Origin of the sequence: Lysinibacillus sp. NPDC097214 (assembly GCF_050277945.1) — a bacterium.
Taxonomy (GTDB): domain Bacteria; phylum Bacillota; class Bacilli; order Bacillales_A; family Planococcaceae; genus Lysinibacillus; species Lysinibacillus xylanilyticus_B.
In genome coordinates, this window is record NZ_JBNNSS010000002.1 from 1 (window position 1) to 57671 (window position 57671).

At 34.1% G+C, this 57671-nt stretch carries 60 protein-coding genes (1 of these 60 running past the window's edge); 13 read left to right on the plus strand and 47 right to left on the minus strand.

The window, feature by feature from the left end; genetic code table 11:
* Positions 1-688: 688 nt before the first annotated feature.
* Positions 689-835: a YrzI family small protein gene (locus ACQKMI_RS03785; RefSeq protein WP_427487348.1), complete on the plus strand. Its 147-nt coding sequence runs from the start codon at positions 689-691 to the stop codon at positions 833-835.
* A 771-nt stretch (positions 836-1606) separates the two neighbouring features.
* Here ACQKMI_RS03785 and ACQKMI_RS03790 read toward each other — a convergent pair.
* From ACQKMI_RS03790 to ACQKMI_RS03800, 3 genes are all read right to left on the minus strand, one after another.
* A complete protein-coding gene (locus ACQKMI_RS03790) occupies positions 1607-3169 on the minus strand; it encodes a glycoside hydrolase family 10 protein (protein ID WP_427487349.1) in 1563 nt (520 codons plus the stop codon).
* Positions 3170-3983: 814 nt separating this feature from the next.
* A complete protein-coding gene (locus ACQKMI_RS03795) occupies positions 3984-4370 on the minus strand; it encodes an SET domain-containing protein (RefSeq protein WP_427487350.1) in 387 nt (128 codons plus the stop codon).
* A gap of 97 nt (positions 4371-4467) precedes the next feature.
* On the minus strand, positions 4468-4677 hold the full coding sequence (locus tag ACQKMI_RS03800; RefSeq protein ID WP_049665921.1) for a hypothetical protein: 210 nt from the start codon (positions 4675-4677) through the stop codon (positions 4468-4470).
* Between the two features lie 415 nt (positions 4678-5092).
* Here ACQKMI_RS03800 and ACQKMI_RS03805 point away from each other — a divergent pair, with 415 nt between their 5' ends.
* The gene (locus ACQKMI_RS03805) at positions 5093-5437 is read left to right on the plus strand and encodes a hypothetical protein (RefSeq protein ID WP_427487351.1); all 345 of its coding nucleotides are present in this window, start codon (positions 5093-5095) and stop codon (positions 5435-5437) included.
* 137 nt (positions 5438-5574) lie between these two features.
* Here the strand turns inward: ACQKMI_RS03805 and ACQKMI_RS03810 are convergent, their stop codons facing one another.
* From ACQKMI_RS03810 to ACQKMI_RS03860, 11 genes are all read right to left on the minus strand, one after another.
* Positions 5575-5889, minus strand: a complete 315-nt coding sequence (locus ACQKMI_RS03810; protein ID WP_427487352.1) for a thioredoxin family protein — start codon at positions 5887-5889, stop codon at positions 5575-5577.
* A gap of 132 nt (positions 5890-6021) precedes the next feature.
* On the minus strand, positions 6022-6918 hold the full coding sequence (locus tag ACQKMI_RS03815) for an NAD(P)/FAD-dependent oxidoreductase (RefSeq protein WP_427487353.1): 897 nt from the start codon (positions 6916-6918) through the stop codon (positions 6022-6024).
* Positions 6919-7100: 182 nt separating this feature from the next.
* Positions 7101-7487, minus strand: coding sequence for an Rrf2 family transcriptional regulator (locus ACQKMI_RS03820; RefSeq protein WP_427413449.1), 387 nt, complete (start codon positions 7485-7487; stop codon positions 7101-7103).
* 129 nt (positions 7488-7616) lie between these two features.
* Entirely contained in the window at positions 7617-8129 is a 513-nt protein-coding gene (locus tag ACQKMI_RS03825; RefSeq protein ID WP_427487354.1) for a DinB family protein, read from the minus strand.
* Between the two features lie 395 nt (positions 8130-8524).
* Complete coding sequence (locus ACQKMI_RS03830; RefSeq protein WP_427487356.1) at positions 8525-8734, minus strand: DUF6440 family protein; 210 nt, start codon at positions 8732-8734, stop codon at positions 8525-8527.
* 188 nt (positions 8735-8922) lie between these two features.
* Positions 8923-9939, minus strand: a complete 1017-nt coding sequence (locus ACQKMI_RS03835; RefSeq protein WP_427487358.1) for an aminoglycoside phosphotransferase family protein — start codon at positions 9937-9939, stop codon at positions 8923-8925.
* A complete protein-coding gene (gene rsgA, locus ACQKMI_RS03840; RefSeq protein WP_427487359.1) occupies positions 9936-11003 on the minus strand; it encodes a ribosome small subunit-dependent GTPase A in 1068 nt (355 codons plus the stop codon). The genes ACQKMI_RS03835 and rsgA overlap by 4 nt, the downstream gene beginning before the upstream one ends.
* Before the next feature lie 507 nt (positions 11004-11510).
* Positions 11511-12371: a CPBP family intramembrane glutamic endopeptidase gene (locus ACQKMI_RS03845; RefSeq protein ID WP_427487360.1), complete on the minus strand. Its 861-nt coding sequence runs from the start codon at positions 12369-12371 to the stop codon at positions 11511-11513.
* Positions 12372-12529: 158 nt separating this feature from the next.
* On the minus strand, positions 12530-13132 hold the full coding sequence (locus ACQKMI_RS03850) for an NDxxF motif lipoprotein (protein WP_427487361.1): 603 nt from the start codon (positions 13130-13132) through the stop codon (positions 12530-12532).
* A 295-nt stretch (positions 13133-13427) separates the two neighbouring features.
* Positions 13428-14222 carry a MerR family transcriptional regulator gene (locus ACQKMI_RS03855; protein WP_427487362.1) on the minus strand — a complete coding sequence of 265 codons (795 nt, stop codon included), beginning with the start codon at positions 14220-14222 and terminating at the stop codon, positions 13428-13430.
* Between the two features lie 186 nt (positions 14223-14408).
* Positions 14409-15152 carry a GNAT family N-acetyltransferase gene (locus ACQKMI_RS03860; protein ID WP_427487363.1) on the minus strand — a complete coding sequence of 248 codons (744 nt, stop codon included), beginning with the start codon at positions 15150-15152 and terminating at the stop codon, positions 14409-14411.
* 513 nt (positions 15153-15665) lie between these two features.
* Here ACQKMI_RS03860 and ACQKMI_RS03865 point away from each other — a divergent pair.
* Positions 15666-16868, plus strand: a complete 1203-nt coding sequence (locus ACQKMI_RS03865) for a macrolide family glycosyltransferase (RefSeq protein WP_427487365.1) — start codon at positions 15666-15668, stop codon at positions 16866-16868.
* Positions 16869-16986: 118 nt separating this feature from the next.
* Here the strand turns inward: ACQKMI_RS03865 and ACQKMI_RS03870 are convergent, their stop codons facing one another.
* Complete coding sequence (locus ACQKMI_RS03870; protein ID WP_427487367.1) at positions 16987-17436, minus strand: VOC family protein; 450 nt, start codon at positions 17434-17436, stop codon at positions 16987-16989.
* Between the two features lie 115 nt (positions 17437-17551).
* On the opposite strand from ACQKMI_RS03870, the gene ACQKMI_RS03875 reads away from it, so the two are divergent.
* A complete protein-coding gene (locus ACQKMI_RS03875) occupies positions 17552-18490 on the plus strand; it encodes a helix-turn-helix transcriptional regulator (RefSeq protein WP_427487368.1) in 939 nt (312 codons plus the stop codon).
* 155 nt (positions 18491-18645) lie between these two features.
* On the opposite strand, the gene ACQKMI_RS03880 is transcribed toward ACQKMI_RS03875, so the two are convergent.
* Positions 18646-20307 carry a M28 family peptidase gene (locus ACQKMI_RS03880; RefSeq protein ID WP_427487369.1) on the minus strand — a complete coding sequence of 554 codons (1662 nt, stop codon included), beginning with the start codon at positions 20305-20307 and terminating at the stop codon, positions 18646-18648.
* 282 nt (positions 20308-20589) lie between these two features.
* On the opposite strand from ACQKMI_RS03880, the gene ACQKMI_RS03885 reads away from it, so the two are divergent.
* A complete protein-coding gene (locus tag ACQKMI_RS03885; RefSeq protein ID WP_427487371.1) occupies positions 20590-21678 on the plus strand; it encodes a helix-turn-helix transcriptional regulator in 1089 nt (362 codons plus the stop codon).
* Between the two features lie 190 nt (positions 21679-21868).
* Positions 21869-22390, plus strand: a complete 522-nt coding sequence (locus tag ACQKMI_RS03890) for a GrpB family protein (RefSeq protein WP_427487372.1) — start codon at positions 21869-21871, stop codon at positions 22388-22390.
* Between the two features lie 346 nt (positions 22391-22736).
* On the opposite strand, the gene ACQKMI_RS03895 is transcribed toward ACQKMI_RS03890, so the two are convergent.
* Positions 22737-23831, minus strand: a complete 1095-nt coding sequence (locus ACQKMI_RS03895; protein WP_427487373.1) for a DUF418 domain-containing protein — start codon at positions 23829-23831, stop codon at positions 22737-22739.
* A 284-nt stretch (positions 23832-24115) separates the two neighbouring features.
* Here ACQKMI_RS03895 and ACQKMI_RS03900 point away from each other — a divergent pair, with 284 nt between their 5' ends.
* Positions 24116-24844 carry a MerR family transcriptional regulator gene (locus ACQKMI_RS03900; RefSeq protein WP_427487374.1) on the plus strand — a complete coding sequence of 243 codons (729 nt, stop codon included), beginning with the start codon at positions 24116-24118 and terminating at the stop codon, positions 24842-24844.
* Between the two features lie 187 nt (positions 24845-25031).
* Here ACQKMI_RS03900 and ACQKMI_RS03905 read toward each other — a convergent pair whose 3' ends face one another.
* From ACQKMI_RS03905 to ACQKMI_RS04010, 22 genes are all read right to left on the minus strand, one after another.
* Complete coding sequence (locus ACQKMI_RS03905) at positions 25032-25754, minus strand: SDR family NAD(P)-dependent oxidoreductase (protein ID WP_427487376.1); 723 nt, start codon at positions 25752-25754, stop codon at positions 25032-25034.
* 114 nt (positions 25755-25868) lie between these two features.
* Complete coding sequence (locus ACQKMI_RS03910) at positions 25869-26603, minus strand: DUF2087 domain-containing protein (protein ID WP_427487378.1); 735 nt, start codon at positions 26601-26603, stop codon at positions 25869-25871.
* A gap of 172 nt (positions 26604-26775) precedes the next feature.
* Complete coding sequence (locus ACQKMI_RS03915; protein WP_427487380.1) at positions 26776-27024, minus strand: hypothetical protein; 249 nt, start codon at positions 27022-27024, stop codon at positions 26776-26778.
* A gap of 18 nt (positions 27025-27042) precedes the next feature.
* Positions 27043-27273, minus strand: coding sequence for a hypothetical protein (locus ACQKMI_RS03920; protein WP_427487382.1), 231 nt, complete (start codon positions 27271-27273; stop codon positions 27043-27045).
* Positions 27274-27310: 37 nt separating this feature from the next.
* Complete coding sequence (locus tag ACQKMI_RS03925) at positions 27311-27904, minus strand: TetR/AcrR family transcriptional regulator (protein ID WP_427487384.1); 594 nt, start codon at positions 27902-27904, stop codon at positions 27311-27313.
* A gap of 178 nt (positions 27905-28082) precedes the next feature.
* The gene (locus ACQKMI_RS03930; protein WP_427487386.1) at positions 28083-28862 is read right to left on the minus strand and encodes a phosphotransferase; all 780 of its coding nucleotides are present in this window, start codon (positions 28860-28862) and stop codon (positions 28083-28085) included.
* A gap of 148 nt (positions 28863-29010) precedes the next feature.
* On the minus strand, positions 29011-29532 hold the full coding sequence (locus ACQKMI_RS03935) for a hypothetical protein (protein WP_427487388.1): 522 nt from the start codon (positions 29530-29532) through the stop codon (positions 29011-29013).
* A gap of 108 nt (positions 29533-29640) precedes the next feature.
* Positions 29641-30039, minus strand: coding sequence for a hypothetical protein (locus tag ACQKMI_RS03940; RefSeq protein ID WP_427487390.1), 399 nt, complete (start codon positions 30037-30039; stop codon positions 29641-29643).
* A 286-nt stretch (positions 30040-30325) separates the two neighbouring features.
* Positions 30326-30742: an inner membrane protein YiaA gene (gene yiaA, locus ACQKMI_RS03945; RefSeq protein ID WP_427485086.1), complete on the minus strand. Its 417-nt coding sequence runs from the start codon at positions 30740-30742 to the stop codon at positions 30326-30328.
* A 536-nt stretch (positions 30743-31278) separates the two neighbouring features.
* Positions 31279-31686, minus strand: a complete 408-nt coding sequence (locus ACQKMI_RS03950; protein WP_427487392.1) for a GNAT family N-acetyltransferase — start codon at positions 31684-31686, stop codon at positions 31279-31281.
* 176 nt (positions 31687-31862) lie between these two features.
* Positions 31863-32426, minus strand: a complete 564-nt coding sequence (locus ACQKMI_RS03955; RefSeq protein ID WP_427487394.1) for a hypothetical protein — start codon at positions 32424-32426, stop codon at positions 31863-31865.
* Positions 32427-32651: 225 nt separating this feature from the next.
* A complete protein-coding gene (locus ACQKMI_RS03960; RefSeq protein ID WP_427487396.1) occupies positions 32652-33920 on the minus strand; it encodes a DUF4179 domain-containing protein in 1269 nt (422 codons plus the stop codon).
* The gene (locus ACQKMI_RS03965) at positions 33917-34417 is read right to left on the minus strand and encodes a sigma-70 family RNA polymerase sigma factor (protein WP_427487398.1); all 501 of its coding nucleotides are present in this window, start codon (positions 34415-34417) and stop codon (positions 33917-33919) included. The genes ACQKMI_RS03960 and ACQKMI_RS03965 overlap by 4 nt, the downstream gene beginning before the upstream one ends.
* 335 nt (positions 34418-34752) lie before the next feature.
* Positions 34753-35928, minus strand: a complete 1176-nt coding sequence (locus ACQKMI_RS03970; RefSeq protein ID WP_427487400.1) for a hypothetical protein — start codon at positions 35926-35928, stop codon at positions 34753-34755.
* Between the two features lie 13 nt (positions 35929-35941).
* Entirely contained in the window at positions 35942-36769 is an 828-nt protein-coding gene (locus ACQKMI_RS03975) for a hypothetical protein (RefSeq protein WP_427487402.1), read from the minus strand.
* On the minus strand, positions 36766-37455 hold the full coding sequence (locus ACQKMI_RS03980; RefSeq protein ID WP_427487403.1) for an ABC transporter ATP-binding protein: 690 nt from the start codon (positions 37453-37455) through the stop codon (positions 36766-36768). Before ACQKMI_RS03980 ends, ACQKMI_RS03975 begins: the two co-directional genes overlap by 4 nt.
* A complete protein-coding gene (locus ACQKMI_RS03985) occupies positions 37452-37841 on the minus strand; it encodes a GntR family transcriptional regulator (protein ID WP_374966927.1) in 390 nt (129 codons plus the stop codon). Before ACQKMI_RS03985 ends, ACQKMI_RS03980 begins: the two co-directional genes overlap by 4 nt.
* A gap of 373 nt (positions 37842-38214) precedes the next feature.
* Positions 38215-38604 carry a GNAT family N-acetyltransferase gene (locus tag ACQKMI_RS03990; RefSeq protein WP_427487959.1) on the minus strand — a complete coding sequence of 130 codons (390 nt, stop codon included), beginning with the start codon at positions 38602-38604 and terminating at the stop codon, positions 38215-38217.
* A 227-nt stretch (positions 38605-38831) separates the two neighbouring features.
* Entirely contained in the window at positions 38832-39470 is a 639-nt protein-coding gene (locus ACQKMI_RS03995) for a pyridoxamine 5'-phosphate oxidase family protein (RefSeq protein ID WP_427487404.1), read from the minus strand.
* A gap of 135 nt (positions 39471-39605) precedes the next feature.
* Positions 39606-39890 carry a hypothetical protein gene (locus ACQKMI_RS04000; RefSeq protein WP_421052319.1) on the minus strand — a complete coding sequence of 95 codons (285 nt, stop codon included), beginning with the start codon at positions 39888-39890 and terminating at the stop codon, positions 39606-39608.
* A 52-nt stretch (positions 39891-39942) separates the two neighbouring features.
* Entirely contained in the window at positions 39943-40419 is a 477-nt protein-coding gene (locus ACQKMI_RS04005; protein WP_427487405.1) for an NUDIX hydrolase, read from the minus strand.
* Positions 40420-40857: 438 nt separating this feature from the next.
* Positions 40858-41352 carry a hypothetical protein gene (locus ACQKMI_RS04010; protein WP_427487406.1) on the minus strand — a complete coding sequence of 165 codons (495 nt, stop codon included), beginning with the start codon at positions 41350-41352 and terminating at the stop codon, positions 40858-40860.
* A gap of 325 nt (positions 41353-41677) precedes the next feature.
* Here ACQKMI_RS04010 and ACQKMI_RS04015 point away from each other — a divergent pair, with 325 nt between their 5' ends.
* Together ACQKMI_RS04015 and ACQKMI_RS04020 are read left to right on the plus strand one after the other, a co-directional pair.
* Entirely contained in the window at positions 41678-42169 is a 492-nt protein-coding gene (locus tag ACQKMI_RS04015) for an RNA polymerase sigma factor (RefSeq protein WP_427487407.1), read from the plus strand.
* Positions 42169-43080 carry a sigma factor regulator N-terminal domain-containing protein gene (locus tag ACQKMI_RS04020; RefSeq protein ID WP_427487408.1) on the plus strand — a complete coding sequence of 304 codons (912 nt, stop codon included), beginning with the start codon at positions 42169-42171 and terminating at the stop codon, positions 43078-43080. The genes ACQKMI_RS04015 and ACQKMI_RS04020 overlap by 1 nt, the downstream gene beginning before the upstream one ends.
* A gap of 210 nt (positions 43081-43290) precedes the next feature.
* On the opposite strand, the gene ACQKMI_RS04025 is transcribed toward ACQKMI_RS04020, so the two are convergent.
* The 5 genes from ACQKMI_RS04025 to ACQKMI_RS04045 form a co-directional block, all read right to left on the minus strand.
* Positions 43291-43677 carry a DUF5071 domain-containing protein gene (locus tag ACQKMI_RS04025; protein ID WP_427487409.1) on the minus strand — a complete coding sequence of 129 codons (387 nt, stop codon included), beginning with the start codon at positions 43675-43677 and terminating at the stop codon, positions 43291-43293.
* A gap of 182 nt (positions 43678-43859) precedes the next feature.
* A complete protein-coding gene (locus tag ACQKMI_RS04030; protein WP_427487410.1) occupies positions 43860-44267 on the minus strand; it encodes a DUF6157 family protein in 408 nt (135 codons plus the stop codon).
* A 562-nt stretch (positions 44268-44829) separates the two neighbouring features.
* The gene (locus ACQKMI_RS04035) at positions 44830-46659 is read right to left on the minus strand and encodes an ABC transporter ATP-binding protein (protein WP_427487411.1); all 1830 of its coding nucleotides are present in this window, start codon (positions 46657-46659) and stop codon (positions 44830-44832) included.
* On the minus strand, positions 46652-48415 hold the full coding sequence (locus ACQKMI_RS04040; RefSeq protein ID WP_427487412.1) for an ABC transporter ATP-binding protein: 1764 nt from the start codon (positions 48413-48415) through the stop codon (positions 46652-46654). Before ACQKMI_RS04040 ends, ACQKMI_RS04035 begins: the two co-directional genes overlap by 8 nt.
* A 72-nt stretch (positions 48416-48487) precedes the next feature.
* Positions 48488-48934, minus strand: a complete 447-nt coding sequence (locus ACQKMI_RS04045; RefSeq protein WP_427487413.1) for a MarR family winged helix-turn-helix transcriptional regulator — start codon at positions 48932-48934, stop codon at positions 48488-48490.
* Positions 48935-49317: 383 nt separating this feature from the next.
* Between ACQKMI_RS04045 and ACQKMI_RS04050 the strand changes: the two genes are divergently transcribed.
* Positions 49318-49830, plus strand: a complete 513-nt coding sequence (locus tag ACQKMI_RS04050; RefSeq protein ID WP_427487414.1) for a peroxiredoxin family protein — start codon at positions 49318-49320, stop codon at positions 49828-49830.
* A gap of 190 nt (positions 49831-50020) precedes the next feature.
* Here the strand turns inward: ACQKMI_RS04050 and ACQKMI_RS04055 are convergent, their stop codons facing one another.
* The 3 genes from ACQKMI_RS04055 to ACQKMI_RS04065 all read right to left on the minus strand — a co-directional run bounded on the left by ACQKMI_RS04055 (position 50021) and on the right by ACQKMI_RS04065 (position 54804).
* Positions 50021-50863 (minus strand): nucleotidyltransferase, encoded by an 843-nt coding sequence (locus ACQKMI_RS04055; protein WP_427487415.1) that lies wholly within the window; start codon positions 50861-50863, stop codon positions 50021-50023.
* A gap of 273 nt (positions 50864-51136) precedes the next feature.
* A complete protein-coding gene (topB, locus tag ACQKMI_RS04060; RefSeq protein ID WP_427487416.1) occupies positions 51137-53266 on the minus strand; it encodes a DNA topoisomerase III in 2130 nt (709 codons plus the stop codon).
* 554 nt (positions 53267-53820) lie between these two features.
* On the minus strand, positions 53821-54804 hold the full coding sequence (locus ACQKMI_RS04065; protein ID WP_427487417.1) for a hypothetical protein: 984 nt from the start codon (positions 54802-54804) through the stop codon (positions 53821-53823).
* Between the two features lie 808 nt (positions 54805-55612).
* Between ACQKMI_RS04065 and ACQKMI_RS04070 the strand changes: the two genes are divergently transcribed.
* The 3 genes from ACQKMI_RS04070 to ACQKMI_RS04080 all read left to right on the plus strand — a co-directional run.
* Positions 55613-56305, plus strand: coding sequence for a response regulator transcription factor (locus ACQKMI_RS04070; RefSeq protein ID WP_427487418.1), 693 nt, complete (start codon positions 55613-55615; stop codon positions 56303-56305).
* Between the two features lie 79 nt (positions 56306-56384).
* The gene (locus ACQKMI_RS04075; protein WP_427487419.1) at positions 56385-57308 is read left to right on the plus strand and encodes an ATP-binding cassette domain-containing protein; all 924 of its coding nucleotides are present in this window, start codon (positions 56385-56387) and stop codon (positions 57306-57308) included.
* Positions 57301-57671 carry the start of an ABC transporter permease gene (locus ACQKMI_RS04080; protein WP_427487420.1) on the plus strand. The gene runs 373 nt beyond the window's last position, so 371 of the gene's 744 nt are visible here — the first part of the coding sequence; its start codon is at positions 57301-57303; the stop codon falls past the right edge of the window. The genes ACQKMI_RS04075 and ACQKMI_RS04080 overlap by 8 nt, the downstream gene beginning before the upstream one ends.

Sequence of the window (57671 nt, forward strand, 5' to 3'; positions counted from 1 at the left end):
AGTATTTGGACGGTTATTTGGTATACACAAATTTAGTATAACATGATATTTTTATTATTTTTAATGAAAATTATTGACAACTATTAGCTGGTTTTATTGAAGATTGGTTTTCAACTAAAGCCCTCTTTACTTTAAGTACAAAAATTCTCAAGCACATTAAAATTCCATAAAGATCCAATTTTCGTTTAGGTTTTCCTTTAAATTGTCCTTAATTTTAATAATTCTAAACCATTTCTGAAATCCCTGCCTTAATAATAATTATGTTTTTTGGCTTTAAGTCTTCTATATCTTCTATTTGCTCCTCCGAAAATATCAGGTAACTAACAATGTAAAGCAGCAAAGAGTTTTTCAAGTCACTAACATAATCAGGAAAACTTAGTAAAAGATGTTTACAAACAGCTTATAAATAGATATACTTACAAAGTAAACAAAAAATTCTTAAGGAGGTCGAATGAAATGATCGTTATCGTTAAATTGATGTCATTGGTAGTTACAACTTCAGTAAAAATGAAAATCACACATTCGACCAGATCGGAATGGATCGCTTAAGGTTTTTTTTTGTAATTAAGCATACCAATACCGCAGGGAGAAGTGTGCCCCTGCGGTATTTTTGTGCCTTTTTTCACCGTAGGAGAGTCTCTCTACGGTTTTTTTCATTTTTCATGGTAATTTAAGGAGGTGATAATAAATGATATTAAACATTTTTGCTCTCACGATAACTATTACAAAACGTGAGATCTCTCTTGAGAAAGCACTTCATAATGAAAATGCGAAAAAAATCTTAGAAGAGAACCGAAGAAAAGTAGATAATTATATTCGCATTCGTCAATATTAATTTTGTTAATTAAAAAACATGAAAGGTGGGAATTGAAATGATTTATATGATCAAAAGACGTCATGCAGTTTTATGGGTGGAGAAAGACACAACCACCAGATGATGTAATATAAAGTGACAATATAGCTATTTAATTTTATAATCTCAGTAAAGCTAACCCGTTCTAACCTAGGACGGGTTGCTTCAGGAGGTATTTTGCACTTTTTTAAGCGATATTTTACACATACAACTTGATGTAGTTTAAGAAAGAAAATGCGGAATTACAATGTAAGGGAAATTCTAATTCTAAAAAGCGTAATTCCTCGATACTAAAATTGAATTTGGCAATTTTTAGCTTAATTCCATTATTCTGCCCCGTTAGCCATCCATGTAGCGCAAAAATAAGATCTTCACCACAGAAAATGAAAAATGATTACGTTCTTTCATGGGAGTTTAATAAGAAGGTTTGTATATTCTATAAAGGGACTTTCTAAAATGAACAATAAAAATCCATCCCTAAGCGCTTTTAGCATAGTGATGGGATAATATTTATACAATAATAATCATCAGTAAATGTTGCTTTAAAATAAAGTTTGATCAAAACTTCTTCACAAGCCAGCATTTTACGATAAATAAAAAGAATCCATTTTGAAAAAAGATTGATCAAAATGGATTCTTATCCCTCAAATTTAAGATTGGTTTTTATAAAAAAGATCGATTATTTTCTACCAATAGGCTTTGGATCTACAGGTTTTTCTGGTTGCTCTGGCCCTTCAGGTGTTGGCTCTACTGCTACTGGTAAGGATTTCCGTCTTTTAGAACAAAAGCAGTTTTACTTTCCACACCTGTAGCAGATATAGACTTTATACCATATGTGTATACTTTACTATTATTTGCAATAGTATCTACATAAACAGTATTACCTTGTGTGTTATAAACCACGTCTACTATATTTTTAACGTCTTCATATGATCCTTCTTTTGTTCCATCAAATCGGTATATTATATATTTCCTTGGTTGAGTACTATTTTCATCTGTAATAGTAAGCTTCATGCCGAAAGACTCTTTACTCAATTTAACATCAGTTGGACATAAAGGTATTGCAGAGCCTTTCCAATAAATTGTAGGTGTTAAAGCTTTATAATTGTATAGTTGCTGATTTAGATAAGAAGCATATCCAAGAGCGTTATTGTTAATACTTCTTAGAGAAAAATGCATTTGTCCTTGAGCATTTTTATTTGCTCTGTTGGCGATTACTTGGCTGATAAGTTCCGTCTTATTATTCCATGCAGTATCAGAATCATTTCCAACTTTATGATTGGCCATGCCAATATATAAATTAACAGGATGGACTTTTGCGTACGTTTGAACTTCTCTTCCCCACCAATCTAATAAAACAGAGTAATTTGCTGCTTTATGATTTCTGGACCAATAGATTTGAGGAGCAATATAATCGATACTTCCATCTTTAATCCACTGTCTTGTATCAGCATAAAGATCATCGTAGTTACTCATTCCATTCGTGTTACTACCAGTAGAATCTTGCCCTTTGTTTCGCCAAATTCCAAACGGAGATATTCCATATTGAACATGAGGTTTAATTGCCTTAATGCTTGCATAAACCTTTTTTACTAATTGATTAACATTATTTCTGCGCCAGTCTTCAATATTATTGAATGAGCCACCATACTTTTTAAAAGTTTGTTGATCTTGAAAAGTCTCTCCTTTTATTTTATAAGGATAGAAGTAATCATCCATATGTACAGCGTCGATATCATAGTTGCTTACTAATTCTTCTATGGTTGATAATAAGTAATTTTGAACTTCCGGCAAACCAGGATCTAAATAGTATTGTTTACCGTATTTCACTACCCAATTAGAATTTTTACGGGCTACATTATCGGCAGCAAGATTAGTCAAAGATTGCGAAGGCATAGTGATCCTATATGGGTTTACCCAAGCATGAAGTTCTAATCCTCGCTTATGTGCTTCGTCCAGCATTATTTGCAATGGATCAAAACCCGGATTGGTCCCTTGTGTATTGCCTGTTATATACGATGACCATGGAGCAAGCTTAGACGGGTACAGTGCATCATTTAATGGCTTAACTTGAAAAATAACTGTATTAAAGTTATCAGCTTTTAATTTGTCTAAGGTACTTTGAACCCATTGAGTATATTGGGTTTTACTCATACCTGCCTTCATATCAATATTAGATACTGTTGCAATCCAGGCTGCACGCATTTCATTTTGAGGTAGTGAATTAGCTGTAGCCTTTTGATTTGTAAAAACAGGAATAAGTAAAAGTAAAACAAAAAAAGTTACTATGCACTTTCCAAAAAAATTTTTAAACATAAATAATGAAATCTCTCCTTTTAATTCTCAGCTATTAAAACCTAGCTGTTACTATAACCTAAGTAAATACCATTTCAGCCTATTCTATAAAAGTAGGAACTGATTTATCCTTCCAAAAAGATGTCTTACAGTAATTAGGTCTGTAGCATTTTGTCGGCAGGACCCTCTATTGGTAATTTCAATTGTTTGCGAAGCTCGTTGGAAAATTTCATTCTGTTTCTTCGCTCACTATATAATACCACAAATCCCCAATTATTCTCTCTTCACCGGTAATTTCCATTTGTTTAAATTCTTGACGCCAATTTTATGATAGCGTTGAATAGCAATCATTTGGTCAATTGTTAAGTTCGTTTGATAAAGTGGACCATACGGTGGAAGGATTGGAAGAAATTCTTCACAAGATAAACATCAGTTTTAACATAAATGTCCAATAAAAAAATCATCTCAAAGGATAACCAAAGAGATGATTTTTATCAAACTTTATTACAAATTATCAATCTTTATTATAAACGTTCAATCTTTTTTACAAAGCTACAGTAAAACCATTGTATTTGCACTGAGTTGTTTAGCTACCTTGAATATATATTTTAAGGATATTGCGTACAAATTCAACATTAAAAACAGATCACTTGCAAACCAAAATGCTCACACATTTGCTCACATAATTATTTTTTTGAGTTAATTATATTTAACACAGTTTATTTGAGGATTACTTAAAACCTTGATAAATCAGACTTAATCGAACTGCATTTACTGAGTTAAACTAGTTTAATTAAGTGACTTTATCCTTCTTGGATCAACGCCCCGATTTATTTTAATCCTCTTTTTCCTGATCAAACCACAGTAGCTCTTTGTCATCAACATCGCCATTATAATTGATTAGAATTTCATCTCCGGCTTTAATATCCGTATAAGCAAAGAAGTCAAATGTTTCGTTTTTAAAATTAATCTCATAAGTTGCATTAGGTTCATAAGAATGGTTAAACAACATACCATACCCAAGAAGGATAGCAGTTCGACCGATCCCATACTCAAAAGCGTAATCAGCGAGTAACGTTTGCTCAATGTATTGGTGTTGTTCATTTGGATAAGCAATGACAGGGGCTTCGTGTAAAAGCTGTCCTTTTTTGATATCACACGTTGCAAATACCCCTCTATTGAATTCTCCATCACTTAATGGAGATGTTTTGATCTCTATCATGTTTGTTCTCCTACTCACTTTTAAAATATTCTTTGTAGCTGTAATCATTGAACTTTTTTTATTAGCTAGTTCATTTAAACACTTCGTTTATTATTGATTAGCGTGACTCTTTTGGTGGTTGGCAGACATCACATTTACGTTGATGTTTATTTTTAAATTTTGTAAATGTTTTTTCAAACTTGCTACCACATGCACATTTAAATAGTAACTTTTGAGAGAAACCGTGATATTCAGTCGTTAGCAATTTACTTTCTGAATTATTCTCCACAAATTCTTTAATTTTATCAATCGTCCATTTTTTATTCAATCTCTTACACCTCAATATTTTATCTCTATTCGGAGGCTTTCTTGGCATCCGTTCAGTTATAAGGAACGTCTTAATTACCTTAAGTTACTCATTATAACACGAGCTGGTATATAATCAAAACAGATTGAAAAAATCATATTTGACTAACATTCTACTACAAACATTTATGTATCAACGGTCTACCACTTTCATGTTGGGAGGAAATATCCCCCTGTTTTATTTATGACGGTACTTCTAATGATACAAGCGCAATCTCCCCAGATTTCGAAAAGACTTCATACACGCTAGAAAAAGCAGCAATTTTGCCTTTTTAAAAGGAACAGAATAGCACCCTATTGGAATGGTCATCTGCTCCACCGAATTATTTACCTTTTACAATAAGTGTTATTCTATTAACAAAAAAAGGAGTGATATTTTGACGAATTCCTTTAGCAAATATATAAAATATATACCACCGCTCATTTTAATTTTCAAATTAATTTATTTTGGAATTCCGGAATATGTGAAGCCTGTTTTTGTTTATGAATATATAATATTTTTCGGAGTATCTTATTTTTTTGCTATTCTACAAGATTTTTTTAATCCAAGTAAAATAACAGATATATTACTACGAGTTGCCATGATCATTTGTTCTCTTATCCTATTGATTACATCCATCTACTATACAGAAACGTTCTCGATTATATTTTCTACGATTATGTTCGTTGCAATTAGTTTCTCATTATATTTAGAAATCAAGTCAAACAAGCAACAGGATTAACCCTTTTTGCTTGTTTGACTTGATGATTATTATAGTGAAACATTCACCACGCTAATTTTTTATACAGACGGCTTTCCTTAAATAGAGATACCTTTTTTAGATGTTCATCCAAAATGGTTTTTCAGTTGTTTAACGAATCATACTCCGATTATTTGCTTCAGTTTTTCATAAGGTACATATCCAATAATTGGTTCATGTGATTTATTATGAATAATCAATCTAGAATGAGGGATACCCATTACCTTATATTCCGCTGCGATCTCCGGGCTTTTTTCAACATTCACCCTTATAATTTTCACCTTACCACTGAATTCTTCATTAAGTTCTTTAAGCACCCCTTTGAACATTTTACATGGGCCACACCACTCAGCCCAAAAATTTATTAACACAATCTTTTTAGTTTTTAAGTGTTCTCTTAATTCTTCCTTTGTTGTTACTTGAACAATTGACATCATTCTTTTCCTCCTTTGTGAAATTAAAAATCTTGAAGTTATAATATGCTTATTATTATGATTAGACCCTACTCTTTCCCTTTATCACACATTAAAGATCTTTAATATCTGTAATTAAACTAAAAAATTCTTTTAAATTGTACTATCGAAAACAACTGCCATCGCTGCTTTATATCCCTCAGCAGCAGCGACGATTAATGAAGACTGGCCTAATTTAGCTGTCTCCCCCGCTGCATACACATTTTCTTGTGACGTACGGCCTGCCTCATCCACAACCATGCTACCATTTTCATTTAAATGACAACCGAGTTGCTCTGCAAATTGATTCGGACGCACAAAGTTAGGGACTATAAAACCGCCAACTCTTTCTATTTCAAGCCCAGAACTAAACACTATTTTGTTTAAATAACCATCTTCACCATGAAGATTTTGAATAGACTCAGTAATGACAGTTATATCTTTTCTTTGTAGTTCATTCAATGTCGGTGCAGAAAGCTCATGACCATTTGTGGCGATCACTAAATCCTTTGACCAGTTATAGATAAGCTTTCCTTTAAAAAGGGTTTGTTCTTCATTTTCAGAAATAATAATTAGAGGTTGATCTCTTAATTCCCATCCATCACAAGTTGGGCAGCTGAATAAACTTTTCCCATAATATTTTCGAATATCCGGAATTGTTGGAAATTCCTCTTGAACACCTGTTGCCAATATTATTCTCTCAGCAACATACTCAATTTCTTCTAACGTTTCAATTTTAAATAAACCATTTGGTTGTTTCGTAATATTCATAACCGTGTTTTGATAATAATGAACTGACGGGTATTTTTTCAGATCATTCAAAGCTACTTCTTTAAACTCGGCTGGTTTAATACCATCACGCGTAAGAAATCCATGTGATTCTTGCGTCACACGATTCCGATTTGTTCCATTATCAAATAACGCGACTTTCTTACGAGATCTTCCTAAAATCAAACTAGCATTTAACCCACCGCCGCCTGCACCGATAATTGCACAATCAAATAATTCCATCATATAACTCCTCCATAAATTGTGTAGAGTACATGTTGTGTGCTACCCAACATGCCTTTAAGGCTCAACTTAAAGGAAAAAATAAAATGATTCTAAGCTAAAAGTTTGCAATTATAACAGACTTAAAAGACTCTTTATATCCGCGATTAATTAAAAAATAATGGTGGACTATAAATCCACTACTATTTTTTCACAAGATCCGATATTTTGCTGTTTCGTAACTCGTTTTCCAGTTTTTCTTCTGCAGATAACATTACTTCTTTTATGACGCACTTAGGATCGTCAAATAAACAGCATTCAAATAATGACGATTTGCCTTCAATTGCATGGATAATATCTAAAAATGAAATATCCTCCCAGTTATGACTAAGAGTATATCCTCCATTGGCACCCGATACAGAATTGATCATCCCCTCTTTTACTAACTTCGTGAGGATTTTAGACAAATACGTAGGAGAAACATTTTGCATCTCTGCTAATGGTTGGACACCAACTGGTTTATTCGGTTCTTCCTTCGCAAGAAAGAGCATTGTGTGTAGCGCATAATTTGTAGCTTTAGAATATTTCATAATGTTTTTCACCTCAATTAGAGACTTTACATACCTATAATAGCATTGATCTTTCGCCACTTCAATATTTGTGTCTTTATGTTGATTTCGAGATGAAAATCAACCATCTTCTAAAGATAGCGGTTAACTTTATCTCTTCAAAATGGCAAGCATCTGAAAAATATGGCCCCTATGATGTGCCTCGTGTTCGAGGAGATGGTAAATAACCCACTCAGGTGTAACATCGTAATGAGCGAGGCTTCTGGATGCACGCCAATCCTCTAAATTCATAGTACGAAAATGGAAAAGTAGTTCATCACGTACACATTGTAGACGATATAAATGTTCATCTAAGCTTTGGCCCTCTATATGGCTCAAAGTGTCATCCTGATTACGGTCTTCTTGAGGAAATAAGGAACGGATCTTTGGATTCCATTTACCGCCAAGAACCTCTTCATAGAGCCAGTCTGCTTCAATTAAAGCGATATGATATAACAACGATCCAATCGAGTGACCGTTTAATTCGGTATCAAGATATTGCTGACTTATGCCTGCTATTTTTTCTAAAAGTGTTCGCCGAACATCTTCCAAACACCATATCCATCGACCAATCTCTGATTCAAATTCTGGTAAGGGTAAGACAACCAAATTTTTTCTGTTCATCTATTTCTCCTCCGTATTCCATAAAATCAGCCTGATTGTTGCCATACGCCTGTTGCTGTTTTGCTACTTGCATCTACATGTTTATGGCGGTACTCTTTTTACTGTAAGAAACGGCAGCTACTGGAGCTAATGACCTTATCTCACGACAATTACTAATAAATATAATGTAGTCGACTTCTGATAGATTAAATGTAAATAAAAAAGTTCTGACTGAACTATATAATACGAACGCCTCCGTTAATTGAATTAAATCTAGGCTGTTTTCTCAAAGATTGTTACTGTTAAAAAAAAGGCAGAATTAATCTAAAAAACGTGTAGACTAAATTCTGTCTTTTTATATTTCGTGAATCAAAATTTAACTAAAGCTACCATATAGTTGAACAAGATAAATTATGTTATTCATTAGTTGGTTTTATCATCGGTTTACCATCCTTATCCAATAACGGGGTGATCCCCCCTGCATATCCAGCCCAACTAAATAAATAATGAATTCCTGTTTCTCTATCTACTATTATTCTGTTTCCATTATCCACACCATTTTCTGTAAGGATTTCTTCAAATCTCTTCTTTGATCCTTTAATCTTCTCTGAGTCTTTATTTGACATTTTTCCGCCCCCATATTCATTAATTGTTAACACTATTACTGAAATTTCAAATAACACCTTTTTATACTACGCTCTTAACAGGCGATTATTACAAAAGTAGTAAAAGGCAACAATTCTATTGAAAACTACTTAAAATTTCACAGACTTTCATCCAGTTGTTTACACCTAATATACAATAGTTATATTTTCTACATATTTCTCATCTCATAGATTTTTTGCAAAGTACTAAGGTGCATTGATTTATCTTCGGGAGACGTAGCGAATTTATACCACTCCACAAGCCTGTATCCGAACATGGCAAGAATTAGTTCATAGATACAATGATCGGATACATTGGACACATCCGCATATTCCGAAAAACCCCTGTAATATGCCGGAATGCATTTTTGGTAGTATTCAATCATATGACAGACGTCAGCTTCATCAGTTATTAAACTCGCGATATCCTCACCCATGTACCCCCATCCGGCAGTATCCCAATCGATAAGTACGATTTTACTGTCCGAATAGAATATGTTTGCCACCCAAAAATCTCTGTGGCAAAGTACTATTGGTAACTTTTCGATTCGACTGAATATTTCGTCCGCATTGTTATCTATGTCTATGAGCATTTTACACAGATGCTTCGGGATTTCACAGTCATCTGAGCGTATATAATCATACAAAACATTCCATGACCGATAACGCAGATAATAGTTTTTCGTAAACTCAACCTTGCTTAAATTGGGCAAATTCTGCAAAACGTTTGGTCGTTCAGTATACAACCTGCCTTGAAATCGCCCCAATTCTTCGGCTATACGTTCATACATTTCCACGGTTAGATTTAAGCCTGACACACCATCAATATATTCCATCCACAGTTGAGTCTCATCACCATTTATTTCGGCGTGATAACACTCCGGCCAGCGGAACGAATCGAAGAAAACCTTTTTGAAATCCGATGCATAGAGGTCGTATTCCCTACGCCATGAATCCGGATCACCATAACGCTCAAATTTTTTCTGTGTTTTCCAAACCATCTTATACGGCAGATTTTCACCATCAGAAGTTTCAGCTATACCTGATACAAGCCGAACAACCCCTACTGTCCCGCCTTGCAACTCTTTAAGTTGATAATCTGCGCGGATTATCGTCTGACCGATCATTTTACTCAAAACAAGCTCCAGTATTTCGGGCTTTACAACCTTTTCAACATAGTTGTTCATTTCTTGTATCCTCCCTTTTTACCTTTATGTCGCATGTCAATAGACTTTTGCCTCGCCCGTTTATCCATGAGATACCTCGATTTATCATCCACAAACCGATTTTCCCGCTTCTGTACAAGGTAACGCTCCCATTGCTCTGGTGCCAATGATCCATCAGCAAGGGCAGCAAGAACAGCGCAGCCCGGCTCCGTATGATGGCGGCAGTCATTAAAACGACACTGTGTGAATAATTCCTCCACACCGTTAAATCCCGCACTGATCCCGTCGTCCGCACCAAACAGCCCAAGTTCACGCATACCAGGTGTATCAATAACCATCGCACCGGAAGGAAGCATAAAAAGCTGACGATGCGTTGTTGTGTGCCGGCCCCGACTGTCGGCCTCTCGGATAGCCTTGACAGTCATCACTTCCTGATTCATTAAGGCGTTTAGCAACGAGGATTTTCCCACACCGGACATGCCAAGTAATACAACCGTTTTACCTGGTTTCAAATATTCACTCAACTCATCTAAACCACTCCCAGTGTGGCTGGAGACTGCGTGAACTGGCACGTCAGGAGCAGCTTTTTGAACTTCAGCTAACGGTACACTGAAATACGGGGCAAGGTCAGCTTTTGTTAAAATTACGACGGGCTGGCTGCTGCTCTGTCGTGCCTGTGTCAGGTAGCGCATGATGCGGCTGACTTTGAAATCCCAGTTTAGGGACGACACGATAAATACGTAATCAAAATTCGTTGCTACGACTTGCTCCAGTATGGTTTTGACATACCCTGCTGCATGTCCCGAATAGTCAGCGCGGGAAAATTTCGAGCGGCGAGGCAGCAAATTGGCAATGCGCGAAGCACCATTTTCGTTGTATTGCAGAAATACAAAATCGCCAACGCACGGAAAATCCTCCCGAGTTACCGCAGTATGGTAAAAAGTGCCCTTCAATACAGCCGTCACTTCTCCTTGTTCCGTGATGACGGTATATTGCTCTCGCTGTAGTTCCGTAACCCTTCCAGGTATTAAACCTATCGGCGGTGTTTCGACTTCGATATAGCCGTATTGTTTTAAATCAATCAATGAACCGACCCTCTTCCAAAAATTAAAGTTGTTTTCGGGCATAAAAATACCGCGAACAAGCAGCCTCCTAAGAAGCTGCTGTTTCGCGGAGAATAGCCAAAAGTCGACTATAATATAAAAGGAATACGACTTTCATCGTATCCCGCTAACAGCAGTATTCATGAAAGGTTACTGTTTACGGCATAGCAAAAAACACGGGTGATATTCCCGTTGCTCTCATTCCAAGCTATAATAAAAGATTGGAATTCACTATGCCCGATATTCGGTTAAGTTAAAACCACCAATATGATATAAGTTGTCATTCATAACATCCCCTTTCGTGGAAAAACTTGGAATATAATTCCCTTCTATAGTGTGCCATAACGCTTCACTATAAATCAACAGAAAATTTTGATTATAGAAAATTTTATTGATCATCTACCTCTCAACTCAATGCCACAACTACCGTATATAACATGAGAAAAGCCACCTTCGCTCTCGATTTGAAGGTGGCCTCTCGTGCCGAAGTTACTCAGGAATTCCAGTATCATTAGTCACTTGTCCCTTTAGGCGTTGGAGTCTCAAGTTTGTACCTTTCTGTCCATACAGTACATTCTTTGGATTAATAATGATGAATAAAACCGCTACAACAAAATATAAAATGGCGTTATACATGATTAAATCGAGTAAATTGCCGTTAATTAAGCCTATTAAGAAATTAAATAATTGGTGGATGATGATTGGGATGATTAAATTCTGATTTAAGTTATAACATGCTGTCATGACGATTTTAATGGATATGAGTGCAATCATAAAAAATAGAATATATTTGATTAAATCAATACCCACAAGCCCTGCAGTAAACCATATGGGTAGATGCCACAGCCCCCACCAAAATCCTATAATGATGGAAGCCATTAAGGGTGTATACTTCTTTTGGAGCTCAATTTGAGCGAAGCCTCGCCAACCTATTTCTTCTCCTAATGGCCCTGCAAGAAGGTTTTTAATAAAGAAATATATCAGCATTCCCCATGAAGAAACAGTAAAAATAGAGTCTACTTCACTATTTTTCGATATGAGAAACAATATTATCAAAAATAGCAATGCTTGAATCATAACCACAGTAAGAATCAACAAAAAATTAAGTTTACTGTTAAATTTATCTTTTACAAATTGCATAATACTCTGCCCAGGATAGATCTTTTTAAATAATAGTGCAAAAGCAAAGGTTGAAGACCAAGCTGATATACAGAGCATGACATCAAATATCCATTTAGGAAATCCTAACATGCTGATGGCTCCTACAAGACAAAAAAGTGGCAAAAAAATAATATTGGTTAATACAATAAAACTCGCTACTGGTTTTTTTAGTTTCTTTTCTTTATTCATACATATCCCCCGCTTCAAACTAAGTTTTCAAAAATGATAATATTAAGAATATCTTTAGCTTAAACCTGGGGGTTACTCACAGGTCAATATTTATACCATCAAAAAATTTGACGAAAAAAATACCCTTCAAAAACAATGAAGGGTAAAAAATATTCTTTCTATTCATCGAAATATGTAGTTTTAATTTTTTTCTCGTCCAAAAACTTTTCAATTTTTAGTTGCTGCCTTCCGTTCGCTCTTGTAAAATGCTCTGAAGCAAAATCTGTTATTTCTGTCAAACTACCATTTTCAACTGCTCCAACAATTTCCTCATCAAATTGTGTTAAAATTCCCCTGATTGATGAAACAAATTCATAAATTGTCTTTGAAGGTTCTTTATAATCATCTGGGATACTATTATTACTTATAAAATCATTGAAATTCGCATCATTCTTTTTCCCTTGATCAATTAGTTCATTTAATTTTTCCCGATCCGATTCAGTAGCATCCTCATATTCATAAACGATCGTTTCCATTTCTTTATCGATTACATGACTATAATCCATATACTTTTTTATACTTGCTTTCATTTCATCTTCACTAATAGTTTCATTCTTTTTAGTAGAAACAAATAGATCGTCTGGAATTTTAACAGGTACATTGCTAGCGGAATTTTCCTTACTTTCTTTATTGCTTTCTTCATTAGGCATTGTATCGTGTGAACAAGCGTACATGACCACAATTGTGAATGCCATTAATACATATAAAGTAAATCTTTTCATTTTAATCTCCTTTTCATTTCATTAAATATTTCTAGTATTGTAAAGCTATTATTGCCAGCACCCTTATTCGAACATCTCGAATCGACTCTACATCCTCGTGTGTAATAAATGAATTGATCTAAAAAAGCTTTGCTTCGCTTCACGGTGTACTAGTTGAATAGTACACTATGACTGTTGAGTTTTCAAGTATTAAATTCAAAAAAAAGGAAGAACCCCTAAATAAATGGCTCTTCCTTCTTGAAATTAAGTTGAATTACGTTCGCCTCTTTAGCAAAAGGAAGGGAAACAATAAGGATCACTTGATCGGTGCATAAATCTCTAAAAATACCCGTTCCAGTCCATCTTCATAAGTGGTCAGTAATAGATTTATATATACTTGCCCCAATAGTTCATACCCTTCTTCTAATGCAAACTTTCTTAAACTCGCTTCCACGTGTTGATCAATACTTTTTCCACCTGTTGACCATCTCCCATCTTCGATAACTGTATAAATACATTTTGGATGAGATAGAATTTCACCTTCCATTTCTTCATCTAGGTCTTCCACTTTTCGTACAATTATAAACTTATCTTCTATAACACCTTCTTTGTTGAATTGGATGACTCTTCTTAAAGATGTAAGCGTAACTGCTTTTTTTAAGCTGTCTGCATTCTTTCTTAAAGTGTCATATTCTTCATACGCAGTAAAATGTTCAATCTCTCCCTTTATTGCTAAAGGTTTCATTTTCTTAACTATGTATTCTCCTAAAAATTGTTTGATTTTCTTACAATCTTCTTTTACTATTTGAATCTTTTTCAATAGCAGTTTTTTATATTCTATTTCCAGTAAAACCTCTTGTTCTTTTTCTTCTAATAATGATTGAATTCCATCGATACTCTTACTCTTTCTTAATTCCTGGATTTTTTTAATTTCAATATCAATTTCTCGATAGAAATTTACTGTTGTAATATCATAAATATCAAAATGACTATATTTTCTATACCCATTCTCAATATTTTGCTTTGGCTTTACTAAATCCTTTTCCTCATAAAACTTCAAGGTATCTCTAGATACACCTAAAAAATTAGCTACTTGCCCAATTGTGTACATTTTCCCACCCTTTAACATTGCTATATATTCTATCTTTATGATACTTGCTCAACAGGTACCAACGTTATGACCAAAAACCTACGATACTACAATTCCCATAATCAATAAACCTATTTTTCCCATCACAAGAAAAATAGGTTTAACTATCAACTGGTCTTCTCCAAGGTAATTTCTATAGATTCTATCCTACCGAGACTTTCCGACAGTACACTCAGGAGAAATGACATCCCACTTTCCAAACAGCGTCAAACCTGCCGCTTTAGCTAGAAACGTTGAAGCCTCGTTATCGAGCTGGCATCTGTACTGTGTTTCGTAACCCTGCTCAAAGGCGTACTTACTAATTGAACGCACTACTTTGCGAGCATGACCTTTCCCTCTAAAAGATGTCAAAGTCAGTACACCGAGGTCTGCAATTTGCGCATCTTCTTTCCAAGGATACATACTGGCAGCACAAACTAATCGGTTATGCTCAAAAGAACCGTACACCGCCCAATGATCCAACTCCACATAAGCATCATCCAAATCTTGTTCCGACGCGGAGGACTCGAACTCAGAGAAAACTGCATCATCTTGCTCTGTTAATTGGCGCAATGACCCTTCCAAACTTTCTTGCAGCAAAACGTTCTTTTCGGCTTCTGAAAAATAAAAAATATTATCTGCACCATTTAGAATGACGCCCGCTTCCTTTAATTTCTGAAGGAAGACCAGATCAGACAGCTCACGTCCTTTGGAAATGTCTAATTTATCGGCCATCTCAGGCGTCAAGACTGCCCAAAACCGGCCGTCAGTCGTTTCCAACACCATGACCCGACTGTCTTCGCTTAGATCAGGATTGATAGTAATCGTAAAGTTCTCATCGTTGTAGATAATGTCTCCGTTTAAAAATTCCGACTTCCAATAGTCAGTTATCGCCGGTGAAAATAAAGGCATACTTATAACCCCCTACAATTTCTCAAGTCTTACCCTAAACCAATCTCAGTATTGAGCCAGCACGATTTCGAAATTAGTTTAGGGTTTTAAATGAACTTCTGAAATCTACCTTTCCCGACTTTACGTATTCTAGTAACAGAGAAGTAGATAATGCCCTTCTCCGTAATTTTTCCAATTACAATAATAAAGTGAAACTTTAATCAGTGTGGGGTTTGCTTCTTCCCCACTGATTATTAGTCTTCACCAATCGGACTTTTACTGGCAGTTCATCTCCCACCTATCTTCTTTGCTTTCGCCAAATTGCAAGGTAAGAATCTGGTACCTAACGCTTCGTTTTCGGTACAAATAAATTACTGCCCTTTAATGTCAACATAGGCTATTCACCTAAAAAGATACACGATCAAACTTGCTATAAGAACTCACTCTGTTTTACCATGGTTAAGCAATGATAAGGGAAAGTATCTCTTACTCTTACACCATCTTGAATATACCTTTATCTAAGGAGTGGTAAAATTGGCACGTGTTTTATTTATTAACGCTGGATCAGAAGGACATATCAATCCAACGATTGGCGTTGTGCAGGAGCTTATTTCGCGAGGAGAAGAGGTCGTGTTCTTTACGATAGAAGCTTTTCGGGAGCGCATTGAGAAGACAGGAGCGACTGTGCGCACGTTTGATGGCCAAAAATTTATAAAAGCCTTTATCTCAGGCGGAAGAAATCATTTGCTCGAAAGGGTCAATGGACTTTTACTTACTGCAGATATCGTCATCCCTAGCGTACTTGAACAAATTAAAGGAGAGCATTTTGATTACATCATCCACGATTCTATGTTTGGATGTGGTCATTTACTTGCCAAAATTCTGAAGCTTCCCGCAATCAATTCATGTACATCTTTTGCAGAGACCAAACTATCATTCGATCAAACATTAGAACATCTTTCACAAAATGTCTCGACTGAAGTTTTAACAAGTATAAATGCTGATTTTCTAAACCTGACTACAAAAATCAAAGAAAAATATGGTGTTGAAATCAATTCACCTTATGAAGTGTTCTGTAACCCGGCACCATTGACAATCGTTTATACAACGAGGGAATTTCAACCTTTTGGAGAAGCATTCGACCCATCCTATAAATTTGTAGGCCCATCCATCTCTTCACGGTTAACGCAAGAAGACTTCGACCTTTCCGCAATCAAGGGAAAAGGCCCTATTTATATTTCATTAGGTACGGTCTTAAATCAAGCCATTGATTTCTATAAGCTGTGTTTGAAGGCATTCGGGAATACTGAGCATACCGTTGTCATGTCGATTGGGGAACAAACCCCACTTGATGCATTAGGAAAGGTTCCTGAAAATTTCATAGTGAAAAATTATGTTCCACAAACCGAACTGCTACAATACACTAAATTATTTATCACACACGGTGGCATGAATAGCACTAATGAATCTCTCTATAACGGGGTTCCATTAATCGTGATCCCACTAAGTGCTGATCAGCCGATCATCGCTAAACAAGTTACCAACATCGGAGCAGGTATACAATTACAAATGGAAAGTTTGACAGCTAATCAACTAAGTGAAGCTGCCAATCATGTGTTAAACACCCCTTCCATCCAAAATGCTGTTGCAAACATAAAAAAATCCTTCCAACATTCTGGTGGGTATCACAAAGCTGTTGACGAGATTTTTAAGTTTAAAAGTCATTACGGTATTTAAAAGCTGCCATTTTTTTTAATGAAATAAAATAGCTGGGTAAAGATTTCTCCCATACCCAGCTTTTTTTACACACTTAGTCAAATAACGATGGCTACATGTTGTAAAAACGAACCATGTTTTAATGTAATCGATCATCAAACATTAATTGTATTTGAATACCAAACGGGTCTTCAAGTATGCCGTATGCTTTACTAAAAGCATTACTCGATAGTGGAACAATGATTCTCACTCTCTCATCTGTCGTCAAACTCTTGTAAAAATGTTCGATTTCTTCTAAGTCCGCGCTTTGAATACACAGTGAAGTGTTGTTCCCCACTACATATTTTTCTGATACATCCATTGTATCTTCCGCCAACATAACCTTTGTTTTTCCGATTATTAAAACGGAATGAGTAATATAATGTTTATTCTCCTCAGTAATCAGCAACGAGCTGTCACGTTTTGCCATGTCTTCATAAGTAACGAGTAACAATTCCTCTGCGTTAAAATGCTTTTTGTAAAAATCGACCGCTTCTTTAGCTTTTCCATTCATGGATAAAAAAATAGCTACTTCTAGTGTTGTACTCATAGTATCAATCCCCTGTATAAAATAATTTTAGGTAAATTTCTTATCAATTGATATTACCTTGACCTTATTTTAAGATATAAAGGTATCAAAACATGACACCTTTAAGGAGATTCACTTGAAAAAATCAGAAAGATTAAATGACATGATTAGATACTTAAACAGTCGGGAGTACTTTAATTTAAGTGACCTAATGGCTAAATACAATATTTCCAAAAGTACGGCTCTGCGTGATATTAGTTCATTAGAACAATTGGGTATGCCTATTTTTGCTGAGCATGGCAGACATGGACGTTATGGAATCTTAAAAAATAGATTGTTATCCCCTATTATTTTTACAATTGATGAAGTATATGCTCTGTACTTTGCCATGCTGACACTAGAATCTTATCAATCAACCCCATTCCATTTAAGCGTTCATAAACTTAATGAAAAGTTCGAAAACTGTCTGTCTAACAATCAAATACAGCAAATTCATAAAATGAAAAAAGTTCTACAATTTGAAGTAAATCAGCATAATAATGTTAGCCGTTTTTTAGATAAAATTTTAAAGAGTATTCTTACTGAAAGTAGCTGTAAGATTCACTATTTGAAAAATAACGAGCAAAAAAGTTACCATGTTCAATTTTTCAAAATTTCCGCTAGGTTTGGTCAATGGTATGCAACTGGCATACAGTTAAATACGAATAAATATAGAGTTTTCAGATGTGATAGAATCTCTTTTATTGAAGAACAGGGGATGAAATCTCACTATTCTTTAGATGAACTTATTCATCATTCATTAGAAATTTATCAATCCGAGAAGAGTATTGATTTTGAGGTAGAAATTTCAGCTCAAGCAAAGGATATTTTTTATAAAGAACATTATCCTTCTATGAAAATAGAAATTGGTAATAAAACAGTCGTGAAGGGATTTTATAATGCTGGAGAAGAGGAATTTATCGCTAATTATTTTATGAGGTACGGTCATAGTGTTATATCAGTAAAGCCTTATTCATTAAAACAGATTATCCAGGATAAAGTAGAGAGCCTCTTTAATCACTATCAAAAATTATAATTCAATATGTAGATCCATTTAAGTAATTTTTGTGTTGTACAACTCAGTATCTACTATGGATTAGCACTTATTTTCCTGCATTTATAATTTTTCTTAGACGACGAAAAGGAGAAAAACGAATTCGCTTTTCTCCTCTTTTTTATTTAATATCCCTTCTATTCTGCACCATCAAAAGCCATTAACCAATTCACAATTGCTACTATCGGGAATATAATGATTGCCGTTAGAATGGCTATTATAGGTGCCATACTAATTGTTAGTGCAACATATATCAAATACATAATTGGAGCAAGTAATAGAATACTTGGAACTGTCCATCCTGCAACTGTTATATATGGATACACACCCTTCCGCCAATTAACTTTCAATATGATAGGTAAAATCAACAGCAAACTTATAATTGCTGGAATCGTAAAAGCGTAACTAATACCTTTGAACGTAAAGCTAGTCAACGCAGCCAATACAATCCATAAAACCTGCGTACTCATCACGAAATTTGCGGAACCGTATTTTTTCGAAATCCACTTCGCAAAAAAGAGACAAAACACCATCGCAAGTAAGACCAACGACGTAAGAATCGTCGGATCATACGTACCAAACATAGCCATATTATATTCATTTATTTCACCGATCAATACAATTGAGGAAAGACGCATTAGAAGAAAATAGAAGATGAAAATGGCAACAAGACTACCCATCATCGCAAATAAACTTAAAGCAAATCCCTTAATCTGTATCACTTTCGTTTTAAAGCTAAAGATAAATATAGCGACTGTTAAGACAAGTAAAATAATCAGTAATGGGACTACTAACTTTTCGGAGTACACAACTAGTATTTTTTTCATTAACGGGAAGTAAATCGCATTACTTTTACTTTCCTCAATCGTTTGAAACTCTTTTGCATCCATCATCATAAACTTTTTCACTAAAGGAAGTACATAGCTCCCGAAGTGACGAATTGTTGCTTCATCACTATTTTCCACACGATCTGTCCTTGCATGATATGCATCAAATCCATTCATATTCGCAAAATTATAGCCTAATTTCTTTGTCACTTTCAATTCGGTAAAATCGGTATCGTTCGGCATCCTTTTATACATTTCAGCAGCAAATGAGTATGCTACAGGATATGGAACAATCTCTTTATACAATTGCAATAACTGTAAATCATTTGAACTCGTTTCAAACAAAATGGGTACCCCTGTATTGCCTCTTGCTTCGAAATTCAACATCACGCTTACATTACCCAAAACATCCGCTCGATCTTTAAGAGCACTCGCGCCTAGTAAACCCCGCTCCTCACCGTCTGTTAGAACAAAATAAATTGAATTTTTAGGTGCTGGCATTTGCTTTAATGCTCTTGCTGTCTCCAAAATTGTGACAACGCCATAACCATCATCTGATGCTCCAGGGGTTTCTAATACAGAATCATAATGAGCTGTTAGTAAAATCGCATGATCATCACCTGATGTCCCTTGGATTTTTGCAATTATATTTTCAACATTTTCTGTACCTATATCTGAAGCATACTTCTCTCCTCTAAGATCCTTCACTGGCTTCGATTGAATTTCGACGGGTATATCGAGATGTTGAAAGTGTTCAACAATATAATCCCTAACCCTTTTATTCGCTGGAGAGCCTATTGGATGTGGTTCCTTTGCAACTTCCTTTAAATAATCCAGAGCTCGATCTGATGAAAAATCCTTTTCGGTTTCCCTCATTTCTTCCCTAGAAGGACTTAAAAATTGACTAAAACTTATTAACAGCGTTAACAATCCTAGTAATATCGCAAAAATAAGCAATTTTCTTTTTTTCATCTAATCTTCTCCTTATTTTTTCTACCTAGTTAAAACTGAATTTTAGCCACCTAGATTTATCATATGTTTTTTATTTGAATTCTTTTCCGATCATCAGATTTTACTCTTACGCAGTCGCACAAAAAACACTTGTTGCTGCCGCTTCGCTTTCGCACAAAAAACACTTGCTATTACACCTCATCAACCTTAACGTAGAATCTAGTTCGTCTCATTCAAAAAACACAACGAATATCAAAACCATTTTTCATTCTTAACTATAATTAAATTTAGGAGTGATGCATGATGAACATTATGATTCAAGATATGATTGATTGGATTAAAGAACATCTGTTCGAGGGGTTTTCCCTGATGAAACTAAGTGAAGCAATGGGCTATTCTTCTTATTACTGTTCCTTTAAATTTCATCAAATAACAGGCATTAGCATTAAACGCTATATGACCTTTAGAAAAACCTATCTGTCTTCACTCTCTCTTAGTGAAACAGATGAAAGGATCATTGAGATAGCGATTAAACATGGCTATTCATCGCAAGAAGCATTTTCCCGAGCTTACAAGGAAATATTCGGCGTTACCCCTAATGCCTTTCGTTTATGTCCTAAACCATTGCAATCTTATGTAAAGCTCACTATGAATGAAGCGAGGAGTTATTATATGGATATTTCAAAAAAATTAAGAATTGAAGATTTACAAAAACATGTGGATGAACATTTTGATCATGAAGTATTGAACATTTTAAATGGTCAATATATGTACGAAGAATTCAGTTCTCAACAATTAATGGGAAAAAGCGATTACGCACCATTTAATGAAGCGATGTGTGTACACGACACCGTTAAACCAATTTTTAGCGACTCATTCAAACAGGTTCGAGCTGCAGGACATCAAGTCTCACTTAAGGATTACGAAGCCATTACAGTTGCTCCACTTGAAAAGACCTTATTTTCAAAAGAATATCAATGTATCGTTCTTTGGTTTGGGGAAGATATGTTTTGTCAGATGAATTTAATAACATTGTTAGCGTTTTTAGAACAAACATCATTCAAAGGAACGATTTACTATCATGCGGTGAGAGAGCAAACATATGATGTGCAAGAGACTGACATAACATTAGGAAGCTATTATCATATATATAAAGCAGTGTTAGTAGACCACCGTATGCCAGATGTAGAACTGATGCCTGTTATGTATCAAGGGATCAAATTGTATTTAGAACTATTGAACAACGATAACGAAATCACAAAGTATATCCAAACACAGCAACATCTACCTCACGATGAAATTGTCCAGAACTTACTGCATCTCTTCCCTCAATATGGTTTAGGGGATTCTCAATATTTAGCATTAATTAAAGCAACGCAAATTAAAGATTAAGCGCTGCTCCCCCTTCAGAGTGATGAAGTGTTGCTATCAAACTCTTCATCGCTCATTTTAACACTATGTAAAAACGAATCGCCTGCTTTGTAGAAGATTTTCAAACATCTTTATTGACAATGTATTAGATTTTTTATAATAAGTAATAATGCACAAATTTTGTCAAGAAACAAAGAATGGGGTGTATTGAATGAGGATTATAAAAGTTGTAGATTATAACCACAATTGGAGCAGCTACTATCAGAAAGAGGAACGTTCAATTAGGGCGATCCTTCAAGATGAATTGGTGAATAGTTTTCATATTGGAAGTACATCCGTTCCAGGTCTAAAAGCAAAACCAATTATTGATATTTTACTAGTAGTTAATGATATCCATAAATTAGATTCATTTTCCAAGCAATTTCAAGAGATTGGATACGAAGTTAAGGGCGAATTCGGCATAACTGGAAGAAGATATTTCCGTAAAGGTGGCGATCGTCGCACACATCAAATTCACGCTTTTCAATATAACAACATTGAAGAAATAGAAAGACATTTAGCATTTAGAGATTACCTTCGAGAGCATCCCGAAGTTTGCAGGCAGTATGGGGAAATAAAGTGCCAACTTGCCAAGCAGTATCCAAATGATATGAATGCCTACTGCAACGGGAAAGATGATTTTGTCAAAAGTGTTGAAAAAGATGCTATTAAATGGCATTGGTCTGTCCGTTAATAGTATTGTCCATTTTGTGTTTGTATTTGAAAGCTCTCTTTATTATATGTAACAAAAAATTAGATATAATTTTTTATATACAACATCATAATCGAGTGTGTAATGAATGAAATAAGCAGTGGAAATAGCCTTTTAAGCTCAACATTAATAATGGAGGTAATTATCAGGCTGGGACAATACTGATTAAAACCTTAAAAAGCGCGAGAAATCAATTTTAGTAACGTTGATTTCTCGCGCTTTTTCTGATGTGAAATTTTTAATTTTTTTGCTTTGAAAATAACCTTATGTCCTACCCTTTTTATAAACTCTCCTTATGTAACAGAAATTCACTTCCTCTACTACAATATTAATTTGTCATTTTTCTCATCACCCATTCAATCGGCCCTCTTTTAAATCTATTGCTCCATAAAACAGAAAATAGAATACTCGCTACGAAAAACAATAGTGTAAATACTAATGAAAATGCCAACGTTTGGTTTTCTAACCGATTGAATAAAGCCAATATGCCAACACCGATGAATACATGACTTACATAATGAGTTAATGTTAATTGTCCTGTTTGAATAAGTGATTTTATCAACCATTGTCCAGAAAACCTTTCTACGATATAAATTGAAGCAACAATGACGATAGTCGCAGAAGCAGAATTTGATAAGATATATAAAATGTTTGGTGGAATTGGCCCTGTTTGAAACAAGAATTCTGCACTGTTTACATCTAATACCGATAGAGATAGTCGCATTAATACTTTTGAAAGTACCCCAATTGTTACGAGTAAAACCATAGAAATAAACAACATTTTGTTTCTTACAGTTTTCTTCGATAAATCAAGTCTGCCAAGGACCATCCCAAGCAAAAAGAAACAGATCCAAGGGAATACTGGATGATATCCATTAAACAAAAGATTTCTTAGAAAACCTTCGATCGTCCAAAAATCAACATATTCCATAAACAGTTGTTCTGAATGCCATCCTTTCAAATAATTCACTGTCACTTGTAAGACTTGCGAGGTAATTAAAAAAAAACTAGATAGGATGATCATGAGCTTTGTAGAAGCTACGATAAGAAAGGATGCAATCAGCATATAAACACCATAATAATGGAGAATATCACCAGTCCAATCAGCAACATATAAAAGTAAACCTAGAATAAAAAGAAAAGCGGAACGTTTCCATAATTTCATCCTATTTTCTTTAATAGATGAAAGGTCACCGCGATTTCTAGCTTTTCTTGTCATCAACGCAACTCCGATACCGGCCAATGTAACAAAAGTGGCAGACGCCCTTCCTTCGAAAAGTCCAGTAAACCATATAAGCCAATCCGGTCCATTCCCTGCCGCTCCCATAATAATTTTAAAGTTAACTATAAGCATCCCAAACATAGCCAATGCTCGAGCGAAATCTAGCCCTTCAATACGTTTAGATTGTAACTGTTCGGTCATAAATGTTCCTCCTTCAGTTAATACACCATCACTATAAACTATAGGGTTGACCTAATGTCAAACCAACTTTTGTTTGTGCCCACCTCTCAATTCACTGTCCATTTATCCATTGGTAGATGCTAAAACCGCCACGTCGCAAATCCGTTAGCTTTATCACACGGAATTTATACCTACAAATTCTTATATCCATTCCTTTCATTATCTGTTTAAGGTTTTATATTAGGTTTATTGTTTGACATTAGGCTAGCCCTAGAGTTTATATTTATCTAGAGAAGAGGGATATTATGGATGAAACAATTACAATAAATCAATTGGCTAAAATATTTGATATTAGTCATCATCAAATACGCTATTACGAAGAAAAAGGCCTCTTATTTCCATCCTACACGGATAATAATAGATATCGAAAATATTCTCTGAAGGAAATTTACCAGCTTGCTCAAATATTAATGTTGAGAAGTTTAAATCTTTCAATCGCACAAATTAAAGAGGTTTTAACTACGTATGAAAAAAATGACTATTTGAGTTTATTAAGAGAAAAATCAAAAGAACTTTCAGACGAAATAAACAAATTACAAAAGATTCAAAAGGCAATTGATCAACATTATGTAAATATTACAAACAAAAAAGTGAATTCAACAAAATACTTAGAAGAAAGTCATTTAGAAAAAATAATCACTTTAAAAACAAATGAAACTTTATCAGCCAAAGATATGTTTAAATTTCAATTATCAAAGCAATTTTTTTATAATGATATTATTTATGTTTTTGAAGAAGATGAATATCATATATGTATAGAAACTGAACAGAAAGCTGATTTCATCATGAATGAAGGTAAATATAGTTCTCTATTTATTTTAGGTGAAACTGATGATGACTTTGAGGAACAAATATTATCCATTATCGACAAGAAAAATGCCCCAGTCTATGTAATGGAGCTCTCAAGCGGCATTTTTACTAATAGCAATGTTCTTGAGTTAGAAGTTTTAATTCCTGAAAAAAATGAGGGTTAATTTTATTAGAATAGTAACTTCACGCTAGAGAATCATATATCTGTTCATCCGAAGTCAAAGATTTCGAAAGCTGTTATTGCAGTAGGAAAGGCATTTTACTCGAACTAAACAATTTTACAGGCTCCATCATTCATAATGATAACGGCTCACATATTGAACAGAATCGTTCAACACGTGAGCCGTTTTTTTATACATTCATATCTGTAATGGCAGGAATATTTATTTCCTTTACACATGAAACTGGTGATAAATTAATCACACATTGGACAATGGCTACAATATCTTGTACTGGAATACGTGTACCTTCATACAACTTAATTGCTTTTTCAGCCCCTTCTTCAAAAGGTACTTCAGCAGCCAGCTCTCCTGGATTAATACACGTTACAGTGATTTTATCTTTTCTCAAATGCTCGCGTAAAGCATTTGTAATACCTCGCAAGCCAAATTTAGAAGTAACAAACGAAACTTGTGCATTATTCGTATGATCTAAACCTGCTGTCGATCCAATTAAAATTATTTTTCCATTTTCGGCCTGTCTTAAATTAGGTAATAGCGTCTGAATATATGTAATCGTGGAAGTTAAATTAATATTAATTAAGCTTGCAATATCCCCAATCTCATCATTATCAAACGTATAGTCATCTTCAAAACCACGTTTTTCCCATACTCCAACATTATAAATTAATACATCAATAGCAACGCCTTGTAAAGTTTCTTTTAAAGCAGGAATATGTTGTTGACTAGATAAATCAATAGAAAGCCATTTACGATTTACACCATCATTTATATCTAAACTACTTGGTCGTGTTCGAGACACCACCCATACTGTATCCCCTTTTGTTGGTAACCCTTTTACAAATGCGTCACCTAATCCTTGGCTTGCTCCAAATATAATAAAGTTCTTACTCATCCAATCACCCTTTCTATATGACTACAACATAAGTATAGTTAATATAAAAACAAGTAACAAGTAATGTTATTTATGTAAATATTAAGGTAAAGAAAGTATCAACGCTCGTTCAGTTTAAACTTCTTTCACCCAATACGTTGTGCAATCATCACTTCGATCTAGGAAACCATATTCAATTAAGTATCTTCTTAATGATACGTAATCACTATAAATAGGCTTTAAAATTTCATTGATTTCCTTTTCGTTATATTTACGCCCTTGCTCAAACTTCGTTACAATGTATTGCAGTAAAATAATCTTTCGTTTTTCTTTACTTGGAAAACTTTCAATTGAACCATCTAAGCCATTTTTAAAATACGTCGCTAGTACTTTTTCTTTCTCGTCTACAATAATTGCATAACGTTCATCCACTTGTGTTGCCCCCTTATGAATTGGCTCGTATACTTTTGTTGTTTCTAAAGCCTGCATAATTGCCAGAAAGACTTTTGCTTGTTTTTCTTTTTCTTTCAATTTAAATCGATGCTGACGAATTGTTGAAATGCTATTTGCAGTAGTGCTATTAACAATCTCCTTATCTGGCGCCCCTGTTGCAAAGAGCTTAAGCAATTCGGTTTGGATATCTGATAGCCCTGTATCCTTCTTATTTAATTGAAGTAACGCTTCAAATACGGAAATATGTTCATTCTCGATATGTCGTTGTATAGCTTTTTTAGCCGTAAAAAAACGATCATCTATTTTGAACACTTCTTCGGCGTCAAATAATTCTTTACAAAATATACATTCATACGCATCACCTGAGTCTACATATCCCCTCGATAATTCCTCTATCGTCAAATCAGTTAAATCCATAAACAAAACCTCTCTTCGTTCACCATTTAATAAACAATATATAATAAGTTTATTTATTTGTAAACAACGATAGCATTTGTTTATCTAAATAAAGAAGAATCCATTTTGACAATAAACAATCAAAACAGATTCCTCTCAGCTTTTAGCTATATTAAAAATTCATGTTATTTATCTAATCGTTTTTTTCACTTTGCCGATATATGAAAACACTGCTTATGATGCCAATTCCACCAAATAACAAAACCCATATATTCTTAAAAAGAAGTCCATAGAAGGTCATTACACTACTAATAATTCCACTTGAAAAAGCACTGGATACCATGGATTTTTTTGTTGGTTTAGGGAATTGAATAGAAGTTCCCATACTTTTATTTCCCCATTTACATGCCACATCCATAATATTTTGTAGTTTGTCTAACATCTTGTTATCCTCCCCTTTTTAGAATACGAAAAAAGAAAAAAATGCATTGGACAAAGCACCTAAAAAAGCCAACATTGAAAATGATAAACACACCATTCCGGCAATCTTTTTTGTCTTCTGTTCTCTATTCTTTTTGGACATTAAAACTAACCCTAAAATTAGTAGGAAGCTTGCTAAAATGATATTCACCGTGATAAAGAACGGTGCTGTTTCTTTTAGAAAGTCTATAACACGCCAAAATAAATCCATTGATATCTCCTCCTATTTTATAATTGCATTAGAGCCTCTACTCAAAAATACTTGCTACCAACTGCTTCGTAATAAATTGAAATGCAGCTAAATGATCACAGTTCTTTGAAATTCCTTCTTTACTTGCAATGCTTGAAAGAAGGACTGTGAAAGTAGAAAAGGCTAAATTTTCAGGAACCTTTAATTGAAGATTTGCTCGTTTGATTGCTGTACGAAAAAGTTCACTACTATCAAATATTAGTTTTTCTTTCATTTCCTCCGAAAGTTTACTATAAAACGATGTAAAATCAGTCGTTTTCACGTCATAAAGAAATGGCTTGCTTTCGTATTCATAGTAAAGCTGGATGATGGCTGTTTCAAAGCCGGACTTCTCAGGACATTGTTCAATTCGCTCAATGAAATTTTCATAAATAGTATCTTGAATGTCATACAGAACTTCAAAAAAAAGTTCTTCCTTACTGGCATATAAATTATAAAAAGTACCTGTTGATATTTCTGCTTTCTTACACAATGCGCCAATGCTTGTTTCTTTATAACCCGGAGAAATCCAAAATGCCATGCATCCATCTTTCAATTTACTTTTAATCAGCATTTTATCTTCTTCTGAAAAAACCTTTTTTCCCCTTGCCATTGAAGATCCCCTTCTTTCGTGAATATATTTCATGAATATTCATAAGATATATTCACATAATAGCATTAACACCAAATTTTAACAAGGGATTAAATAACAAATCATTTCAGATCAATAGATATAAAAAGCCAACGTTTTGAATAATGTTACTTCAAAACGTTGGCTTTTCTTTCATTTTTTAAATATTCTCCACATATTCACAAGCTTTTGTCACGGTAAGTACTAGGAAGATACTTCCTCCATTCCTCCCATGCTTCCAAATAACCATTAAGATCATGCGGATGAACTTTAATACACACGCCAATTCGGGTATATAATTGAAAACAACTTCATTCAATAGTTGTTCCTTTGTCAAGGATGCATTTCCGTTCCACAACGAAAATGAAGAAAAATGTGTATGTAAATCCAGACTATCTGGTGAGGAACAAAACGCATAGGTAAAATCGTAAATTTTGGGACCGATTAGAGGTGATGGGTCAATAACGCCTTTTAACTGATTACAAGAATAGACAAAATTATGAACACCCGTATCACCGTGAAGGTAATACTTCTCCTCTTGATAGTGATAAGTATTTAATATATTTACCAATAACTCTACTCTTTTATGGTCTTCGCTCGGTAAGAGCTTACCAATATTCATTTTGGAAGACTCATAACTACTCTGATTAAAGTCTGACCAGGAGCTTCTATGAATCCCGTTTACTCTTCCCCAAGGAATATCTTTGTCCACCTTTTCATAATGATTGAATAACTCTTTCGCTAAAATTTTCATCCATTCTACTTTCGATCCTCGATTATAGTGAGTTTCTCCAGGTATAAAAGAGTAGACAATAAATTCTTTTTTTTGATCCGTGTAAAGAACATCCGGCAACAATTTCACTTTTTTATAGGCAAGCAGGAATTCCTCAGTGACAGATATTATCATAGGTTGGTCAATCTTTATCACATAAATTGGCATATTTTTGCACAGGATCGTATATATTTAGTTAACTAACTTAATAAGTTCGCTATCTTTTTCAACAATCCTGCTCATCAATAAGAAAAGTAGCCTTTGACTTGGGTAGCTTTTACTCTTGAATCGTTAGGTGAAAAATATTCTTTTTCACCTATACCCACCCTATATTAACAGTATTATCATGAAAGAATTCAATTACATATTTTTGAGTTAGGCAATAAATATATAAGTCACTTCCTAACCAGACTATCTCCTCAATATTACTTAATAATTCATTAGTCAATTTAGTTTTTATACATGGATGACTATCGTATCCCCAAAAGATATATATAGGAGTTGATGTATCTAAACCTTTAGAAATTAAAAGTGACGGAATACTTGTTATTTCTTGGTCAACCACTTCGATTTGGTTAACATTAACATTTCCCCAGTCGATTCTATTCCAAAATGTAAATGGGAAATTTGCAGAAAAATCTTCTACAATTAAATCACTTTTATTAGAATCTTGTATTTCAAATACTTCCGATTCGCCGAACACTTCTTGAAGCAAAGCCTTTACTTCATTCTCTTTTTCAATTCTTTCTTGGATAATTTCTTTTTGTCTTCGTACCTCTAGAATTTCCTTTAATCTCTTCTGTCTCTCTTCTCTGTTCACCCAAATGTTAACCTCCATATCATTTTGTTATTGAATCTATACCACAATTAGAAAAGCGTTTCATTTTATTATTGAAACGCAACTGTTAGTTCAACAAGGAATAATAATGACCTTATATAAACATTCCTAAATTCCGTAATATTTTTTATAAAAATTCAAGACTTCTTCTACATTGAAATCCTCAAAATCTTCTTTACATTTCTGTAAATAGCTTAGTTCTTTCTTTGCCTCTAAAGTATCAAATTTTTTGAGATAACCCAGTGTCTTTTCCAATCCTGCACCACATAATAGTTGAGCATCAATATAACAATGTGTATCAAAGTCCTTTTCCTTCGCTCTCCATATTAAAAGAGTATCGTCAACACTTCCTAAAGCAAATAATTGAATACATAGTGTTTTTAAGTATTCATTATCTTCCGATGATTCATTATCTAGTTCTTCTTTTAATAAATTTCTGATTCTATCCACAAAATCTATCTTAGGTACTAATCCGAAACTTTTTAAAAGTTCTTCAGTTCTATCCATAAATCACAGTTCCCCCATGTTTTCATTTGAATAATATTCTCCTAAATTCATTGTACTCCTTCTTAAACTATACTGTGCTGTTAGATCAATAAAAAAAGAGTTGCCTAAGCAACCCAACAACCTTTAATTAAAACCCTTCGATAGTTGAAGAAAGAAATGGAAGCCTTTCCGCAGGTGATCCGTTTCTCAAATTTAAATTTAGTTGTCTATGCAAAAACATAAACATTTAGCTAGCTATGGAAACCCCAAGCAGCATAATAGATTCTGCTCCATTTTAGTACATAACTCAAGCTTTTTCTCTTGCCCTCTGTGTATCCCTTATATTCTTTTGAACTGTTATTGCTGCAAATAAACTAAGAACAAATGCCATCCCAAAAAATCCTTTTTCGCTTAAAACAACACTTCCTGCATTGTATAAACCGATGGCCATTAATGAAATAGATACAATCAGGGCGAACCAACTAAGACCATAATAAATATTCGTAACTGGTATTCCCTCATCTTTATCTCTAACTGCTTTTTGTAAAGATATCGCAGAATACAGTCCGAATACTAAAACTGCAAAGTAAAATCCTTTTTCGTTCAATTGCATAGTTGCGTTAAACAAACCGATTAGATAAGACGCAACGCCAACTAATAGCGCTGCCCACGAAGCCCCTTTGAAGGCCGGAGTCGGTTCTCCCTCTTTCCGTTCTTCTTTCATCTTTATATCATTTCGTGTTTCTTTATCTACTAAAACTTCATTATCATCATTCAATTTTCCGCCTCCATATTTTAGTCTAATAAAAATGGAACACCAGAGGCATTGTAGTGCCCCCAGTACATAGACCTGCATAACGAACCTGCCACTAAATTGAAGAAGAAAAAGCGATCTTCGTTATTTAAGTATATGCTCATTAGCATGAAGAAGATAACTACACGAACTTTAGGTTTTCGCGCTCGATTATGCCGCGGCATAACTGAATCCGATATCGGCTTGTACTTAAGCCTGCAAAAGGTATTAGTGTAAATTTTAAGAGAATGACTAAACGAAATAACCCATAAGAAGCAAGATGAAGTCTATTCTCTAAAATTCCCAAAATAATTACACTATCACTTTTTAGATTATGTACGCCTACTCTATGTAAATGTTAAAGCAGTTAATCCCGATTTTTCACCTCTTTTTATGTTCTTCCAAAGTGAGAAAAGCTATCGCTCTAATTGAACAATCGCACTTGATAGTGTAATAACGAATTAGATTTAACGATTTATACTTTTTGTCATTCCAATGGAAAACTTCTTAAAGCCAAAAGTTTCATAATAGGTTTCTAAACTTTCAACACACATTAGTTGAGGAATTACTCGATTTTGCTCACAATGTTGAATTATTCGATTCACCATTTCTTTGCCGATTCCTTCAGACTGATAGCTTGGTAGAACACATAATCCACATACTATTCCAGTAATTACACCATCTGAAATAACACGCCCCATACCTACTAATTGTTTTTCGTCATAAGCATAAATTGCATACCAACTTTGATTGCACATTTGTTCCAAATCATTAATTGTTAATTTAAGTGAATTCCATCCTAAAGATTCATATAAGGTTAGTAATTGCTCAAAGTCATTAGGTGGTTCTATCGTATAATGTATAGATTTTCCCATATAATCACCTCAGAATTTTTGTTTATTTCAGTTTAACATCAACACTTTAATTTATACATTTTTTAACACAGATTTTTCCATTAACCAAAAAATTTATTAATCATTAGCCATCTTCCTTCCCATTTCATTTATAGTGTTTGTTCAACGTTCTATTCGCCCCCGTTAGCTCAATAAGTTTAATCTACTTTCTTAGATGATTTGACTCTTTTTGAGTTCCATTTCCAAATTAAGATTAACGAAAAGGCTATTATTAAAATCACAAGTTCAAAATCTAAATCCTTATCATGCTTGAACAACATCTTATAGCCTAAATAAACTTCTTTTTTCGGTTTTTGACCTTCCCCAATTAATTGTTCATAATCATTATTTGATTCTACTAAAACAACTGGACTACAAGGACTATTAAAATAGTTCCCTTTTTCTTCGTTCAAATAAATAATGTATTTTTTCCCCTTTTCAAAGTTATAAGCCCATGTAAAATCAGCTTCAAAAATCAATTGGGAATTCACTTCTGTTTTCCAACTTTTCTCAACATCGATCAAGACATACTTTTTTGTCTCTTTTAGACCAGTGAATCCTTTAATATCATTTTTCACATTTAAAACCGTCCCAACGATTGCAGTATCAAAATGGTCAATTGCTGGTCCTTCTAATTCAACACAACTCAAAGCCTGGCTTTGAATTGGAAAAATTGTAGTTAGAGATATAGACAACATTAGTATCAGTAATATTAATCTCATATTTCCTCCATTAAGTTAATTTTAACCAATTAGACGTCTTTGTTTGTCTTTACGTTTCAAAACGAAGGAAAGCCACTCCAAAAGTTTGGAATGGCTCTTACTTTTATCTCACGTTATCCTTTTGCCTTGGTTTTGCTTTACCTGAAGCCAACACAGAGATATTACCCCAAATATGGAAACATTAAAAAGAGTTCAAAAAGGAGAGCCTTTTTGAACATCTTTACTTTATTTCAATGGAATATTCAGTTCAATATTTTTTCCGATAGGATTGAAGTAATAGTTTATATATATTTTTGCTTTGCCATCATAATTTTCAAAGCTCTCCGTCGCAAATAGGTACTGCTCATCATCTGAGTACGAGCCACCTGTATAATTTAACGGCGTGCCATCAGCTTTTACAGCACTATTTAGAAACGAATGTCGCATTCTATCATCCCATTTCTTTGCAGCAACTGATACACCTTGCTCTGTTACAGAAATATCCCAATCTAAATAATCGGGCTTCGTGAGTACTTCATTTGTGCCAAAATCAACTTCGATAAAATCCTCGCCCTTTGGAACGGCATGAACAGCTCCAATTAATAGTTTGAGTGAATCTGAATCATGGAAATAGTTACTTTGTAAATTTAGCGTGAATTTGCCATCGCGACTATTTCTGCCTATGAACAAGCCGTTTTTAACGACTTCTTCTCTTCGCTCCCCATTTTCCGTCTCGACCGCAATATTTTCAAGAGATAAAATTTGCATCGTATTCGCTTCATCTAATTCAATATCGATTGCCATTCTTAATGGAGAACGGCGAATTTTTGTAATCGTAAATTTCTGACCATCGACATTTACAGTACGATTCGCAGTAACAGTTTTCTCCTTTGCGATTTCATTTTGTAGCGAAAACGGTACCGATATTTCTATGTTCCCCTTATCTTTTTCATAAAAATGAAAAACCGCTTTAAAATCCTTTGAAGTATAAGCGAAAGGCTCTGAAAAACTATAATTTTCCGAAGAAGAGATACGTGTTTGATTTGACTGATGGCTTGTAGATGAACCTGAACTTCCGCCTTCAATTTCTTCGTCCCCTTGGTACAATTGAACTTCTTTCAAGTGTAATTCCGAAATATCAAATGAGGCATCGGCGTCATAGTAAAGTACTAATCCCGAACTATCTGCAATCACGCCTTGCAATGTAAGCGATAGGCCATTTTTAGACTGCGTCGCATTGATTTCCTCATAGTAGTCATTGTCCACAATATCTTTTATCCCTTTATCTCTTACAACCGCAGATACAATTGCTTGAAAGCCAGGTATTTTTGCAACATGGCTAGCAATCGTAGGAGAAACACGAATTGAAAATAAAAAGCTTAAGCAAAACAAAAAGGCTATTGCACCCGAAACAATGCGCTTCTTTGTTCTTTTTTCTCGTTGAACTTTACGAAACATATCCATCCGTACTTGTTGAAGTTTCTCCTTTGGAACGTCAATCGGTAGTTTACTCATAGCCAGTCCTCCTTTTCTCCAGCGAAGTTTCTCAGCTTCTTTAGTATGTGGTGAAGCTTAGACTTTACAGTACCCTCCGGAATTTGATTTAGCTCAGCAATTTCTTTGTTTTTTAGTTGCTGAAAATATTTCATATAGACGAGTTGCTGCTCCGACAAAGATAAATGTTCCAATAACCGCTCCATATCAGAGTAGATACCCCATTCAACTTGGTGATGCTCCTTAATTGCAACGGTTGGTTGGCGTTTTCGCAAATGGTCTTTACAACAATTGATTAAGACGCGCACGAGCCATGTTCTGACATATTCGTGCTGTTTAACGGTATGCATTTTTTTCAGTGCCTTATAAACTAGGTCCTGCATCACGTCTAAAGCGTCTTGCTCATTTTTCAGATATGTAAAAGCCATGCGATATAAAATTTCTTCATCCATTTCAATAAGTGAAAGTATTGCTTGATGATCCCCTCGAATAGCACGCTGCACGATTTCACATTCCATCCTTTTCGCCTCCTTCCTCCATTAGACGGAGCGATGCTTCATTTCGTTCAAAAATTTTGAAATTATTTGAAACCTTCTATGAATTTACCTATAATCTTTGCGTCAAAGATGTTCCTATGAAGACGTAAGTTTTTAATTCCTTCCTTAACTAACCTACTCCGTTACTCAATAAGAAAAATTGCCTTTAACTTTCTCCAGTGATTAATTTCATTATCGGCATACTGTCATTAATATTCCACAAATATCCACCAAAGAAAAAAACGGCAGATACGAATCAAGAATTCATACCTGCCAAAGCTGCTTACTCAAATTTATTAAAATGTATGTTCTTCAAATTAATGAATGTTGTTATATATTTGCTCGATATAAAGTGAGTAATCTGCATCTAGTTTTTCTTTATCTTCAGTGATGATTTTACCTTCATATAATGATTCACCTGTCCGTAAATCACCGATAAGGAACAAATGACCATCCGAAACACGATCGACTAAATATAGCTTACCATCTGTAATCTGTATAGAAGGTTTTTCTTTAGCATTAGCAATGCTTGGATATTTAAAGCTGATAGGTTCTTCCCACTGATTCTTCCCTATATTATAACGGTTCAGTACTAAACCATTGGTTGAACGAACAGGAATGAATATATCTGTTTCTTGAAGAATGATCCAGTGCTTATATGGATTTAATTCGGCTGGAATTGTCCATTCCTTCACTTCATTATTCAGATAGTTATACAGATACATTGGGCTAGAGATAGTTTTACGCTCACCATTTTCCAGATATTTGTATTTTTCAACCATATATAAGAAATAATTTTCATTTTGTACTTTATTATAGTCATTAAATATATAGATGCTGGCCCTGCTTATCTCGTCTGACTCTATTTTTGCAATAATTGAGTCTTGTTCTAATTCCTTTTTGTTTTCATCAACCGTGTATAAGTGCAACTCTTCCTCATTATTGAGATTGCTTGTTGCTACTATTTTTATTTTTCCATTTTCTACATAGACATCACTCTCATTGATCCAGTCATATCTTACTTGGTCTGGCATATTGATTTCAAATGAAGAACTTTCATTTGTATTTTTATCAAGTATATCGATTTGCAGAGTGAAAGAATCTCCTCGACCCTCTTTATTTGAAAAAATCGTGTAAATTAAACGGTCTTCATCTTCAAAATACTGTCCAGGATTTGCTTCTTTTCCACGCATAAACTTACGGTGTTCTTGAATATATTTTTGAAACATCCCAGGGTAATATCGTTCCTTCAACTCTCCAATAAAAGACCCGCTTTGATTAGTCGAACCATCCTTTGATATATCCAACCTACGAAAAATATCACTACTTTGATAACTTGCATGAATGATAAGGTTGTCGATTTCTCCCTTATTTCCGCTAGTAGATTCAATTTTAAAAGATATATTCTTTGCCATTGCCTGTTGAATATAGTAAGTACCGATTGTCGTCACGATGATTAAACTAATCAATATCGTTTTCCAATATTTTTTCATTGCCATTCCCCCCTTAGACCCTGATTTTATATTTTAGCAAATGATTTGCAATCCAAATGGCACTTCCTAATACGATGATGCTCATTACCAGTTCCATTAAAAAGACTTCAAGTGAATAAAAATAGCCACTAGAAAATGCATTTAATAATAATGGCGCAATAAAGACTCCGAACGAAAGCATTCCATAAACGATTGCGATAAAAATGCCTTTTAAACCGTAACTTCGTTCAATTAAAATGGCCGTGAATAGAACAGCTACAAAGATTAGCCCGACTCCATAAATCAGGAAAAATTCCGTTAAGGTATTCGGATACACCCAGTCCAACACTTCTAAACTATCAAAATCATAAATTGAAAAATGCGATTGTAAATCTGTTGGTATAATACTATTAACAATTTGCATTTCGATTGAGATTAAAACCATTTGCAAGGCAACTAAACCAAGTACTAAAAGCATAATCGTCGTTAATTTTGAGAAATAAATAGTAATTCTTTCAGTTGGCAACATTAATAATCTATAAATAAATGTATTTTTTCCAAACCAGTCCCGATACCAAATAAAGAATACATAAATCATCAACATGGCTATGCTAAAAAAGATTGGCAGCAGAAACCATTCTGAAATAACGAAATGATCAAAAGAAAATAATCCGTAATCTTTAATATATTGGCTCATTGATAGTTGCTTTTTATACATCACCTGATCCACGCCATTCATATATCCTTTTGACACGACAATTGCCCCAATGACCTGGCTGACAATTATCAATCCTATTAAGGTTAGGTACAGTTTGAAAAATCGATTTACTTCGAAATTAAGAAGTTTTAAATAGTTTTTCATCCACGATACACCTCTCTCATGACATCAACGACTGATTTCCCTTCCTTTTCACGCATTTCCTCTACGCTAAATTCCTTTAATACTTCACCGTGATCAATAAGCACTGCTCTATCAATCAAGTGTTCAATATCACTAATTTCATGGGTTGTGATAATCACACCACGCTCTTCAATTAAATGGCTTGTAAACACTTCGGCAATCTGTTCACGGGAGAAAATATCAATACCAGAGAATGGTTCATCCATCAGTAAGTAATCGACATTCAGTGCCAAACCTAATATCATATTGACTTTAGCCATATTCCCCTTTGATAAATTGGCAATTCGTTCAGTAGGGTCTAGTTTAAAAAATTGCAACAGCTCTTCTGCCCTTTGAGGATCCCAGTTTTTATAAAAATCGGCCATGAACGCAAAGGCATCACAAATTTTCATTTGCGGCAACATCGTAATCGTATCTGGAATAAAGGTAACTTTTTCAAAGCTTTCTTTCCTGATTTTTTCCCCATCAATCAAAATTTCACCGCTATTAATCGGAGTAAGCGCCATAATAGCTTTCATAATTGTCGTCTTTCCTACTCCGTTTATACCGATTAAACAAGTAATTTCACCTTTTTCAGCAGTAAAAGAAAGACCTTTTAATACCCGTTTCCTGCCGTATTTTTTCTCGACATTTTTCACTTCGATCATTTCGATTCCTCCGCTTCTCCGCTTTCGGCATCATGCTTTTTCTTAACTAGCTCCAACACTTCGGATAACGGCACATCGATGGATTTAATAGAACCTAAAAATAAGTCAACCGCTTCGATAATCAATTCCTCACGGACACTTTTAAGGACCGCTTCATCTTTAGTAATGCAGCTCGGCATATTCCCCTCAGTAAAAATCAATCCTTGTTCCCCCATTTCCTTATAAGCTCGTTGTGCAGTATTTGGGTTTATCTTTAACTGGTTGGCTAGTTCCCTTCTTGATGGAATCTCCTGACCAGGTTCAAAATACCCCTTGGCGATTTGCTCTTTAAAATGCCGGATAACCTGTACATAAACTGGATCCCGATTATTAAACTTTACAGTCAATTAACTCAACTCCCAGAAAATCATATTTTCGTGTACTAAGCACTTAATACAGATTGTGCATAACGGTGGGCTATGTACTTTTAAAGAACCAGCCAATTTCTTATTTAGCCATTAACCCGCTAATCGCTCTCGGTGTATTAACAACTTAATACACCATACTCAAAAAATGTAAAAGTGTATCAAGCATATAATACACTCTTCGTAATGTATTATATGCTTAATACACTTTTTATGTCAATCAAATCCATGGAAATAATTATCAATTTTAAAAAAGACAACCAGTTACGAAACTAATTTGCCACGAAAGTTTTAGTAGAAAAAGGCTTTACTCCTTATTGAAGAAAAGCACCCCGTTAGTTGAATAAGATGTGTTTCATTTTCTATGCAATACATATTGAGACTTACTGAATTTAAAGTTATTTTTCTCGTAAAACGGAATTAATTCTTCTCCACAAAATAAGCTAATCACATCAATATGAGAAAGTTCGTCCAACAATTTTGATACAAGTGTCGTTCCTAATCCTGCTTTTTGAAATTCATTATGTATAACTACATCTTCAATGTACGCCCTAAATTTACCGTCTGAAACAGCTCTTGCGAATCCTATAAGGTTACCGTCAATCCACGCACCAATTGAAATATCCTTTTTTAACATATTTTCAATATCATTCTCTTTTCTTTCTGCCCACCAACCTGTATTTTTATAGAGCATCATAAGTTCAGTGCCTTTAATTGGTCTTTCGGAAAAACTTAAAAATTGCATATTCATTTGTTATCCCCCTTTGACTTTTCATTAATTTTACATCTACAGTAAAGAGCTGTCTTGTTCAACTAAACTGCCCCGTTAGCTCAATAAGAAACAAGATGCTGCCGCTGCAACATCTTGTTTAACTCTTGCCACCCGTTAATTTAAAAGAACAGCGACGCTTATTTATCAATCGCGCCCGTTTGTTGAAGATCATTGCTGAGCATTGTTTAAGAAAAACACCTTCAATAAAGTCTTTTTGTATAACTTTCCTGAAGTCTTTCAGCTATTATATCAACACTAGAGTTTGAAATCTTAGCGTGTTCAAATAAGATTTTAGCAGCAGATGGTAATGTTTCTTTTTTAGCCCAAGAGGACTGTTCCCATAATTTTGACCTCTTAAAAGCTTTTGCACAATGTATAAAACATTCCTCTACTTCCACTCCAATACCTACAATAGGTTTTTGTCCTTTAACAGCCATCTTTTCAAGTAGCTCATCATCTTTTACCAAACAAGCCTTACCGTTAACTCTGAGTGTTTCTCCTAATCCCGGAATAAAAAATAAAAGACCTACTTTCGGATTTAATAAAATATTACGCATAGAATCTATTCTTTTGTTTCCTGGTCTTTCTGGAATAATTAAATGCTTATTATCTAGTACACGAACAAAACCAGGCATATCCCCTCTTGGTGAAACATCACAGAAACCTAAATTATCTGAAGTTGAAATCACTAAAAAAGGTGATTTAGAAATAAAATCATAACAATGATGGTCTAAATCTGTAATCACCTTTCTTATTACTAATTCACTCGGAAATCCAATAATAGAACGTAATTCTTCTTCAGTTTCAATAGTATTTTTAAATTTTTCATTTTGTTCCAAACAGACTTCGCTCCTTCGTTTACGACTAACATATGAACTGATAATACTATTCTTCTTTAATTAAATGGCCCGATTATTGAACAAACAGACTTACACAATAATTGTATATTATATAAATGATGTGACAATAAGTAATTATCTCTTACCTTTTAGTTCTAAAAGTATAGGTGTTATATTTAGTAAGATAGAAACGATTGTCAAAAACCATAATGCCTTTTCCATACCAGGTACTACATCCAATAGAGCTGACCAATCTTCCACTTTTACCCACCCAGATACAAGACTGTATTCTGAACAAAGTGTTAATGCTGTAAATGATAATCCTATCGCCATAGCAAGCTTATAATCCTTTCCTGCTACATACATATAAAGATTTATAAGAGTCGCTACTATTGCAATAATCCCTAATATTATCCACATAACTATACCTCCATAAATTTTTATTTATGTCGTGTAATAATACTAATGTGCATTAGTTTTCAATACGCAAATATTCAGAAGGATTTCTCATGACAAAATGTTTTTCAATAGACATTAAAACTTCATCATTTCCAGGTAATGAAACCATGGCAATTGCCTCTTTAAGCGATAACCATTTATATTCATTGTGTTCGTAATTTAATGTGACTTCTTGTTGTTCTTCAACATATCCAACAAATACAGGTGCAACATAAATATAATTTTCTTTTGGTGAATAAATTTGATCAAATTTATTAGTAGTATATAATAAAACCTTTGTAATTCCAGTTTCTTCTTTGACCTCTCTTAAAGCAGACTCCCAAGCCAATTCTCCTTCCTTAATACCTCCGCCAATATAACACCAAACATTATTTAAAATAGATGTGGACCTTTTCAATAACAGTGCTTTATACTCATTTTCAATCTTTTTTAATAGAACAATTGCAACACCTGTACACTTTATTGGAACTTCACCATAATCTCCACTCATATACTCACCTCATAGTGTTTTTCTATAGCCCTTATCTTTCCTTTTTGCTTTAAATACAATTATTCATAATCTCAATATAGAGAACGAAAATGTGTGGTAAATGTTTCCTTAAAGTGAATGAAAACGTTCCACGAGAATATGGCCCGATTGTTGAACACATGTAAAACACCACTCTTCAACTAAACTGCCCCGTTAGCCATCCATGAAGCGCAAAAATCAGCACTTCACCACAGAAAATGAAAGATGATTAAAGTTCTTTCATGGGAGTTTATGTACATTTCTTCACAATCATTAAATCGATTTTAACATAAATATCCAACAAAAAAATTCAGCTCTAAGGAAAATGAACTGCTCTTTAATGAAAAAGCAATTGCTCTACTTGAACAATCGCACCCTTAAGTTTATGTGTAAAGCTTCACATTCTTCGATTGTAGTCACTTATTTCTTCCATCCTACGGCTATACCGTTGAAGGGAAATTCAATCACCAATTTCATTTGAGGTGAATAAATATATCTGTCCCAATTTCTCACTTCTTCAATTCTATGTATAATTTTAATCAGTTTTGTTTTAATGACATGTTGAGAGTAAAGGTCAATAATATAGCAAATTTCATTATTTACTTTATGATTATTAATGACTAGTTCCGCTAATGCACCTTCATAGTCAACAAAGTTAGAAAATATAGTTTTGTAAAACATAAGTGTCCATTCAATTCCATTAGCACTAAATGGAAATTCATCAAATAATTCTTCAGTAATTTTTTTTGAATCTTCTTTTGATAATATTTCTACTTCCTCTTTAGAATCTGTAGTTGGAAATAACTCATTCACTTCATTTAAAACAGTTTCGTATTCTCTTTTTTCCTCTTCTTTTAATTCTTTTTGTTTTTGCTTGGCTAGCAACCCTTTTAAACGTTCCTTTTTATCCTTCACCATAGTCACCCTGACAATTTTGTTTATTAAATTTGATAGTATACCAATTCCATCGTTCACTAACTTGCTTAAATTCGAACAATACGTTTTTAACTGCTTGTGTACAACGAGTTACAATAAAACTCCTAATTATATAGCTTCTAAAGAATTTCAAAGTTCGGATACGCTTACTTTCAATTCACGAATACTTGAAAATTGTCCCCTTAGACCATTTTATAAATGATATTTCTATATCGATCGAAATATTTTTAAATTCATATAAAATTAATTTATGTGTATACATTTGGAAACGTTCATTCGTTGTATAAGTATAAGGAGGAAAAAGATGAAAAAAGAAGACGTACTAGCCTCCTATCTTATCAATTTAGGAGAGGAAGTGTTCCGCCTATTACAAGCGAAAGGAGCCAAAAAAGAGGATGCGGAAGATATCATACAAAATACCTTTTATAAAGTTTATCTATTGTTGGATGACTTAACAGATAGGAATTTACGTCCGTGGTTTTTTAGAGTATCACTTAATGAATATATTGACTTGAAAAGGAAAAAAGAGCAAAAGAATATTTACTTAAGCGAGGAAATCTATTCGAAGCTACGACATATAGACTGCGAGATTAATACGATTTTAAATAATGATGAGATTTTCTATTTATTAAAAGACGTCAAAACAGAATATAAGGAAATTTTCTTTTTAAAGTATTACTATGATTTTTCTTATGAAGAGATTGCTACTATTTTGGATATTCAAATAGACAGCGTAAAGCAAAAATTATACCGAGCACGTAAATCTATTCACTCAAAAATAGGAGGAAAACGTTAATGGATATTTCGATCAAAACCGCTTTAAAAAAAGCGAAACGAAAACAACTACTAAAAATCATCATTACTTCAATTATTGTCGTACTGATTCTAATACCAATCTTCTATAAAACAGGCAACTACTTTGCAGCCAAAGGTTCTACACGACTTCATGATTCGCTTTTCTTACATAATGCAATTGCCGAGCCGAATATTCAAATCGACTCTCAAGTAACAGCTAATTCATCCATGTTTGGTGGTAATATTATTACGAATCGTTCAAAAAATATTAATGGCTATGTAGTCCCTTGGAGCACACTTACGAGTTCGTATAATTGGCTTCGCTCAGATATTGACAGCAATGAATTAGTACCTGGCTTTTATTGGTCTGACACGGGTTTTTATGAGTATGATAAACAAACAAAAAATAAAGTGGCGACATTTTATCATCCTTCGATTCAAGAGTATTTTAATGGTACACCAAATGAACTCAGCGAAGTTTCACAAATGAAAAATTACGTGGCGGAAGTTGCTATTTCTTTTGATCAACCGTATACATTAAAAGAAATACAAGCAAAAATTCCCGATAATTTAAACATTGTATGGTTGTATATGGCCTCGAAAATTGCAGATGAAAGTAAAGGACCTTCAGGGGTGTCGGTTTATGGATTTGAACCATCTTCTTCACCAAAAGATGCCTATAAGGAATTTGTTGATGTTCTGGAAAAATATGGTGGTAGCGGTGGGAATGAACCTATTCAAGAGTTTTTAAATTCAAATAAAAATAAAAAATGGGATGAGGTGGGAATTTTAGGGGTAATGCTAACTGGCCAAACGCAAAATTTTAAAGCCTTAGAAAATCAAAGTTTTGTTCGTGGCGCTTCAGTAGGTGCCACTGAACAAATGGTACCTTATATAAAACCAGAAAAATAACGAGTCGAGATCAGAATTACATTTGGTCTCTCTTTACAGTAAGTGGCTGAAGCTATAGAGCAAAACAGATCAATTATACCTCGGCATAATTGCATCCGGAGGCTTAACTTCTTTGGAGTTTGTAATTATATGAAGGAAAAAGAGGCAGTATCAAAAATGAGTACTGTCTCTTTTTCTCTTCTTTAACTAATCTGCTGAAGGGGAATTTTTTTAGATTGTTTCCAAAATCTCTTTTGCGATTTCATCAAGTTCTTCTGCGAGTTCATTAGGTGTAGGTGTTTCAGCAACTCTTGTTAAATACTCTCTAAACTGAACTCTTGACTCTACTGGCAATTCAATAATCAAAAAGTGTAAAATAAACCACTTCCAGTTTTCGTCATCTGAAGATAAAACATCTTGCACATGCGGGACAATTTCTTCTGGAAAAGTTAAAAGTAATTCTAATACGCTTGGTGCTACTGGCCAATTCATATCTTGAATCCATTCAAGGAGGTTAGGCAGTAAAGGCAATATTATATCTCTATCCATTTTTATAATCATTTCTACTCTATCTTTATCAAATTTATGTCTTGGTAAAACATCTCCAAAGTTTTCCACAAGCATCCCTCCCTTTGATTTTTATACGTGGCAATTTCTTTATTATATCAGTCTTTATTTAACTAAACTGCCAAGAAAGTTCAAGAAGAAGGGCTTGTTACACTGTATATTCGTCCCGGAATGTGTAACGAATCTTTTGTTTTAACTCAGGCAGATATAAGAGTCGTCACGCCATTTCTTTGTTATTTTACACTTCGTTTAGAACGCATTCCTTTTAATAAAGTGATATTAACCGAATTGAGAAATTGTTCGTACCCTTCACTATTCACATCATATATTGCAAGTTTTCCTTCATCATCGTAATGTATTCCCCACCCATATTTCTTTACCAATGGTAAAGCTCTAAAACACGCTTTAGGTTTTTGGAAAAAATGTTCTCTGGATTCATCTAATTGATCTGATTTAATTTGGTTTTTAATCAAATAAGTTTGAAACTGTACATCTTCCTGAGTATATTTGTAAGGGTTATTACTGATTAAGTCATATTCAATCGAAGCTATAGTAGGTTTGTTATTTCTTGGGAGAGGTGTAATAGCTGAATTAACTTCTGAATCCTCTGAAATTTTTATAAAAGTATTTTTATAACTCATAAAATCAATCCCTCCTGTAACCATTTGTGTGTGCATCGAAAATTTCTTGTGTCATAAGAAACCTCCAATTCCCAATTTTCAAATCTTTAGAAAGCTCTTACTCCACTAAACTGCATCGTTATACAAAAAAGCGTCAATCTACATTTCATTAACACTCCTTTATTTTCTCTTAGTATAAAGCTCAAAATCAATTTATCGGAACATTTTTTCGAATTATCGGAACGTTTTTTCGAATTATCGGAATAAATTTTTGATTTATCGGAACAAATTCAGTATTTATCGGAACAATTTTTAAATTTATCGCATAACTTTAATTTATCACCCAACTATTTTAATTTATCGCTCAACTTTTTTTATCACCCAACTTTTAAACTTTATCACCTAACTTTTAAAATTTATCGCTTCAAGAGATCAAAATTATCAACATTTCTTCATAATATTCACATAGATTTAAATATCCAACAAAAAAATCACCTCTAAGAAACGAGGTGATTATTATCAAACAATTTTTATTAAACTACACACTTTCTAGCAGCCAAAAACGAATAGATAGCATTCAAATTTAAGAAGCATCTTCAAACTGACTATTATAAAGATCCGCATAGAATCCTTTTTCTGCTAGCAGCTCTTCATGATTACCACTTTCAATAATATCTCCGTCTTTCATCACTAAAATCAAATCGGCGTTTTTAATAGTTGAAAGTCTATGTGCAATCACAAATGATGTTCTTCCAACCATCAATTTGTCCATTGCTTGTTGAATAAGTGCTTCAGTACGCGTGTCAACGGAACTAGTAGCCTCATCTAAGATAAGTAATGGTGCTTTTTTAACCATTGCCCTTGCAATCGTAATCAGCTGTTTCTGTCCTACAGATAAACTTGTATGATCATTTAAAACTGTGTCATAACCTTTCGGCAAGGTTTTAATAAAGTGGTGCAAACCTACCGCCTTACAAGCTGCAACCACTTCTTCATCGGTTACATTAACTTTGTTATAAACGATATTTTCCTTAACGGTACCTTCGAATAGCCAAGTATCTTGCAGCACCATACAAAACAAATCGTGAACATTTTTACGAGTAATCGACTTAATTGGTACACCATCAATCATGATTTCCCCGTTATCTACTTCATAGAAACGCATGAGAAGATTAACAAGCGTTGTTTTCCCAGCCCCAGTAGGTCCGACTATGGCAACTTTTTGACCTGCCTTTATCTGGGCAGAGAAATCTTTAATAATCAGTTTCTCTTTCGTATATCCAAATTTAACGTTTTTAAATTGCACATTGCCTGTAACATCTTTGGCATCTAAAGTGGCTTTTTTATCACTTTCGTCTTCAAGTTCCGTTTCATTTAAAAACTCAAATACACGTTCACTTGCTGCGGCAGTTGACTGCAAGCTTGTAGCTGCCTGTGCTAACTGAGACAGTGGCTGAGTAAATAAGCGGATATACACCATAAATGAAACAATCACACCAAATGTAATGGAACCTTTCACTGTAAGTGCAGCCCCTACTACACAAACAACAACATAGCCTAAATTTCCGATAAAGATCATGAGGGGCATCATCATGCCCGACATAAACTGTGCACGCCAAGCGCTATTAAAAAGACTTTCATTGATTTCATTAAATTCTAGCTTCGCAGCTTTTTCACCGTTATAAACCTTCATAACATCATGCCCTGAATAGATTTCTTCAATATGGCCATTCATTCTACCAAGGTCTTGCTGCTGGCGTATGAAGTATTTTCGAGATCTGGAAATAATAAAGGTCATTAATACAAATCCAACGAAAGTGGCAGCAATGGCTGACAGTGTCATCGTCACATTAATAGAGAACATCATAATCAAAGATCCGAAGAACATAACGACCGCTGTCACTAGCGAACCAATACTTTGGTTTAGAGACTGACCAATCATATCTACATCATTCGTGACACGACTTAACACATCACCATAAGTTGTAGAGTCAAAGTATTTCAACGGTAATTTATCGATCTTGTTCGAAATATCTGTACGTAAGCTTTTAGAAACTCGCTGCGTAATCGTAGCCATAATAAACGCCTGAATATAGTTGAAAATAAAACTCAATCCATACAAAATAGCAAGGAGCAGACCAATATTCCCTATAGCCGTAATATCAATCTCACCAGTAATGCCATCCATTATCTTATCAGTTATCTCACTAAGCTTATTAGGTCCAATGATCGTGAAAATTGTTCCTACAACCGCCAATACAAGTGCAAAGAGAATCGCTGGTAAGTAAGGTTTACAATAGGCAATCAACTTTCCCCAAGGCTTTTTGAAATTTTTCGGCTTTTCTCCAGGAGCTGCCATATGACCTGGGCCACCGGGACCTCTTCTGGGCTTATTTGTTTGTTTATTACTCATTGTCCAACTCCTCCTTCGATAGCTGAGAATAAGCGATTTCCTGATAAGTCTTACATGTTTTCAATAATTCACTATGTTTTCCCATACCGACGATTTTACCTTCATCAAGAACAATGATTTTATCAGCATCTTTAATCGTTCCAATTCGCTGTGCCACAATCAAAGTGGTCACACCTTGTGTTTCTTTTTTCAAGGTAGAACGAAGTTGACGGTCTGTTTTATAATCTAGAGCTGAGAATGAATCATCGAAAATAAAGATTTCTGGATTTCTATTCACTGCCCTTGCAATAGAAAGACGTTGTTTTTGTCCTCCTGAAAGATTTGTACCACCTTGAGCAATAGCCGCATCATATTGGTCATCCATGTTCTCCACAAAATCTTTCCCTTGGGCAATTTCCACCGCTTTTTTGATTTCCTCATCTGTTGAGGGGTTCTGACCGTTACCACCGTAGGCAACATTAGATTTTACTGTACCTGAAAATAGTACGACTTTTTGAGAAACGTAACCAATTTTATTATGAAGAGCTTCTTGTGCATATTCTTTCACATTAATGCCGTCGACGAATACTTCACCCTCAGTAGCATCGTAAAATCTAGGAAGTAAATTAATCAGCGTACTTTTACCACTACCAGTAGAACCGATGAAAGCGACAGTTTCACCTTTATGTGCTGTAAAGCTAATATTTTCTAAAACATAGTCCTCTGCATTAGGATATTTAAAGCTAACATTACGCAGTTCAATTTCACCTTCGATTCCCTTAGGTGACGATCCCTTTTCTCCATCAATAATTGTCTGAGGTGTATTTAGCACTTCATTAATACGCGTTGCAGATACCGCTGCTCTTGGAAGTAAAATGAACGTCATTGATAACATCATAAATGCCATAACCACTTGCATTGCATAAGATGAAAATACGACCATATCACTGAACTTACCGATTCTATCCATAGCCCCTGCATTATTAATTAAATGCGCTCCAATCCAATAGATTGAAAGAGTTAAACCTGACATAATCAGACCCATCCCCGGCTGCATAAGGGCCATAAGTCGGTTCACGAAAAGATTTGTATCCGTTAAATCCTTATTTACTTTTTCAAATTTTTCTTCCTGATATTGTTGTGCGTTATAAGCATGAACAACACGAATTCCAGTTAAACTTTCTCTTGTTACTCGGTTAAGACTATCTGTCATTTTTTGAACGACTTTAAATTTCGGTAATACAAAGATAATCAGGTTGCCGATCATAATAAGTAAAACAATGACAGCTACTCCTGTTGCCACTGACCACTCCCAGCTTTTCCCCGTAATCTTCAAAATAGCCCATGTTGCAAGGATAGGAGCCTTAATCATAACTTGAAGACCCATTGCAACAGTTTGCTGTATTTGCGTTATATCATTAGTCGAACGAGTAATAAGACTTGCGATTGAAAAACCATTAATCTCTTCCATAGAGAAAGATAAAGTTTTATCAAAGACGCCTTTTCGCAATTCCTTTGACAGAGATGTTGCTACCCTTGCCGCAAAATAACCAACAATGACTGCCAATATCATACTGCCAAGGGCACATAAAAGCATCTTCCCTCCAGCTGTCCATATTTCGCTCGTTTTACTGCCCTCTGTTTGTACAAGGGTCGTAATTTTAGCCATATAATCCGGCAACTTTAAATCCAAATAAACTTGCCCTACAATGAACACAATACTAGCAATAATAAGCGTCCATTCTTTCGGTTTTAAGTATTTAAATATTTTCAACATATTCGCAGTCCCCCTCATTTTAGTTAGCACGCTAACTATATAATCATAAAAAGCTTCAAAATAGCATCTTCTTCAAGATTCTATATTTTCTTTCATAGCATCCATTACTTCAAAAAAAACGTCAAGTTTCTCTTCCGGGATACCTGATAGTAATTTTTGTTCAAGAATCGCTCTACGAGTCATGATACTGTCATGTATTTTCAGCGCGTCTTCTGTTAAGACAATTTTTTTAAGTCTTGAATCGTAGGGAACAGATTGCCTTGTAATCAAACCATTATTTTCCATAGACTTAAGTGTTCTAGATGCTGTTGATTTACGAATAGAAAAGTCTCTTTCAAAATCCTTTTGAAAGACATCTTTATCTTGGTTTTTGCAAAGATAACTAATCGTCCAACCATGCATGGCAGTAAGGTTTTCTTTTTCCAATAGTGTATGGTCCAATTGTCTTCTCATTAAAAGCGATAATGTACGCAACTCTAATCCAACTGATCTCCTTTTGCTCAATTTTTCTACCTCCAATATTTCTACGGCCTAACTATCGTATTTAAAAACTAATTTATTAGCTTTCTTGGTGAAACATCTGCATAATAAAGATATTTATGTCCTTAGGTGCCAATGGATCATGTTGAGATTTATCTTCGTATTCAGTTTGCCATATTGTCTTTAAATAATCCAACAATAAAGTATGCTTATAAATGTCAAAATAACAATGACATTGTGCTTGGATACATCAATAAATTACAATAAATAACGAATGACATAAAAATTGTTAGAGAAGAAGATTTACCTCCAATGAACCTCGGCATTTTGGTATATGTTATTTTTCATTTTACATATCTAATTTTAAATAGGTAATAATACAAAGTGGTATTTAGATTATCAATTTTAAGGAGGAAAAAAGTATGTCTACATTTAATTTACGTGACAAAGTACCTGATTTTACTCTTCCAGCAGTGAATGGTGAAGAATTCTCTTTTGTATCCCATCAAAACCAGCACAAAAGTTGGCATCTTATTATCTTTTTCAGAGGTTCATGGTGCCCTGTTTGTGTTCAAGAATTAAAAGAGCTTGAAGAAAGCAAAAGTTATTTTGAAGGCAAGAATGTACACCTAATTACCATCTCAACGGATCAGTTAGATAATTTAAAGAAAATGGTTGATGAGCTCAACCTTACTTTTACCGTCTTAGCTGATGAAGAGTTAAAAACATTACAAGCATATGATGTTTTTTATCATGGTGAAGATGCACCATATGAGGATCATGGCACGCACGGAGAGCCTGCTTATTTCCTAGTTGATGAAAATGGACAACTACTATATCAACAAAAACAAACAAGTCCATTTGGACGCCCATCATCTACTGAACTTCGCAAGATCGTCCAATATATTGGAAAAAATTTAAAGTCAAATCAATAAACAAAAGTGATTGGCCGCAATAGAAAATGTTCAATTTCAAATGGATTTTTTTATTTATCGTAAATATGAGTTAATACTTAATTATAAAAGGTAATCACATATGATGATGTGATTACCTTTTTCTTAAAGGCTAAAAAAACAATACTATTTCCAATTGTGGCAGCTACCGAGAATTCGATTTCGGAAGTTATTATATTTTCATGTTTAATTCTCTATTAGGGTTATTGCATCGTAGCCATTTATCAGCTTCACTAACCATCCATGTTCCAAATTCATTTAAAAACGATAACAATTGCTTTGTATCTATTATGGGTGTTATGGCATATTCAAGCGCCTTTTTCATGTCATTTTCTTTTTCAGGATAATATTTAGAAAACACTTTATAAGCAGGATATAAATCCCTTGAATATGTATTTTCCTTTGTTATGACAAGTGCAAGTCCTGCTCTTACGATAATTTTCATAATCCACTTGCAACAATCTTTAATATCCTCTAAATCTGAATTATCTTGAAGGTCATCACAGGCATTTTTAATTTGACCATGTAAATGAATAAGATGGTCATTTGCTAAAGCTTCGTTCGCTTTATATCTAGGTAATTGAGGTATCAAGTCTTCTCCAAACACACATATTCCATGAGTTTGGAGTATGAAACTAATGATTGAAAAAGATGACGTATTTAAAATATCTTCTATGCAGTGAACACTTAGTTCAATACCATCTACACAAGTATGTTTTTGAGTTAATTTTTGTTCTACTTCTTTTATCCGCTTTAACTGCAGTTTATTAAGCTTTTGGTTAGTAATCGCTATTGTGTCTAAGTCAGCTACGCCTTCAATACCTATTCCTTTTGGAATGGATCCCCTTATGTATACACTATGTAAGTCATCTTGAAGATGGGTAGAATACGTATGAACCACATCGTTTATCACAGGAAGAAAAATAGGGTTGATTTTATTCCATTCTGAATGGTTAATAATGTGTCCATCACTATCCGTAACACATAAGCTTCCAATTTCTCTAATAGTAGTCATCACATTTCTCCTTTTATAAATTTCTAGTAACTCCGCGCCTATCGCTGTGGGTTTTATATTCTAACGAATAAAAACACGACAGTACATAGTCATTTTCTTAAATATCTGATTATTATATCTATTTCGTATAAAAATAGGATAGCACGTTCTATATCGAACACGCTATCCTACTTTCATTTTGGAAGTACAATATATTGAGATAAACTTCAAAACTATACTTAATTTTGATCCTTATTTTCAGCAAACTCCATCTTCCAGCTAAAGTATTCTCTTTTACTTTTCATTAAACTCAAATTCAATCTTTCCATCTACCAAACGGAGTGACGCATTAAATTGTTTACCATTTTTTGATTTAAACCCTTTAAGCAGAGCTGTTTTACCAATCTTACATAAATCATTAATGTTCTTTTCAGTTAGCTTTTTTCCCAATAGCCTTCCTGGGAACGTTTGCTTACAACCATTTTTATAATTCGAGCAACCGTAAAAGCTTTTACGCAAACCTATTTTTCCTACTTTACATGTCGGACACGTCACAATATCTTTCACAGCAGTCGGTTTAAACTGCTCTGAGTCAATTGTAAGTGACTCTAACTGTTTAGGTACCTCGGAAATTAATTGATTAACAAATTTGCCTATGCTTTCAATAAAATGTTTTGCAGAGCCTTCTCCACGACCAATTTTATTTAAGTAAATTTCCCATTTTGCAGTCATAGATGGACTTGAAAGTAATGTCCCTTCAATTGCCCGACATAAAAGCTCCCCTTTAGGCATAATGCTCACTATGTTTTTTCGTACTTCAATAAATTCATGCTTTTTAATCGTCTCTATAATGCCACTCCGAGTTGCTTCTGTACCAATACCTTCAATCGATTTTAGCACCTCGATTTCTTCTTCATCCTCAACTGATTTACCACATGTTTTCATCATTGTAATGAGTTGCCCTTCTGTATATGGCTTAGGTGGCGTTGTCGTGCCTTCTATAATAGAAACCTTACTTTGTACCATCTCATCTTGGAATACAACAGGTAACGACTTCTCACGTTCCTGCAATTCTTTTTCACTTAAAAATAATTCTTTCCATCCTTTTACAAGCTCTGTTTTCCCGACCGTTTTAAACTCTAAATTTTTGACATTCGTTATAATCGTTTTTTCATCGTATTCATAATCTTGATGGAACATAGCGAGAGTCGTATTGACTATTTCAAAATAAATATTTCGTTCATCAGCATTCATTGATTGTAACGCTTTTTCTGTCGGCACTTTTTTCGTTGGAATAATAGCATAGTGCTCCCCAACGTTAGCACTGTCGACGTAACGTTTGTTATTCCCTCGATTTATCGCATTAAATGACTTTCCCACGAGCTGCTGATATTTTGCCAATGATTCATTTAAATAGGCAAACTCATTATGTGTAATGAGCTGTGAATCGGTACGTGGGTAAGAAACGAGCTTTTTCTCATAAAGTGATTGCGTAAGTTTCAACACATGCGACGGACTGTATTTCCAACGTTTATTGGCGTTGGCTTGTAATGTTGATAATGCATGTAGTTTGGGTGGTGCAATACGCTTCGTTTTGTTCGTTACACTCGTAATTAGACCTGTATCCATCGGTTCAACCCTATGTTGTTGCAATAATTGCACAGCCTCTGCACGCTCTTTTGTTTTTAACTTTGCCTTCCCTTTATATACACCATTTTGTGCTTTAAAAACCCCTTCAATTTCATAAAATTTTTCAGGCTTGAAATGTTCGATTTCCTGTTGTCTTTTATAAATTAAATAGACGGTTGGCGATTGCACACGACCGATAGAGATGCTACCCTTAAAGCCCTTTTTTTGTAATAGTAGCGTATATAGGCGACTACAGTTCATGCCTACTAACCAATCGCTAATTTGACGTGTTTTTGCTTCTTGGTACATGAGCAAATCACGCTCATTACTTTGCATATTATTAAAACCTTTTCGAATTTCCTCAACCTCTAATGAATTGATCCATAATCGTTTAACAGGCTTATTTATTTTCGTCATTTTTAAAAGTGAGTAGAAGATATTTGAACCCTCACGTTCACTATCGCAGCAGTTATATATCATTGTTACTTGCGGATCACTAAAGATTTTTTTTACAGCATTAAATTGTGTATACATTTTAGAGACAACTTTATCTTCAAATTTTTGAGGAATGATCGGTAATGATGAAAGCGACCATTTCTCCCATTCCTTTTGATATTCTTTTGGTTCCTTTAATTCAACAAGATGACCAACTGCCCAGGTAATTACTGCACCTTCAGGAAAAGTAGAACAAGGTTCCAATTCAATAAATACTTTCTCTTTTTGTTTAATTTTAAATGCGTCTGCATAAGCTCTTGCTTGAGATGGTTTCTCTGCCAAAATGGCGATTTTCCCCATTAATCATCACATCTTCTTTAAAATATTTTAGTAGCTTTATATATAAACAATAAACTCAACTAATCAGATTAGTTGAGTTTATTGTGAAATACCTTACTACTATCTTACTTTAAACAATGTAAAATATCACTTACTAAAATCTATGTACCAGGAGTGTAATACGTGTCATTCTATAAAGCTTATTATCATCCCATTCATCAGGGGACAATTCTTTGATTGTATTGAAAAATGCACAAAAAATCGCTATGTACCTATTGGAACATAGCGATTTTCGTACGAGGAGAACATTTCATCAGCTATTGGAAGTGTAGTTTTTTCTATAGTAAATGTTTCTCCATTGGGGGGAGTTTATATGAACCTCTATGAAGAGGGATGTTTAGAAAGCTCAAGTACAAATATTACTGTATTTTATTTAAGTTTGTTTTTTTACTTCTTATTCTGATCTGCATCAAATTGGCTTATTGCTCCCGAGTGTACCTATTCGTGCTAGTTAAATAGCTTATACCTTCTCTTTAAATACCGCTGGTTTGCTTACTGAACTACTCACTTTACTTTTATCTCTTAATTCCAAGAGCTTCATCAAGTTGTTTTGTTGCTTTTTCTTTCGTTAATGTACCTGCTTCTGCTTGGCTGAAAATTTCTTGTACTTTTTCTTTAGAAATCTCATCTAAGTTAGTTGGTTTACTTACTGTTTTTTTATCTACCTTCATTCCAAGAGCTTCATCAAGTTGTTTTATTGCTTCCTCTATCGTTAATGTACCTGCCTCTACTTGGTTGAAAATTTCTTGTACTTTTTCTTTAGAAATCTCATCTACGTTAGTTGGTTTACTTACTGTTTTTTTATCTACCTTCATTCCAAGAGCTTCATCAAGTTGTTTTATTGTTTCTTCTTTCGTTAATGTACCTGCTTCTGCTTGGTTGAAAATTTGTTGTACTTTTTCTTTTGAAATCTCATCTACGTTCGCTGGTTTACTTACTAGTTTTTTATCTACCTTCATTCCAAGAGCTTCATCAAGTTGTTTTGTTGCTTCTTCTTTCGTTAATGTACCTGCTTCTGCTTGGCTGAAAATTTCTTGTACTTTTTCTTTAGATATCTCATCTACGTTCGCTGGTTTACTTACTAGTTTTTTATCTCCCTTCATTTCAAGAGCTTCATCAAGTTGTTTTGTTGCTTCTTCCTTCGTTAATGTACCTGCTTCTGCTTGGTTGAAAATTTCTTGTACTTTTTCTTTAGATATCTCATCTACGTTCGCTGGTTTACTTACTAGTTTTTTAACTACCTTCATTCCAAGAGCTTCATCAAGTTGATTTATTGCTTCCTCTTTCGTTAATATACCTGCTTTTACTTGGTTAAAAATTTCTCGTACTTTTTCTTTAGAAATCTCATCTAAGTTAGCTGGTTTACTAACTTGCCCTTTCACAAATTCACTACCTTCAATAATTTCAGTTGGGACTTCGGCAGCAAATGCAGCTCCAAAAGTTGAAAGCGCAAATACAGCACCTAAAGTTGTAGCAGCCAATTTCTTTCTCTTTTTCATAGTTTTTAATCTCCTTTTAAAGTAATTTGTCTTACAGTCTTGATTGTATAGGCGTTATCTGTAGTTACTGTGAAGACTATCTAGAGATTATCTGGAGATTTTGGAGCATCTGGAGTATTTTTCCGAAAAATATCAGCTCTGTGCAGTAAACCATAGTAGATTTGAGTTCCAGCATTAATTCAATTTTCTACAATGGAAAGTCCATCTACCATTTTTCGATCTTTTTATCATATTCTTTAGCATCATAATGCCGGAAAAGATGTCCAAAAGCACACGAAATGACATAACCATTTCCTTCAATGAAACCATCATTTTTGCTTTTAATTTTTAAAGCATCTGCAATATTCTTTGCTACGGATGGATTCTCTGCAAATTATTAATCTAAGTCCCACTTAAAATCAACCTCCCCTATTCTTTTTCTCTTTCGAATTATTCATTTTAGAAAAACTTCATTAAGGCTCCTAAAAAAAATAAGAATATTTTGCACTTCTTTTTTCCGCTTACTTCCTCAACCCAGAATATACGGTACTGGTATAAACAGTACATTCCAATCAAATACTCTATTGTGTTACTTGAGAACATTTTGTAAATGAACATTTTTTTCGCTCTAAAAATTTTTACCTTAATAAATCTCTCCTTATAGCCATTTTGAGAAATTCCCTGCCATTTTAGAGAGTAAACATCATAATGTACCATCAATGTTTTTTAGGGTAAGGAAAGAATCAGATTCTTTATTAAAATAAGTTTGAATATGAATGATTTATTCTGTAATATAAACAAGCCTCATAGTAAAAGGAGTTGATAGATAATGGCACAATTAATCAACATATTAGTTGTTGAAGATGACAATGATATAAATCAATTATTATGTAGTATCGTTGAAAAAAGTGGATATGCTTCACAACCAGCTTTCTCAGGAACAGAAGCAATGATTTACTTGGAGAAGCAAAATTGGGATATGGTATTACTTGATCTAATGCTTCCTGGTATGAATGGAGAAGAAATACTGTCAAAAATAGTTGAACAAAGTAACACGCCAGTCCTAATTATTTCTGCCAAGCTGGAGCAGCAAACTAAAATTGATGCTTTAAGATCGGGTGCGGATGACTATATTACGAAACCATTTGATATAGATGAAGTATCAGCGAGAATTGACTCTCATTTGAGAAGATATCGACGTATGCAGGAACTTCCGACGAAAAAAGAATTAAGGCACAAAAACATAGTGATTGATACGGAAGCTAAAAAAGTAGTTGTTGAGGGGAAATCACTCGCCTTTACAGCTCGTGAATACAACATTTTAGTTCTTCTTATGTCATCACCTAACAAGATTTTCACGAAAGAGAACTTGTTTGAAAATGTTTGGAATGAACCATTTTATGGTGATGATAATACCATTAATGTTCATATGAGCAATTTAAGAAGTAAGCTCTCTAAAGCTAGCCCTGGTGTTGAATATATCGAAACAATCTGGGGAATGGGCTACCGTCTTAAATCTTAAGGTTTTCTTTAGATTTAACTTAAGCTTCTCTTATGTTCTTCTTACTATACTAAGTATATCAAGTAAGGGAGGTAAGTATATGAAAGATTATGTACTTAAGACAAATCAATTATCAAAGCAATATAAACATCAAGTTGCTTTAAATAAGGTGAATCTATCGATTGAAAAAGGTTCTATTTACGGCTTTATTGGGCAAAATGGTGCTGGTAAATCCACGCTAACTCGTATAGTGGCTGGATTAGCAATGCCCACATCGGGGACAGTAGAACTGTTTGGAGAAACGACTGAAAGGAAGTTAATTCAAGCTAGAAAGCGTATTGGTGCTACGATTGAGCAACCTGCAATTTATCCACATATGACAGCTGCTGAGAATTTAGAAGCACATAGACTTTTAAAAGGCGTCCCAGGTAAAGAATGTGTTCAAAAAACACTAGCACTTGTTGGTCTTCATGATACAAGGAAAAAGAAGGCAAAGAATTTTTCTTTAGGTATGAAGCAAAGACTTATCCTTGCGATTGCTCTTTTAGGAGATCCAGAATTTTTAATTCTCGATGAGCCCATTAATGGATTAGACCCTATGGGAGTTGTAGAAATAAGAGAGTTATTAAAAAAGCTCAATATTGAAAAAGGCGTTACTATACTGATTTCAAGTCATATTTTAAGTGAACTTCATTTGTTAGCTACTCATTATGGCTTCATTCATAAGGGAGAATTGATTGAGCAAATGACACTTCATCAGTTAGAAGAGAAATGTCAGCAATATTTCCATATTAAAGTAGATAATACCGAAAAAGCTGCAACTATATTTGAAACTGTGCTTTCTACTAATGATTTCGAGGTCATGCCAGATGGTGTGATTAGACTATATACGTATCTTGATCAACCAGCCAAAGTTTCTACAGCATTAGTTAACGCAGGGTTAATCATTGAACAGTTTAAGTCAATGGGTCAAGATTTAGAAAGTTACTTTACAAAGCTTATCGGAGGAGTTCAGCATGGATAATCTATTAAAATCAGAACTATTTAAATTAAAAAAGGATAGATCGTTTAGAAAATTAACACTAGCATTGATGATAATTGCTGTCCTTTTTCCTCTTATAGTGAGTATTAATGGAACAGAGCAATTAAGCGTTAACGAAGTATTTTTAACTATCATTGGTAAAAACAATTACGTGTTAAAGATAATCCCATGTCTTTTAGCTGGTTATTTTATCGCTAGTGAATATTCTTTGGGTACAATGAAAAGTATTGCATCTTCGGGTAATAGCAGAACTAGAATTTATATTTCCAAATTAATGGTATTTTCATTTGGAGCAATCATTTTTTCAGTAATATTACCAATTGGTATGACAGGAACTGGGGCTAT

Coding starts and splice junctions, on each gene's coding strand:
- ACQKMI_RS03950 (WP_427487392.1), bottom strand. CDS start 31,686: ATGGGAAAATCTATACATTATACGATAGAACCACCTAATGACTTTGAG.
- ACQKMI_RS04050 (WP_427487414.1), top strand. CDS start 49,318: ATGTCTACATTTAATTTACGTGACAAAGTACCTGATTTTACTCTTCCA.
- ACQKMI_RS03975 (WP_427487402.1), bottom strand. CDS start 36,769: ATGAAAAACTATTTAAAACTTCTTAATTTCGAAGTAAATCGATTTTTC.
- ACQKMI_RS03895 (WP_427487373.1), bottom strand. CDS start 23,831: ATGACCGAACAGTTACAATCTAAACGTATTGAAGGGCTAGATTTCGCT.
- ACQKMI_RS04030 (WP_427487410.1), bottom strand. CDS start 44,267: ATGAGTTATAAAAATACTTTTATAAAAATTTCAGAGGATTCAGAAGTT.
- ACQKMI_RS03900 (WP_427487374.1), top strand. CDS start 24,116: ATGGATGAAACAATTACAATAAATCAATTGGCTAAAATATTTGATATT.
- ACQKMI_RS03890 (WP_427487372.1), top strand. CDS start 21,869: ATGAGGATTATAAAAGTTGTAGATTATAACCACAATTGGAGCAGCTAC.
- ACQKMI_RS03830 (WP_427487356.1), bottom strand. CDS start 8,734: ATGTCAAATAAAGACTCAGAGAAGATTAAAGGATCAAAGAAGAGATTT.
- ACQKMI_RS04015 (WP_427487407.1), top strand. CDS start 41,678: ATGAAAAAAGAAGACGTACTAGCCTCCTATCTTATCAATTTAGGAGAG.
- ACQKMI_RS03990 (WP_427487959.1), bottom strand. CDS start 38,604: ATGCAATTTTTAAGTTTTTCCGAAAGACCAATTAAAGGCACTGAACTT.
- ACQKMI_RS03910 (WP_427487378.1), bottom strand. CDS start 26,603: ATGGATTTAACTGATTTGACGATAGAGGAATTATCGAGGGGATATGTA.
- ACQKMI_RS03960 (WP_427487396.1), bottom strand. CDS start 33,920: ATGAGTAAACTACCGATTGACGTTCCAAAGGAGAAACTTCAACAAGTA.
- ACQKMI_RS03870 (WP_427487367.1), bottom strand. CDS start 17,436: ATGAGTACAACACTAGAAGTAGCTATTTTTTTATCCATGAATGGAAAA.
- ACQKMI_RS03925 (WP_427487384.1), bottom strand. CDS start 27,904: ATGGCAAGGGGAAAAAAGGTTTTTTCAGAAGAAGATAAAATGCTGATT.
- ACQKMI_RS03810 (WP_427487352.1), bottom strand. CDS start 5,889: ATGTCAATTGTTCAAGTAACAACAAAGGAAGAATTAAGAGAACACTTA.
- ACQKMI_RS03825 (WP_427487354.1), bottom strand. CDS start 8,129: ATGAACAGAAAAAATTTGGTTGTCTTACCCTTACCAGAATTTGAATCA.
- ACQKMI_RS04065 (WP_427487417.1), bottom strand. CDS start 54,804: ATGAAAAAGAGAAAGAAATTGGCTGCTACAACTTTAGGTGCTGTATTT.
- ACQKMI_RS03905 (WP_427487376.1), bottom strand. CDS start 25,754: ATGAGTAAGAACTTTATTATATTTGGAGCAAGCCAAGGATTAGGTGAC.
- ACQKMI_RS03795 (WP_427487350.1), bottom strand. CDS start 4,370: ATGATAGAGATCAAAACATCTCCATTAAGTGATGGAGAATTCAATAGA.
- ACQKMI_RS03965 (WP_427487398.1), bottom strand. CDS start 34,417: ATGGAATGTGAAATCGTGCAGCGTGCTATTCGAGGGGATCATCAAGCA.
- ACQKMI_RS03850 (WP_427487361.1), bottom strand. CDS start 13,132: ATGAAAAGATTTACTTTATATGTATTAATGGCATTCACAATTGTGGTC.
- ACQKMI_RS03970 (WP_427487400.1), bottom strand. CDS start 35,928: ATGAAAAAATATTGGAAAACGATATTGATTAGTTTAATCATCGTGACG.
- ACQKMI_RS03935 (WP_427487388.1), bottom strand. CDS start 29,532: ATGGAGGTTAACATTTGGGTGAACAGAGAAGAGAGACAGAAGAGATTA.
- ACQKMI_RS03835 (WP_427487358.1), bottom strand. CDS start 9,939: ATGAACAACTATGTTGAAAAGGTTGTAAAGCCCGAAATACTGGAGCTT.
- topB (WP_427487416.1), bottom strand. CDS start 53,266: ATGGGGAAAATCGCCATTTTGGCAGAGAAACCATCTCAAGCAAGAGCT.
- ACQKMI_RS03845 (WP_427487360.1), bottom strand. CDS start 12,371: ATGAATAAAGAAAAGAAACTAAAAAAACCAGTAGCGAGTTTTATTGTA.
- ACQKMI_RS03955 (WP_427487394.1), bottom strand. CDS start 32,426: ATGAGATTAATATTACTGATACTAATGTTGTCTATATCTCTAACTACA.
- ACQKMI_RS03860 (WP_427487363.1), bottom strand. CDS start 15,152: ATGCCTTTATTTTCACCGGCGATAACTGACTATTGGAAGTCGGAATTT.
- ACQKMI_RS03920 (WP_427487382.1), bottom strand. CDS start 27,273: ATGGATTTATTTTGGCGTGTTATAGACTTTCTAAAAGAAACAGCACCG.
- ACQKMI_RS04055 (WP_427487415.1), bottom strand. CDS start 50,863: ATGACTACTATTAGAGAAATTGGAAGCTTATGTGTTACGGATAGTGAT.
- ACQKMI_RS04040 (WP_427487412.1), bottom strand. CDS start 48,415: ATGTTGAAAATATTTAAATACTTAAAACCGAAAGAATGGACGCTTATT.
- ACQKMI_RS03930 (WP_427487386.1), bottom strand. CDS start 28,862: ATGCCAATTTATGTGATAAAGATTGACCAACCTATGATAATATCTGTC.
- ACQKMI_RS04000 (WP_421052319.1), bottom strand. CDS start 39,890: ATGTGGATAATATTAGGGATTATTGCAATAGTAGCGACTCTTATAAAT.
- ACQKMI_RS03885 (WP_427487371.1), top strand. CDS start 20,590: ATGAACATTATGATTCAAGATATGATTGATTGGATTAAAGAACATCTG.
- ACQKMI_RS03785 (WP_427487348.1), top strand. CDS start 689: ATGATATTAAACATTTTTGCTCTCACGATAACTATTACAAAACGTGAG.
- ACQKMI_RS04075 (WP_427487419.1), top strand. CDS start 56,385: ATGAAAGATTATGTACTTAAGACAAATCAATTATCAAAGCAATATAAA.
- ACQKMI_RS03820 (WP_427413449.1), bottom strand. CDS start 7,487: ATGAAATATTCTAAAGCTACAAATTATGCGCTACACACAATGCTCTTT.
- ACQKMI_RS03815 (WP_427487353.1), bottom strand. CDS start 6,918: ATGGAATTATTTGATTGTGCAATTATCGGTGCAGGCGGCGGTGGGTTA.
- ACQKMI_RS04070 (WP_427487418.1), top strand. CDS start 55,613: ATGGCACAATTAATCAACATATTAGTTGTTGAAGATGACAATGATATA.
- ACQKMI_RS04020 (WP_427487408.1), top strand. CDS start 42,169: ATGGATATTTCGATCAAAACCGCTTTAAAAAAAGCGAAACGAAAACAA.
- ACQKMI_RS03790 (WP_427487349.1), bottom strand. CDS start 3,169: ATGTTTAAAAATTTTTTTGGAAAGTGCATAGTAACTTTTTTTGTTTTA.
- ACQKMI_RS03915 (WP_427487380.1), bottom strand. CDS start 27,024: ATGTTAGACAAACTACAAAATATTATGGATGTGGCATGTAAATGGGGA.
- yiaA (WP_427485086.1), bottom strand. CDS start 30,742: ATGAAAGAAGAACGGAAAGAGGGAGAACCGACTCCGGCCTTCAAAGGG.
- ACQKMI_RS04035 (WP_427487411.1), bottom strand. CDS start 46,659: ATGAGTAATAAACAAACAAATAAGCCCAGAAGAGGTCCCGGTGGCCCA.
- ACQKMI_RS03940 (WP_427487390.1), bottom strand. CDS start 30,039: ATGGATAGAACTGAAGAACTTTTAAAAAGTTTCGGATTAGTACCTAAG.
- ACQKMI_RS03980 (WP_427487403.1), bottom strand. CDS start 37,455: ATGATCGAAGTGAAAAATGTCGAGAAAAAATACGGCAGGAAACGGGTA.
- ACQKMI_RS03880 (WP_427487369.1), bottom strand. CDS start 20,307: ATGAAAAAAAGAAAATTGCTTATTTTTGCGATATTACTAGGATTGTTA.
- ACQKMI_RS03855 (WP_427487362.1), bottom strand. CDS start 14,222: ATGTACACAATTGGGCAAGTAGCTAATTTTTTAGGTGTATCTAGAGAT.
- ACQKMI_RS04005 (WP_427487405.1), bottom strand. CDS start 40,419: ATGAGTGGAGATTATGGTGAAGTTCCAATAAAGTGTACAGGTGTTGCA.